At 39.2% G+C, this 57,671-nt stretch carries 52 protein-coding genes, 4 tRNA genes and 6 pseudogenes (1 of these 62 running past the window's edge); 35 read left to right on the top strand and 27 right to left on the bottom strand.

What is annotated here, in order from left to right:
* From J7338_RS08140 to pyrC, 4 genes are all read right to left on the bottom strand, one after another.
* Window positions 1-232: the start of a MotA/TolQ/ExbB proton channel family protein gene (locus tag J7338_RS08140; RefSeq protein WP_210796582.1), read on the bottom strand. 1,133 nt of this gene lie to the left of the window's left edge; 232 of the gene's 1,365 nt are visible here — the first part of the coding sequence; the start codon lies at window positions 230-232; the stop codon falls past the left edge of the window.
* A gap of 6 nt (window positions 233-238) precedes the next feature.
* Window positions 239-1,009 carry a DUF3450 domain-containing protein gene (locus J7338_RS08135; RefSeq protein WP_210796581.1) on the bottom strand — a complete coding sequence of 257 codons (771 nt, stop codon included), beginning with the start codon at window positions 1,007-1,009 and terminating at the stop codon, window positions 239-241.
* Between the two features lie 686 nt (window positions 1,010-1,695).
* Window positions 1,696-1,905 carry a cold-shock protein gene (locus J7338_RS08130; RefSeq protein WP_145241558.1) on the bottom strand — a complete coding sequence of 70 codons (210 nt, stop codon included), beginning with the start codon at window positions 1,903-1,905 and terminating at the stop codon, window positions 1,696-1,698.
* A gap of 321 nt (window positions 1,906-2,226) precedes the next feature.
* The gene (gene pyrC / locus J7338_RS08125) at window positions 2,227-3,279 is read right to left on the bottom strand and encodes a dihydroorotase (RefSeq protein ID WP_210796580.1); all 1,053 of its coding nucleotides are present in this window, start codon (window positions 3,277-3,279) and stop codon (window positions 2,227-2,229) included.
* 249 nt (window positions 3,280-3,528) lie between these two features.
* Here pyrC and J7338_RS08120 point away from each other — a divergent pair, with 249 nt between their 5' ends.
* Window positions 3,529-5,898 (top strand): bifunctional diguanylate cyclase/phosphodiesterase, encoded by a 2,370-nt coding sequence (locus J7338_RS08120; protein ID WP_210796579.1) that lies wholly within the window; start codon window positions 3,529-3,531, stop codon window positions 5,896-5,898.
* A 58-nt stretch (window positions 5,899-5,956) separates the two neighbouring features.
* Here J7338_RS08120 and J7338_RS08115 read toward each other — a convergent pair whose 3' ends face one another.
* Entirely contained in the window at window positions 5,957-7,375 is a 1,419-nt protein-coding gene (locus J7338_RS08115) for a YjiH family protein (RefSeq protein WP_210796578.1), read from the bottom strand.
* A gap of 67 nt (window positions 7,376-7,442) precedes the next feature.
* Window positions 7,443-8,504, bottom strand: a complete 1,062-nt coding sequence (gene bamC / locus J7338_RS08110) for an outer membrane protein assembly factor BamC (protein ID WP_210796577.1) — start codon at window positions 8,502-8,504, stop codon at window positions 7,443-7,445.
* A gap of 353 nt (window positions 8,505-8,857) precedes the next feature.
* Here bamC and J7338_RS08105 point away from each other — a divergent pair, with 353 nt between their 5' ends.
* Both J7338_RS08105 and bcp read left to right on the top strand, forming a co-directional pair.
* Window positions 8,858-9,391, top strand: coding sequence for a glycine cleavage system transcriptional repressor (locus J7338_RS08105; RefSeq protein ID WP_210796576.1), 534 nt, complete (start codon window positions 8,858-8,860; stop codon window positions 9,389-9,391).
* Between the two features lie 10 nt (window positions 9,392-9,401).
* Window positions 9,402-9,878, top strand: a complete 477-nt coding sequence (bcp, locus tag J7338_RS08100; protein ID WP_210796575.1) for a thioredoxin-dependent thiol peroxidase — start codon at window positions 9,402-9,404, stop codon at window positions 9,876-9,878.
* Between the two features lie 124 nt (window positions 9,879-10,002).
* Here bcp and J7338_RS08095 read toward each other — a convergent pair whose 3' ends face one another.
* The 3 genes from J7338_RS08095 to J7338_RS08085 form a co-directional block, all read right to left on the bottom strand.
* Window positions 10,003-10,512 (bottom strand): nuclear transport factor 2 family protein, encoded by a 510-nt coding sequence (locus J7338_RS08095; RefSeq protein WP_228732947.1) that lies wholly within the window; start codon window positions 10,510-10,512, stop codon window positions 10,003-10,005.
* 84 nt (window positions 10,513-10,596) lie between these two features.
* Window positions 10,597-11,478, bottom strand: a complete 882-nt coding sequence (locus J7338_RS08090) for an MBL fold metallo-hydrolase (protein ID WP_228732946.1) — start codon at window positions 11,476-11,478, stop codon at window positions 10,597-10,599.
* 67 nt (window positions 11,479-11,545) lie between these two features.
* Window positions 11,546-12,193, bottom strand: coding sequence for a DsbA family protein (locus J7338_RS08085; protein WP_210796573.1), 648 nt, complete (start codon window positions 12,191-12,193; stop codon window positions 11,546-11,548).
* Between the two features lie 117 nt (window positions 12,194-12,310).
* On the opposite strand from J7338_RS08085, the gene J7338_RS08080 reads away from it, so the two are divergent.
* Window positions 12,311-13,204 carry a LysR family transcriptional regulator gene (locus J7338_RS08080; protein WP_210796572.1) on the top strand — a complete coding sequence of 298 codons (894 nt, stop codon included), beginning with the start codon at window positions 12,311-12,313 and terminating at the stop codon, window positions 13,202-13,204.
* A gap of 58 nt (window positions 13,205-13,262) precedes the next feature.
* Here J7338_RS08080 and J7338_RS20695 read toward each other — a convergent pair.
* The 4 genes and pseudogenes from J7338_RS20695 to J7338_RS08065 form a co-directional block, all read right to left on the bottom strand.
* Window positions 13,263-13,422 (bottom strand): annotated as a pseudogene (locus tag J7338_RS20695) (transposase); the annotation flags it as partial.
* Between the two features lie 123 nt (window positions 13,423-13,545).
* Window positions 13,546-13,941, bottom strand: coding sequence for an ACT domain-containing protein (locus tag J7338_RS08075; RefSeq protein WP_210796571.1), 396 nt, complete (start codon window positions 13,939-13,941; stop codon window positions 13,546-13,548).
* Window positions 13,942-14,269: 328 nt separating this feature from the next.
* A pseudogene (locus tag J7338_RS08070) lies at window positions 14,270-14,509 on the bottom strand (transposase); the annotation flags it as partial.
* 196 nt (window positions 14,510-14,705) lie between these two features.
* Window positions 14,706-15,512, bottom strand: coding sequence for an alpha/beta fold hydrolase (locus tag J7338_RS08065; protein ID WP_210796570.1), 807 nt, complete (start codon window positions 15,510-15,512; stop codon window positions 14,706-14,708).
* Window positions 15,513-15,566: 54 nt separating this feature from the next.
* Between J7338_RS08065 and J7338_RS08060 the strand changes: the two are divergent.
* The 11 genes and pseudogenes from J7338_RS08060 to J7338_RS08010 form a co-directional block, all read left to right on the top strand.
* A pseudogene (locus tag J7338_RS08060) lies at window positions 15,567-15,740 on the top strand (phage integrase N-terminal SAM-like domain-containing protein); the annotation flags it as partial.
* Window positions 15,741-16,583: 843 nt separating this feature from the next.
* Window positions 16,584-17,693 (top strand): AAA family ATPase, encoded by a 1,110-nt coding sequence (locus J7338_RS08055; RefSeq protein ID WP_228732945.1) that lies wholly within the window; start codon window positions 16,584-16,586, stop codon window positions 17,691-17,693.
* Window positions 17,694-17,829: 136 nt separating this feature from the next.
* Window positions 17,830-18,432 (top strand): RNA polymerase sigma factor, encoded by a 603-nt coding sequence (locus J7338_RS08050; protein ID WP_210796567.1) that lies wholly within the window; start codon window positions 17,830-17,832, stop codon window positions 18,430-18,432.
* Between the two features lie 228 nt (window positions 18,433-18,660).
* Window positions 18,661-19,281 (top strand): hypothetical protein, encoded by a 621-nt coding sequence (locus tag J7338_RS08045; protein WP_210796566.1) that lies wholly within the window; start codon window positions 18,661-18,663, stop codon window positions 19,279-19,281.
* Window positions 19,282-19,296: 15 nt separating this feature from the next.
* Window positions 19,297-19,917, top strand: coding sequence for a hypothetical protein (locus tag J7338_RS08040; protein ID WP_170174336.1), 621 nt, complete (start codon window positions 19,297-19,299; stop codon window positions 19,915-19,917).
* A 255-nt stretch (window positions 19,918-20,172) separates the two neighbouring features.
* Window positions 20,173-20,676, top strand: coding sequence for a hypothetical protein (locus J7338_RS08035; RefSeq protein ID WP_170174338.1), 504 nt, complete (start codon window positions 20,173-20,175; stop codon window positions 20,674-20,676).
* 60 nt (window positions 20,677-20,736) lie between these two features.
* Entirely contained in the window at window positions 20,737-21,357 is a 621-nt protein-coding gene (locus J7338_RS08030) for a hypothetical protein (RefSeq protein ID WP_210796565.1), read from the top strand.
* A 62-nt stretch (window positions 21,358-21,419) separates the two neighbouring features.
* Window positions 21,420-22,040 (top strand): hypothetical protein, encoded by a 621-nt coding sequence (locus J7338_RS08025; protein ID WP_210796564.1) that lies wholly within the window; start codon window positions 21,420-21,422, stop codon window positions 22,038-22,040.
* Between the two features lie 334 nt (window positions 22,041-22,374).
* Window positions 22,375-22,596, top strand: coding sequence for a hypothetical protein (locus J7338_RS08020; protein WP_210796563.1), 222 nt, complete (start codon window positions 22,375-22,377; stop codon window positions 22,594-22,596).
* Between the two features lie 255 nt (window positions 22,597-22,851).
* Window positions 22,852-23,712, top strand: coding sequence for a glycosyl hydrolase family 18 protein (locus tag J7338_RS08015; RefSeq protein ID WP_210796562.1), 861 nt, complete (start codon window positions 22,852-22,854; stop codon window positions 23,710-23,712).
* Window positions 23,713-24,006: 294 nt separating this feature from the next.
* Window positions 24,007-24,399, top strand: a complete 393-nt coding sequence (locus J7338_RS08010) for a LysM peptidoglycan-binding domain-containing protein (RefSeq protein ID WP_210796561.1) — start codon at window positions 24,007-24,009, stop codon at window positions 24,397-24,399.
* A 31-nt stretch (window positions 24,400-24,430) separates the two neighbouring features.
* Here J7338_RS08010 and J7338_RS08005 read toward each other — a convergent pair whose 3' ends face one another.
* Complete coding sequence (locus J7338_RS08005; protein WP_210796560.1) at window positions 24,431-25,174, bottom strand: class I SAM-dependent DNA methyltransferase; 744 nt, start codon at window positions 25,172-25,174, stop codon at window positions 24,431-24,433.
* A 160-nt stretch (window positions 25,175-25,334) separates the two neighbouring features.
* Window positions 25,335-26,000, bottom strand: coding sequence for a 7-carboxy-7-deazaguanine synthase QueE (queE, locus tag J7338_RS08000; protein WP_210796559.1), 666 nt, complete (start codon window positions 25,998-26,000; stop codon window positions 25,335-25,337).
* Window positions 26,001-26,130: 130 nt separating this feature from the next.
* Here queE and queC point away from each other — a divergent pair, with 130 nt between their 5' ends.
* Window positions 26,131-26,811: a 7-cyano-7-deazaguanine synthase QueC gene (gene queC / locus J7338_RS07995; RefSeq protein ID WP_338052510.1), complete on the top strand. Its 681-nt coding sequence runs from the start codon at window positions 26,131-26,133 to the stop codon at window positions 26,809-26,811.
* A gap of 63 nt (window positions 26,812-26,874) precedes the next feature.
* Here the strand turns inward: queC and J7338_RS07990 are convergent, their stop codons facing one another.
* Window positions 26,875-27,324: a methyltransferase family protein gene (locus tag J7338_RS07990; RefSeq protein ID WP_210796557.1), complete on the bottom strand. Its 450-nt coding sequence runs from the start codon at window positions 27,322-27,324 to the stop codon at window positions 26,875-26,877.
* A 186-nt stretch (window positions 27,325-27,510) separates the two neighbouring features.
* On the opposite strand from J7338_RS07990, the gene J7338_RS07985 reads away from it, so the two are divergent.
* Entirely contained in the window at window positions 27,511-27,753 is a 243-nt protein-coding gene (locus J7338_RS07985; protein ID WP_210796556.1) for a hypothetical protein, read from the top strand.
* 11 nt (window positions 27,754-27,764) lie between these two features.
* Here J7338_RS07985 and J7338_RS07980 read toward each other — a convergent pair whose 3' ends face one another.
* The 4 genes from J7338_RS07980 to J7338_RS07965 are packed head-to-tail and all read right to left on the bottom strand — an operon-like array spanning window position 27,765 to window position 32,738.
* Complete coding sequence (locus tag J7338_RS07980) at window positions 27,765-28,433, bottom strand: tRNA (adenine(22)-N(1))-methyltransferase (RefSeq protein ID WP_210796555.1); 669 nt, start codon at window positions 28,431-28,433, stop codon at window positions 27,765-27,767.
* A 6-nt stretch (window positions 28,434-28,439) separates the two neighbouring features.
* A complete protein-coding gene (locus J7338_RS07975) occupies window positions 28,440-29,369 on the bottom strand; it encodes a class I SAM-dependent methyltransferase (protein WP_210796554.1) in 930 nt (309 codons plus the stop codon).
* Complete coding sequence (uvrB, locus tag J7338_RS07970; RefSeq protein WP_210796553.1) at window positions 29,362-31,362, bottom strand: excinuclease ABC subunit UvrB; 2,001 nt, start codon at window positions 31,360-31,362, stop codon at window positions 29,362-29,364. Before uvrB ends, J7338_RS07975 begins: the two co-directional genes overlap by 8 nt.
* Window positions 31,359-32,738, bottom strand: a complete 1,380-nt coding sequence (locus J7338_RS07965) for an MATE family efflux transporter (protein ID WP_210796552.1) — start codon at window positions 32,736-32,738, stop codon at window positions 31,359-31,361. The genes uvrB and J7338_RS07965 overlap by 4 nt, the downstream gene beginning before the upstream one ends.
* A 1,078-nt stretch (window positions 32,739-33,816) precedes the next feature.
* Here J7338_RS07965 and J7338_RS07960 point away from each other — a divergent pair.
* The 12 genes from J7338_RS07960 to nth all read left to right on the top strand — a co-directional run bounded on the left by J7338_RS07960 (window position 33,817) and on the right by nth (window position 43,119).
* Window positions 33,817-33,893, top strand: a tRNA-Asn gene (locus J7338_RS07960).
* A 21-nt stretch (window positions 33,894-33,914) separates the two neighbouring features.
* Window positions 33,915-33,991: transfer RNA gene (locus J7338_RS07955), tRNA-Asn, on the top strand.
* Window positions 33,992-34,014: 23 nt separating this feature from the next.
* Window positions 34,015-34,091 (top strand) — tRNA-Asn (locus tag J7338_RS07950).
* A gap of 27 nt (window positions 34,092-34,118) precedes the next feature.
* A tRNA-Asn gene (locus tag J7338_RS07945) sits at window positions 34,119-34,195 on the top strand.
* Between the two features lie 145 nt (window positions 34,196-34,340).
* Entirely contained in the window at window positions 34,341-36,284 is a 1,944-nt protein-coding gene (locus J7338_RS07940) for an EAL domain-containing protein (RefSeq protein WP_210796551.1), read from the top strand.
* A gap of 221 nt (window positions 36,285-36,505) precedes the next feature.
* Window positions 36,506-37,087 (top strand): electron transport complex subunit RsxA, encoded by a 582-nt coding sequence (gene rsxA / locus J7338_RS07935; protein WP_210796550.1) that lies wholly within the window; start codon window positions 36,506-36,508, stop codon window positions 37,085-37,087.
* Window position 37,088: 1 nt separating this feature from the next.
* On the top strand, window positions 37,089-37,643 hold the full coding sequence (gene rsxB, locus J7338_RS07930; RefSeq protein ID WP_210796549.1) for an electron transport complex subunit RsxB: 555 nt from the start codon (window positions 37,089-37,091) through the stop codon (window positions 37,641-37,643).
* Between the two features lie 9 nt (window positions 37,644-37,652).
* Complete coding sequence (gene rsxC / locus J7338_RS07925) at window positions 37,653-40,064, top strand: electron transport complex subunit RsxC (RefSeq protein ID WP_210796548.1); 2,412 nt, start codon at window positions 37,653-37,655, stop codon at window positions 40,062-40,064.
* Entirely contained in the window at window positions 40,064-41,122 is a 1,059-nt protein-coding gene (gene rsxD / locus J7338_RS07920) for an electron transport complex subunit RsxD (protein ID WP_210796547.1), read from the top strand. Before rsxC ends, rsxD begins: the two co-directional genes overlap by 1 nt.
* A complete protein-coding gene (rsxG, locus tag J7338_RS07915) occupies window positions 41,119-41,754 on the top strand; it encodes an electron transport complex subunit RsxG (protein ID WP_210796546.1) in 636 nt (211 codons plus the stop codon). The genes rsxD and rsxG overlap by 4 nt, the downstream gene beginning before the upstream one ends.
* On the top strand, window positions 41,751-42,449 hold the full coding sequence (locus J7338_RS07910; protein ID WP_210796545.1) for an electron transport complex subunit E: 699 nt from the start codon (window positions 41,751-41,753) through the stop codon (window positions 42,447-42,449). Before rsxG ends, J7338_RS07910 begins: the two co-directional genes overlap by 4 nt.
* A gap of 37 nt (window positions 42,450-42,486) precedes the next feature.
* A complete protein-coding gene (gene nth, locus J7338_RS07905; RefSeq protein ID WP_210796544.1) occupies window positions 42,487-43,119 on the top strand; it encodes an endonuclease III in 633 nt (210 codons plus the stop codon).
* Between the two features lie 259 nt (window positions 43,120-43,378).
* Here nth and J7338_RS07900 read toward each other — a convergent pair whose 3' ends face one another.
* Window positions 43,379-44,491: a nuclear transport factor 2 family protein gene (locus J7338_RS07900; RefSeq protein ID WP_210796543.1), complete on the bottom strand. Its 1,113-nt coding sequence runs from the start codon at window positions 44,489-44,491 to the stop codon at window positions 43,379-43,381.
* 102 nt (window positions 44,492-44,593) lie between these two features.
* The gene (locus tag J7338_RS07895) at window positions 44,594-45,502 is read right to left on the bottom strand and encodes a helix-turn-helix domain-containing protein (RefSeq protein WP_210796542.1); all 909 of its coding nucleotides are present in this window, start codon (window positions 45,500-45,502) and stop codon (window positions 44,594-44,596) included.
* A 352-nt stretch (window positions 45,503-45,854) separates the two neighbouring features.
* Between J7338_RS07895 and J7338_RS07890 the strand changes: the two are divergent.
* Window positions 45,855-46,100, top strand: a pseudogene (locus J7338_RS07890) (endonuclease III); the annotation flags it as partial.
* An 87-nt stretch (window positions 46,101-46,187) separates the two neighbouring features.
* Here J7338_RS07890 and J7338_RS07885 read toward each other — a convergent pair.
* Complete coding sequence (locus tag J7338_RS07885; RefSeq protein ID WP_210796541.1) at window positions 46,188-48,506, bottom strand: CocE/NonD family hydrolase; 2,319 nt, start codon at window positions 48,504-48,506, stop codon at window positions 46,188-46,190.
* 97 nt (window positions 48,507-48,603) lie between these two features.
* Here J7338_RS07885 and J7338_RS07880 point away from each other — a divergent pair, with 97 nt between their 5' ends.
* The gene (locus J7338_RS07880; RefSeq protein WP_210796540.1) at window positions 48,604-50,691 is read left to right on the top strand and encodes a winged helix-turn-helix domain-containing protein; all 2,088 of its coding nucleotides are present in this window, start codon (window positions 48,604-48,606) and stop codon (window positions 50,689-50,691) included.
* A gap of 36 nt (window positions 50,692-50,727) precedes the next feature.
* Window positions 50,728-50,976: pseudogene (locus tag J7338_RS07875) on the top strand (endonuclease III); the annotation flags it as partial.
* 117 nt (window positions 50,977-51,093) lie between these two features.
* Here J7338_RS07875 and J7338_RS07870 read toward each other — a convergent pair.
* Together J7338_RS07870 and J7338_RS07865 are read right to left on the bottom strand one after the other, a co-directional pair.
* Entirely contained in the window at window positions 51,094-51,648 is a 555-nt protein-coding gene (locus tag J7338_RS07870; protein ID WP_210796539.1) for a GNAT family N-acetyltransferase, read from the bottom strand.
* Window positions 51,645-51,818, bottom strand: a complete 174-nt coding sequence (locus tag J7338_RS07865; protein WP_182735430.1) for a hypothetical protein — start codon at window positions 51,816-51,818, stop codon at window positions 51,645-51,647. The genes J7338_RS07870 and J7338_RS07865 overlap by 4 nt, the downstream gene beginning before the upstream one ends.
* A gap of 184 nt (window positions 51,819-52,002) precedes the next feature.
* On the opposite strand from J7338_RS07865, the pseudogene J7338_RS07860 reads away from it, so the two are divergent.
* Window positions 52,003-52,240, top strand: a pseudogene (locus J7338_RS07860) (endonuclease III); the annotation flags it as partial.
* A 307-nt stretch (window positions 52,241-52,547) separates the two neighbouring features.
* Window positions 52,548-54,458 (top strand): aminotransferase class V-fold PLP-dependent enzyme, encoded by a 1,911-nt coding sequence (locus tag J7338_RS07855; protein ID WP_210796538.1) that lies wholly within the window; start codon window positions 52,548-52,550, stop codon window positions 54,456-54,458.
* A 90-nt stretch (window positions 54,459-54,548) separates the two neighbouring features.
* Here J7338_RS07855 and J7338_RS07850 read toward each other — a convergent pair whose 3' ends face one another.
* Window positions 54,549-56,183: a methyl-accepting chemotaxis protein gene (locus J7338_RS07850; protein WP_210796537.1), complete on the bottom strand. Its 1,635-nt coding sequence runs from the start codon at window positions 56,181-56,183 to the stop codon at window positions 54,549-54,551.
* A 274-nt stretch (window positions 56,184-56,457) separates the two neighbouring features.
* Here J7338_RS07850 and gloA point away from each other — a divergent pair, with 274 nt between their 5' ends.
* Window positions 56,458-56,859, top strand: a complete 402-nt coding sequence (gene gloA / locus J7338_RS07845; RefSeq protein WP_210796536.1) for a lactoylglutathione lyase — start codon at window positions 56,458-56,460, stop codon at window positions 56,857-56,859.
* A 91-nt stretch (window positions 56,860-56,950) separates the two neighbouring features.
* On the opposite strand, the gene J7338_RS07840 is transcribed toward gloA, so the two are convergent.
* Entirely contained in the window at window positions 56,951-57,217 is a 267-nt protein-coding gene (locus J7338_RS07840; RefSeq protein ID WP_210796535.1) for a DksA/TraR family C4-type zinc finger protein, read from the bottom strand.
* Between the last annotated feature and the right edge of the window lie 454 nt (window positions 57,218-57,671).

Genomic DNA, 57,671 nt, shown 5'->3' with positions numbered 1-57,671 from the left:
TTTCAGCAGCTAATTGGCTTTTTGCTTTATTAAGTAGCGCTTGTTTATCAGCACGATCAGATAAGAACTCTTGTTCACGTTGCTTATTGATTTTGCCTTCTGAGATACGCTCTTGCTTTACTTGTTCAAGAATTTTATCAAGAGCTCCTGTATTTGCATGTACATTAAGCGCGGCACCTGCAGAAACAGATAGTACTGCTGCAACAGCAAAACCTTTAAATAGTTTCTTCATTATTGATTACTCCGCGCCAAAGATTGGTAATTTAACAAGTTCTAATGTCGCTTGCTTACGCGCCATACGAATAACTTCTTTAACAGGTTTTAGGTATTCATCACCTAACTCTTTCCACTGTTTAGTATTGTTATCCCATACCCATGCGTGCTTTAAATCAAACGATTGAGCAACATAAGTGATACGACCAAGTTGGCCGAAATCAACGTTAATGCTCTTACCATCAACTTCTAATGTACCTTGTGAAGCAGCTACTAACGAGCTATATGCAGCTTCGATAGTGTACGCCTCTAACACTTGACGGAACTTCTCTGAAGTCGTTACAGAAGAAGAAACCATTGTTTCACGTAATCTTTCAACACGCGCCAAACGATTGTCACTGTTAAACGGAACGTCCGCTTTGATGAATTGCTCGAGCGTATCAATCATGCGATACATCAAAGGCACAACGTTTTGTTTTGTGTTGTCGATTGTAGCGATTTGACGGTCAAACGATTCGATTGATGCATTTTGGTCAGCGACCAAACGGGCAACGTGATCGTTGTATACTTTCAATAGCTCAGATTCATCAACAACGCTACGGTACTCAGCTAATAACTCTTGAGTTTGACCATATACATTGTCAATTTTAGTTTGAGACTTAACCGCAGCCGTTTGAATTTGTAGACCTGCTTTTTGCACGTCCTTCAAAGGATCTGCAATCACATTGCTGCTTGCGAATGCAAAAGCGCCAACCAACGCAGTTGCTACAAGACTCTTTCTGATTTTAACAGACATAGTTCCCAACCAATTAAGTAATGTTACTTTTATAATTTAATTACCTCCCGAAGGAGACAACCCTGATATCTTTTAATAGATATCAACCCTCCAATAATGCTAAATGCAATGCACGCTGTCAACTTGATGTTTGGAATTTACCAGAAATAAATTAATTCAATCAATACAAACTAAAACACAAAAAACAAAGCGTTAACATAACTGCAACAGGGGGTGAATTCTCATCCGGATGAAAGCCTCTGACTTGCAACAGCTTTACTTCACCCAATGAAAGGTAAAACATTAATGTAACATTTTATGTGTAATCAAGCAGGGTTAAAAAAAGTTCAAAATAATTTCTAATAAGCGTAATCATTTAGTAAAAAAGTCTTTTTATGCAGCAAAAGCTTGAAAGAGCCGTAAAAATCAGCGATGCGACCTTTGAAAGAAACGTGGCATTGTTACATCCCGAACTGATATCCAGTTTCTATTTATATTATAGTCGCTATAAAACTGTTATTTAGGGACAATGAGAAATGCAACGATGTTATTGAGCAGAATATGAGCTATTGAAATAGCATTCATTATTTATCGAATATACGAGAGTAAAATCAAAAGTAAATATACAAGAAGGTGTTTTGAAAGGGAAATTATGGTGAAACAGAGTCCTGTTTCACCAAGTTGAACCTAGGTTCACATAATAAAAATTATGCTAGTTCTACGTTCTCAGCTTCAGGGCCTTTTTGGCCTTGCTTGATGCCGAAAGACACTTGTTGGCCTTCGCTTAGAGTGCGAAAACCTGAGCCTGTAATAGCGCTGAAATGTACGAATACGTCAGGACCATTTTCTTGTTCAATAAAACCGAAACCTTTAGCTTCGTTGAAGAACTTAACTTTACCAGTAACCGTGTTTGACATACCAAATTTTCCTGTAAGTCAATAATTAAAATTCAGCCAGATTGGCTATATCCTCCCTGAGTGAATGCCCAATAAATCGCTGGCATAAAGTACAGGAAGAAGTAATAACCATTAACCGGAAACCTTATACGCCGTACATTAACCAAAAATTCAATACGCAAAAACTCAAAGCAAGATAAGGTTAACACAATATAATTGTTTTAGCTCTATTAATTCCGAATTATTTTAAAGCATTTAACATCAAGTCAAAAAAACAGTTTAAGTGATTAATTTTAGTACAAAAAGCACACTTAACTCAGCTGTGATTTACCCTCGGTATCGTTATTTAATTAGCCAATCGATGGTGTTTTCGGCTTTAATTGGCACCACGCGATCATTCCCTAATGGGTAACTTGCTGGCACTGTCCATGGCTGTTTTATAAGTGTAACTGTGTCTGTATTACGTGCTAAACCATAAAAGTCTGGACCAAAATGACTTGCAAAGCCTTCTAGCTTATCAAGCGCACCGGCTTCTTCAAATGCTTCCGCGTATAACTCAAGTGCAGCATGAGCGGTGTATGCTCCGGCACACCCACATGCGGCTTCTTTTTTATCTTTATAATGCGGCGCCGAATCAGTACCTAAGAAAAACTTAGCACTACCACTGGTCGCAGCACTAATAAGTGCTTGTTGGTGGGTATTACGCTTTAATATTGGTAAACAGTAATAATGTGGGCGGATCCCCCCCGCTAGCATATGATTGCGGTTATATAATAAATGATGTGCCGTAATGGTTGCAGCCACATTATCGGAGGTATTATTTACAAAATCAACAGCCTCTTTAGTGGTGATGTGCTCAAGTACAATTTTTAAATCTGGGAAGTCTTGTACTACATCGATTAAAATCGTCTCTAAAAATACTTTTTCACGATCAAATATATCAATCGATGAATCCGTCACTTCACCATGGATCAACAATAACATACCAACTTCTTGCATGGCCTTTAGTACTGGGTAAATCTTTTTAATTGAAGTTACACCAGAATCAGAATTTGTTGTCGCACCTGCTGGATACACTTTAGCAGCAACAATTTTACCCGTCGCATGCGCTTTTTTGATTTCCTCTGCGCTCGTATTATCTGTTAGATAAAGCACCATCAGTGGCTCAAAATTTCCTTGTGGTCCAGCTGCCATAATACGATCGCGATAGGCTAACGCCGTTTCAGTACAGGTTGCCGGAGGAACTAAGTTTGGCATAATAATAGCGCGTCCCATATAACGGCTTATATCACGTACTGTATCTTTTAATTGATCCCCATCACGTAAATGAACATGCCAGTCATCTGGGCGAGTGATAGTTAACGTTGACTGAGTGTCGAAAGCTTGCTTTGTCATTACTTGTTTCCTCGGCTGAATTTAGTTGATCATATGCATATGCCCTATCTGAGTAAAGATTTTATTGCGGTTTTTACTGACGCTTTTTATCAACAGATAGAATGAAATCACTGGTTCATCAATCGTTTGACGTGTGCTTACCTTTACATACATACCTCGTTAATCTTATTTATTCTTTGTCTAAAAGTTAACACTCCGTTAATATATAGGTTCATTAATGACACAAGACGGTATATTTATGTGTGGCGTATGCAGAATAAAATAGACTTATCTTCAGCGCTTGATGCTAAAACCGAGCAACTGAGTATTATTAATCAGTTTTCATCAAGCTTATTACAGTTAGATAAACTCGATGAACTATTCAACTATGTCACCACTGAAGTTGTTAAACGGTTAGGCTTTGTTGATTGTGTTATTTATATTGCCGATGAAACAGCTACAACTTTGCATGAAGTCGCATCAATGGGAGTGTCTCCTGCTAATAGTAACTATTCCATAGAACGAAAAACCATTGCATTTAACCAAGGTATTACTGGTTATGTTGCTTCAACAGGGCGCGCGGTTATTATTGGTGATGTCAGTACGAATAGCCGTTATATTGCAGATGTACACCCTGCGATGTCTGAGCTATGTGTACCATTAATTTATAAGCAGCAGGTTTTAGGCGTTATTGACTGCGAACACCCGCTACGTAATTACTTTAGTGATGCTCATCTTGAAATTTTAACCACCGTAGCGCATTTACTCAGTGCCAAGATAAATCAGGTCAACACCGTTGAAAATTTACAACAAACAGTGAGCCAATTAAATGCTGCACAAAAACTAGAAGGAACGCTCTTACAAATAGCAAATTTAACCTATCAAGCCAATGACCTAGATACTTTTTTAGAAGCATTACATAGCATTATGACCAACTTGCTACGCGCAGATAATTTTTTGGTAGGCCTTTATAACAAAAGTATCGATATCCTCGATATTGTTTATCTTGTCGAGGAAGGAGTACGTTCAAATGCCCATAAAAAAATATCAAAAGAGCAACTAAAACATACCGCATCTTATTACCTTTTAAATTCAGAACGATCATTACTGTTAAATAAGAAGGAATATCAACAACATATAAATGATGGCCATTTTAAAATGGTGGGTCGTCAGTCCGAATCTTGGCTTGGTGTACCATTTAAGGCAAGCGATCAGATGAGCGGTGTGATCGTGATACAAAGCTACGATAAAACTCACCATTATAATAATCATGACCGCACCCTACTCACGTACGTCAGCCGCCAAATTAGTATGGCCATCGACAGACAACTATCTCGCCAAGCACTGGAACATCGCGCTTTGCATGATGAATTAACTGGGCTTGCTAATCGCTCTTTACTAATTGACCGCATTAAGCACGGCATTTTACGGCTTACTCGAACACCCAAAGGGCGATATCATGCCCTGTTGTATTTAGATTTTGACCGTTTCAAAAGCATCAATGATTCATTAGGACATGAAGTGGGTGATCACTTTTTAATCGCCATTTGTAAGTTAATTAAAGACACAATTCGAAATACCGATACATTCGCACGACTCGGTGGTGATGAGTTTGCTATTTTTATGGAAAATATCACTCACAAAAACCAAGTTAACGACGCACTAAAACGGATTAAAAAAGTCCTCGCTGAGCCACTTAATATTGATGGCCATTTACTGCAAGCTTCGACCAGTATTGGTGTCGCATTTTGTGAAAACGAAAACGATAAAGCCTATCAGTTATTACAGCATGCCGATACTGCTATGTACGAAGCTAAATCAACAGGCCGTGGACAAGTTAAATTTTTTAATAATACCATGCGTAAAAAGCTCAAAAGTCACGCAGATATAGAAAATGATTTACAGCATGGCATTGAGCATCATGAGTTTGAGTTATATTATCAGCCGATCTTTGCTATACAACAGTGTCACGTGGTCGGTTTTGAAGCTCTCGTACGTTGGCATCACCCACGCAAAGGCTTTGTCTCACCGAATGATTTTATTTCAATAGCAGAAAACACCGGGCAAATAATTAACCTCGACCTGCACTTATTAGACCTAGCTGGAAAACAAATAGCAGCGTGGCAACAACAAGGTAAGCGTTTCTTACGTGTAACAGTGAATGTATCCTCGAGGCATTTTGCAAGCATAGACTTTATCTCGCATATTCATGCTATTTATAATAAATATCAGCTAGCATTAGGCTCCTTATGTTTAGAGATCACTGAATCAGGTTTGATCGAAAACTTAGAATTAGCGACCAAGATAATTGAAGGATTAGCGCCATTAAAAGTAATGTTATGTTTGGATGATTTTGGTACTGGTTACTCTTCACTAGGTTACTTACATCAACTGCCAATTCATGTGCTAAAAATCGATAAAAGCTTTATTGATCGTCTTAAAGACAATGCCACGCCATTGGTTGACGCCATTTTGTCATTGGCTTTATCACTTAAGTTAGATGTTGTAGCCGAAGGAATTGAAACTCAAGAGCAACTCATCATATTACAAAAAACGCAGTGTGATTTTGGCCAAGGCTTCTTAAAAGCCAGACCCTTGCCAGCCGATCAAGCAATTTTATTGATTGATAAACCACTTTAAAACAACCATAAAAAAGCCCCGAACAATCAGGGCTTTTATAAATTAACAACAGACCGAATCAGCCAACCAGCCAATGTGCCATCAGGGCAATAACGGGTAACGTGATCAAGGTTCTGAGAATAAATATTACAAACAATTCAAATATATTTACCGGTATTTTACTGCCCAATAAAAGCGCGCCCACTTCAGACATATAAATCAACTGAGTTACACTCATTGCAGCAATGATAAATCGCGTTACATCACTTTCAATAGTGCCCGCAGCTAGGATTGACGGAATAAACATATCAGCAAAGCCAACCATAATCGTTTGCGCAGCGACTTCTGCTTCAGGGATTTGTAATAGCTCTAAAAATGGGATGAAAGGTTTACCTAAATAAGCAAATATTGGCGTATATTCAGCAATAATCAATGCGAACGTACCCACAGCCATAACCACAGGTAATACTGCAAACACCATATCTAATGCGTTATAAATACCTTCTTTCATGGTGCCTGCAAAACCCGGTGAATTTTTAGCCTTGTGCAGCGCTACATGTAGCGCATGGTTGAACACATTTTTGCCATGTGGCACGCGTTCTTTATGCTTATCGGGCTGACTACCATCAATATATATATCTTTTTTAAAGCTCAATGGCGGTATACGTGGCACGATCAGCGCAGCAACAACCCCAGCTAAACAAACCGTTAAATAAAACGGGGCAAATAATTTTTCCAGCCCTACTTGGCCTAATACCACCAAACAAAACGTAATTGATACCGCGGAGAACGTAGTACCGATAATCGCCGCTTCACGCTGGGTATAATGCTTTTCTTCATATTGGCGCGCGGTCATTAAAATTCCCACACTACCATCGCCTAACCACGATGTAGCACAATCAACAGCACTTCGCCCTGGCACGCCAAATAACGGCCGCATAACTCTAGTTAATAACGTGCCAACTAACTCAAGTAAGCCAAAATTTAACAATAAAGGCAGTAATAAACCTGCTAAAATAAATACCGAAAATAACACCGGTAATAAATCTTTTAGCACTAAGCCACCAGTGCTGCCTGATGTAATACCATTGAGAAGTGGAATTAAAAACTCAGGTAGCGTCGATTTAAGATCCGGATTATTAATACTTAAAACCGTTAAGATAATAAATGCCATACCAAATAAACGGATCATTAGCCAAAGCCAATGCACATCAAAAAGATGCTTTAAAATAGTAGATTTCATTAATATCGCAGGCTTAAAAACCTTGAAAATAAATGACAAAATACCTGTAGTACAAATAATTAGTGTGATCAGCGCATCAGCATACGAGGTGATATGTGCTTGCACCGCTTTTGCCATAACAGCGATAGGAATAGTCATTGCTCCGTCCATTGGCACTGGAGTCATGAATAAGAGAACCCCAATCAATGACGGAACTAAAAAATTAAACCATACCTTAAAGTCAAACGGCGGGTGAGAGGAAGTTAGATTAGACATTGTTTTCAACCTGTAGAAAGCACAAAAAGAGCAAAAGCTCTTTTTGTGCTGTTATTATTATTTATTATTAAATTTTAATTCCGCGTTGGCGCAAAGCACTTTCTAACGCTTGTTGTAAGTCACTCATAGTACCTGGCTCTAACGTTGTGCCTTCATCGTCCATCCACGTTAAGCTAGTACCACCTTCTTTGGTACGACTGACTAATATTTGATATTGGCCGTTTTCAATCGGCAATTCAGCAAGTTCTTCACCCCAAATTGAATCCCAAACACTTGATTCAGGCTTGTTGTAATCAGCCGTGATCAAACCACGTTCTTGATCAATTTCAACAATTGTAAACGATAGGCGCTCAAGGAACCCTGAGAAACGATCGAATATGACTGAGTAATCTTGTTCAGTTACCAGTGCCGCATTACCTTTATTGTCAAAGCCCATTTCCAACGAAATAATACCTTGTTGTTTACGGATTTCAACTTCAAGTTGACGATAGCGGTAATCAAACTCAGCAACAACTTGGTTTAGTGCACGCACTTCTAACTGTTGTTGTAAAATTGGCGTCAATGGCACATCTTTACTTTTGTATTCAGCTAGCTTAGCGCTTAACGAAGCCGTACGTTGATGCGATTTCTCTTCAATAGTAAAAATAAAACGTTGCTCAGATACCGCGGTATCGCTATCCCATAACCAACCTTCTTCAGGTTTAATAATGGCATACCAGTTAGTTTCGATTAAACCTAATGACTTATCTTGTTTGATTGGCTTTGTTTGGTGCTCAGTTAATACAGCGTGCACTGAATCCCAAATAAACTCATTTAAATCTGCAATACCGTCATTTTTATCAAAATATACGCGTGCTTGTTTATCTCCTTCTTCAACCCAGCTGCCTTTAGCAACGGTTAATACCTGTGCTGGCGGACGATAGTTTGTTGAATCCGGATTATTGTCATATTCCGCCACTTCCATTTTATAAATGGGGTCTAAAGCTGGCTGAGCCAATTGTTCAGGCACTTTTACCGGCTCACTGGCACGGTAATTACGTTTTTGATGCGCTTCATCAGTGAACACACCACACCCTGACAAGCTAACCAATACGCTTACAGCAAGCGCTTTTGGGATCCAATACTGCACAGATAATTCTCCTTAGCATACCCTTAATTGTTTTAACAAATATATGAGTGGGTTATGCCGATTTGGTTCAGTGTAAAGTCAATATTAACTTTACGTATCTTGTTTTTATGCAAAACCCGTTACTTTGGGATATGACTAAACGTAAATGCCAGCCAATTAATAATGCAAAATTTTAACTATGGTACTTTCCCATGCCACTAAAAACAAGAAACACCGTGCTTTAATAACAGCTTAATTATCTCAGCCTATAGTTTAGCGCTTGTTTTATGTTAAACTTCGCCGCCGTGTGGTAGTAATTGCCGGCTTTGCTTACTCTGATTATTATTAATAATATAACCTAGGTACTTGAATTCATGACTACTTTTTCAAATCATCAGATCGTTTTAACTGCCATTGGCGATGATCGCCCTGGTATTGTCAGTGAATTAACCCAATTAGTCAGTGACTGTCACTGTAATATTATTGATAGTCGCATTGCCATCTTAGGTAATGAATTTACATTTATTATGCTGTTATCTGGTGATATGTCGGCAATCAGCCGCATTGAACACACCCTGCCCCTTAAAGGTATGGAGCTGGGCTTACTCACGATGATGAAGCGTACAGCCAGTCATACCCAAAGTGAGTTTTGTGCCGGCTACACCCTCGAATATACAGGTATCGATACGCCGGGTACGTTAAGTAAAGTCACCCGCTTTTTTGCCGACAACCAAATTAGTATTTGTTCTTTAAAGTCAGATACCTATGACGAAGAGAAAGATACAAAAATGCGCTGTGAACTGGAGTTTAACATCCCTGTTGAGGTTGACATTGATACGTTTAAAGTTCAATTTGAAGATTTGTCACGTACTCTAAACGTAGACTACATATTTCGACGCATTCGCTAAGGAGCAAAGCATGAACACCATTAATCCATTACAAGCCGGCGACAAAGCCCCCGCTTTTAGTTTACAAAACCAAGATGGCGAAACAATCGTCCTTGCAGAGCTGTTAAAAGAGCAGCAAGTATTAGTGTACTTTTATCCAAAAGCATCAACACCTGGTTGCACCGTGCAAGCTGAAAACTTACGTGATGAAAAAGCCGTGTTAGCACAGCTAAATACCCGCGTGGTTGGTATCAGCCCTGATCCGGTAAAAAAATTAAAGAACTTTGAAACCAAAAAAGAATTAAACTTTGACCTACTTTCAGACGAAGATCACGCGATTGCAGAAGCATTCGGCGTATGGGGTTACAAAAAGTTTATGGGTAAAGAGTACGACGGTATTCACCGTTTAAGCTTCTTGATCGACCAAGACGGAACAATAAAGCACTTTTTCGATAAATTTAAAACCAAAGACCATCATCAAGTGGTACTGGATTATTTAACTAAATAATCGGTGCTAGGTACTACAGAGTTGAACTTAAGCGTTGCCTATTGGCAACGCTTTTTTATGCACGTGAGTACGAAATAAAAGCGCACCGATGACATACTTGTAGTTGTAATTAAAAAACTACTTTTTACATGACATTGCTAACGGTTTTACTATCAACAAATTGTTCAAAACTGATGATCTTACCCTCTTTGAGTATCCATAAATGAGCGACTCGGGCCTTAAAAAATTTGCCTGTGGCTTTATTAGTTCCGCTATAGCTGCCATAAGCAAACACCTTGTCGCCAGCAGCAACATAGTCTTCTACCGCAAAATTATAACCATTCCATTCACTGCCTAACCGTACAAATACATTTTTTTCAATTTCATCAAAGCCTTGGTAGGTTCCGGCATATGGAAAACCAGCGGCTTCCGTCCATTGTGTTTCGTTTGTTATATAACGCTTGAGGTTTTTACCGTTTTCTTCTGAGGTCTTGCCTTCATAAGTACTTTTTACAATATCAAGATTGGTCATCGATTTAGTCTCCAGATTAAAACTATTGTAATGTTCTAATGACGATATTTTGGCAGTGGTACTGCATGCTTGAAGCATAGCCAAAGCCATTACTATCGTGATCACTCGCTGAATTTCCCCCATCAAATGAAGCCTGTACAAAGAGTTGAACAGACCTTTCAAACTGCAAGCAGCTTGAAAAGCCTAAATAAATTTAAGCTGTAGTAATTAGCCCCAAGGCATCTCGCCCATAATAACTTTGGCACTTAACGCCAATACGCTATCGCCGCCAATATTTGGATAGCTTGCTTTCATTTTACTCATTAATTCACTTGAATTAGCTGAAGACTTGGCTGCAGCTTCAAAGTCTTGAATGTATTTGCGAGTAAAGTGCACCGCTTCAATAGTCAATGGCTTATCACCTAACATATGACCAGAGATCACAGTTTTAGGATGCAGCTGCTCAATAACATCCAGGGTTTTATACCAATTTTGACGTGATTCAGGTGTTTGCGTATCTGCTAAAAAAACATGCATGTTGTTAAATACCACAACACCACCCAACATAGTTTTAGTCGAAGGGATCCATACAAAAGTATGTTTCGGATCATGACCGTCAAGACCAACAATATTCACTTTTTCACCATCAACCAATAAGGTGTCGCCTTGCAATACTTCTGGCAAAACCAGTTTTTGCGGTGCGTTTTCTTTAAGAATTGGCCCCCAATAAGCCTTTTTAGGCGCCATTGACGCTTTAATATAATCTCGGGTTTTAGCAGTTGATAATACCTTAGCATCAGGATAGGCCTCGGTGATCACGTCTAAGCCAAAATAATAGTCAGGATCACCATGACTAATGTAAATAGTGGTTAATTTTTTACCTGATTTTTTAATCAACTCAACCACTGATTGTGCATCATTGCGCTGAAATTGCGCATCAACTAAAACCGCTTCGGTTGGACCGCTGATCAACACCGAACTAACTGGGAACGTGCTTTTTTGTTGTGGATTAAACACACTGGTTTCAAGTGTTGCACTAACTGCATTGGCAGATACTGCCATCATTGTAGCAAGCGTGCTTGCCTGAATTAATTTAGATAAAAATGTCATAGTAGCCTCTAAAATATCGCTCATTTAGCGAGTAAATTGGGTGTTTTTAAACGTATAAAATTATTGGTTAATCAATGGTATTAATTAAGTGTTTTACATAAGCTAACCACTGCTGTGGCTGAGCGTAATAACGCGAGTGGTCTAATTTCGTAAATGCGCCATCGCCGTGCTCAAACGCAAGTGTTGGAAACCCACTACCGCCAACTAAATTCAACATCTGCCGCGCTTTAATTATTTGCTGCTGCGTTTTTTCGCCACTAAAAAGGTCAAATGCATTTAAAAAAGCCCCAGAGCTAGCACCAAGTTGAGTGGCTATGTTAGCTAAATTAGCTATATCAGACTGAGAACGGCCAAGTACAAATTGATCAACTTGCATTCTATGCAGCATGGCAACAGTATTAATACCTAACGATCCACCAGCTAATAGCGCCGTGATCGGCGTATCTGAATCTAAAATTCGCTGCTTATCATCTAATAGCGTTTCATAATAAGTTGGACTAAATACTTGCCCCGTTAAACTCGTGATCCTGTTATCCATGGCGATTATTTGCTGATGAAAATCAGCTGATAACTGACGTTTATTAGCCCCTGAAAATAAGCCGCCGCCATACAGCTTAATATCTATTGTTGTTAATTGAGTAAGCTCATCAATCAGCGGTGCGACGGCATAACACCAACCACACTGCGGATCCATAATGAAATGCAAGGTCTTCATTTTATTTTCCTGTCAGCAGTATTAAATTTATGAAACAAGTATAAATTGCAAATATGTTGCAATAAACATCACAACAGGCAATAGTTAATTGCATATATCGAACATATAGGAATTAAAATGGACAGGATCACCGCAGCTCAAGTCTTTGTTAGAATTGTCGAGCAAGGTAGTATGGTCAGCGCAGCGCATTCGTTAGATATGTCGCGCTCGATGGTAACAAGGTACTTAAGTGAAATGGAAGGTTGGGCGAATAGTCAGTTATTACACCGCTCTACGCGTAAACTCACGCTCACCGCCGCAGGTGAAAAAGCTTTTGTAAATTGTCTGTCGTTATTAGATTTAGCCAAAGAAGTGTCTATCCCTTTAGAGCAAGATCATGTCGCACAACCTGAAGGGTCGATCCGTATTTCTTGCTCTCAATTTGTCGCCGCTAATTTATTGCCAGCAGTAATTGATCAGTTTTTAGATGAGTATCCCAAAGTACATATAGATATTCATATCAGTAACCAAGTAACTAATTTAGTTGAAGATAGAATCGATCTAGCAATACGTATTACCAACGACTTAGACCCCAATATCATTGCACGCCCACTGGGTCGTTGCCGCTCAGTATTATGCGCCACCGAAGATTACCTAAATCGTTTTGGTTACCCTGTTTACCCTGATGATTTGGCCAAACATAATTGCTTAATTTATTCTAATTTTGGAAAAAGTTTGTGGCATTTCAACAAAGAAGAACTCGCGGTTGTTACTTCAGTCGCTGGCAACTTCAGTGCGAATGAATCAATGCTCTTACTTCAATCAGCACTCAAAGGACGCGGTATCTCTTTACAACCTAAACATGCCGTACAACAGTTGATCAATGATAAAAAGCTGGTTCATGTGCTCCCCAACTATGAGCCAGCGTCCTTAGGTATTTACGCCATATACCGTTCTCGCAAACATCAATCTATCGCGATTAGAAAGTTACTCGAGCGCCTAATTGCGCATTTTGAAAAAACAGACACTTAAAAATACAAATAACTTAAAATTAATAAGCGCATAAACCAGCTAATGCTACTTAAACGCCCGTGGTATTGCTCATCACTGCATATGCACACACATCAATGCAAAATACCTTTAGCCAACGCGAGTAGTTTATCTTCTAGCCAACCCCTGCGGTGCTCATAGGAGTGGTCTGTAAAACGGTCTTCACCGTATAAAAATGCTCGGCGCACACAGCGGGAAATACAAACTTTAGGATGGGTGCCATCTTTGTTTTGTCATCTTTGTTTTGCTTAAGCCGAAGCAAACCGATAATGCCTAGCGTTGGGAATCCGTCTGAAATGCTTTGTTAGCAATATGGCTCAACCCTAGGCACTGAACTCTTCTAATGCTGAAACTGCCACTTCAGCTTTGCCACTTTGAACAAAGATATGGTCGTGATAATAAGCTGCAATGACATTAGCACTGATACCTTTTGATGCTAACTTGCTAGCAACTGCTGCTGTAAGACCAACAGCCTCTAAGCTGGAGTGTACCGTCAGGGTGATTTGACTGTATGTGCCATCAAACGACAAACCTGCCTTTTCTGCCGCTGATTTTTCTAGAACCAAAGTTAAACCCTCAGATTCAATAAACGTAGCAACTGGATTTAGCTCTACATAGTCTGTTAGAACACCAGAGACTGTGCAAAACACAAACTCTGACTCCACTAATTTTGGACTCATAGAGCGCAATAATTCATCTAAGTCCGTGATTCCAGACATATTGATTTCCTCTTATATTGCTAACGAGCCTGTAGATTAACTCGTTTTTATTTGTTTTTATTAATAAACAAACCATAGCTGATTTCCTATTTTGATTCAATCGGTTACTTCGATTTTACGTAAAATATAAAAAGAGGATTTGCTGTTGCTTTAATTGGCGTTTTGGAATGTATGACAGGTGTTTAAGTGGCTTATTTGAAGAGGTAGCAGCTTACCTTTATTAATGCATCGTGTTTTGCAGCTTTTCTATATTATGAACTAAGCAATATAGTTGCCGCAGAATGAAGTGAAGGCATTCACTTTCGTTTCTCCTCGTAAGGTCAATTTATTCATGCATTTTCGCCACGAAGCCCGCTATCGATGTGTAATGCGGCTGAATATCCTCCGACACACTCATGAACAAAATATTATTCTCACACACTTTGGCAATTCGGCGACTACTGATCAAACCATGTGCGTAACCAAGTAAAATAATCTTTAGCATCACCGAAGGCGGATACGCCGCTGCGCCCGTTTTATCATTGTTATACCACGCATCGAATTTATTTTGGCAGGATAAGTCAGGCTTGACTCCTTACCTAATGAAAGAGCCATAACAATTTACCGTGGGTGAATAATACCTATTAGATCACAGTAACCCAGTGGATTCAAGGTTAATAAGCAATCAAGTTAAATGTGTAAAATCAGTTCCTAAAAAGAGTAATTCTACAACCTCAACGTCCAAAGCAGCCGCGCTGTTGTTTGGCATCGGTTGCCTTTGCTCGTTAGTGTTTGTTCAGTTTTTGCATCAGTACTAAAAGCTCATTTAAAACCAATTCTGGTTCATCAAACTGCACAAAATGACCACTTTTTCCAGTCAACACAGATTTACCCTGTGGGAAAGCACTAGCCCACCCCTGCCATAGCTCACCCCACATTTGCCTGCCCTGATCCGTAAAAAACAAATTGGCCGGGCTATCTACTTTTTTTACAGAGGTAATCACCGTTACGGGTATATCTTTGATTTGTGGATAATCAGGTAGCGGCCTTTTACTCCAGAAATCCAGATATTGGTTCGACATACCATCGGCCATGTCATCCAGTTTGATCTGAGCAATTTCTCGATTAGCTTTTTCTAAATCAATAGCACGCAATATATCAACATCATGTTCGGAGGATGGATCTAACATTAACAATGCTTTTATTTGTTTTGGGTAAGCTGCAGCGAACTCTCTCGCAACGCTGCCACCATATGAATGAGCAACTAAAATGACCGGCTGGTTAACATCTAATGCAACTAAAAGCTCGCTGGCGTATTCTGCATAATCACTCGATGTAAAGTGCCTCTTAATGGCTGTGGAGTTGCCATTTCCAACTCTAGAATAACGAATAACCGTGGCATGCTCGGCTATTTGGTTAAAAACTGGCTCCCAGTCAGACATGCCAGCACTACCACCAGCCTCCAAAAGAACTATATGCTTACCGTTACCTGCAACTTCATACTCAAGTTCAAATTCATTGACGTTGATAAGTGCCGGTTGAGCTGAAACAATAAAAGATAATGCAATACCAATAAACGTGATTAATTTCAAAATTACTCCTTAAAAAATTAATAATTTTATAGTGCGCTCGTCGCTCATTTTCTTGATAAGCGCCACCCTGCCTCAATGGGAGACAATGAAGTCGAACACTATCTAGAACACTTAGTGTTAAAGCAAAATGTTGCATCACGAACCCAAACCTCAGTACTCAATTCATTGTCATTTTTATACAAGCACATAATAAACAAGGGGGCAGATCAGTTGCTTCATAATACTTAGCCATAATTGTTCAGGTACTGCCATATGAGTAGTGTTGTGAAGCAACGAACCTGACCCCCTCATTGACCCATTCTGTTAACTTGTCTTTATAAGAAGTTAAAAAGCAAAGGTAAAATGACAGACATGTCATTATTTAAACACTTAGCTGCAAGCCTTTCACCTTGTTCATTAATGATAACAATACTATTTAAATGCAAGTCAATTCCACCATATAGTTTCATACTAAACCCGTCGAGATGATGTTTATTTTTTGGTCAATATAACTGTATCGAAAAACTCGAGGAGCTTTGTAATGAACACTCTGATGCAATGCGAATGCGGGGCTCCAAGTCAACGTAGCAAAATCAAAAAGACAAGCTGGAGTATGATTATCGGGCGAGAATATTTTTTGGATTATAAATTAATCGAAGTATGCTCCCGCCCTGCTCTAAAAAATAAGGTCTGCTGAACTAATGTAATACCCTGTAATGTAAAAAAAACCAACAAAAAAGTAAACTGATAATTCCAAAAAATGAGTACCGTTAAGCAGTAAATTATCGCTATTTTAATAAAAACACTACAGAGTTGAAAGGAATAACCTAATGGAAAATTTTACGAACGGACGCATAAATATTAATGCGCATGCCCTACAGTTACTAAGAAAAAAAAGCTTTAAGTCAAGAACAGTTAGCTCAAGAATGTACCGATAAAAGGTTACCCATTTCAGTTTCATCAATAAAAAGAGCTGAAGCTGGAAAAAAAGTACTCTACAGAACACTGTCTATATTTGCACGCTTCTTCCAAGTCAGTATTGATGTACTACTTCCTAATTCGCCTATTCCTGTTTGGTTGTACACTCATTTAATGAGGTTATCAGTAGATCCTTGTCTAGGCAGAGAATGGGAATTACATCAATTGCACTCACTATTGAATTATGCTGAAAGTCAAAATTGCGCCAAGACTATTTATATTTACGGTATAACTGGCAGTGGAAAAACCCATTTAGTTAATCACTTTATTGATTGTGTTAAATCTGCAGGAAAACGTTATTTAGCGTTTAACCAACCACATAATTGTCCCGCCCATAAACTCAAATTTTCTACATTTAATTTTATAAAGCAACTGCTGCAAATAGAGAGTACGGTCACGGATGTGGTGATTAAAAAAAAAGTAAATTTGGTTGCAAGCTCTTCTCTAAGTTATTTAAGGACGCTGCAATTATTGGGACTTTCTCTCAATCAAAATCAACGTAACACGCTAGAAAAGCAAACACCGCAGCAAATGAATAAAATAGACCAGCTGATTGCCTGTGATTTAATCGACTATGCCGCTCATAGCCGCATCGCACTGATCACTATCGATGATGTGCACCATTTAACCTGTACACAGATGCAATTTCTACGTTTGTTTACTGAACAGGAATACGCGCAGCCTATCTTATTCATTTTTACTGCTCAGCCTAAAGGTCTATTTACCTCGGTTCCTGAATGGTTGTCTCTTGCGCACACCATACCATTAAAACAACTCAACCAAGACGCTCAAATTCGCTTAGCAAAACATTATCTTGCCAACAGAGGATTATCTATTGCGAAATATCAAACCAAAATAAACGTGGCAATAGAACGCGCTGCTGGTAACCCCGGCTTTTTACAGCAACTACTGCTCACTCCCAATCCTCAAAAGTGTAACCCCACAGAATTACAGGAGGTTATAGACAATATACTGACCGGTATGCCGATAGAACTTATAGAGCTATTCCTGTTTTCTGCTTTACAAGGGTTTCATTTTAGTGCCTGTCAATTAAGTCAGTTTACACAGCAAAAACACATTTATGCACCACTGTGTTTAGTTCAAAAAATGTTGTGCAGTGGCTTAGTCGTTCGTAAATCGGACCACTACAGTTTCTCACATCCGTTAATTTGGGAAGGTATTAAAAACTATCAACCTCTACTTGTTAAAGGTTCAGTTAAATAATACAAGTGAGCCGGATCTGAGCCGATATAAAGAACGATAAAAAAATATCTTTTCGTTGAACTCAACAATATGCGCATTCATATAGCAAAAAGTTTTGCATGCGCATGTTTACCTTCATTCAATGAAAGGAAAAATCATGTCTGTACAGTTGAAAGTAACACCAAATATGCCCTCTGAGGTTTGCAATAGCGATGACCTAAATAGCAAACTGATTATTAGCCAACTTAAAACCAATCCAGAACTATTTTGGCATTACTGGTTAGGGTTGGAAAAAAGAGTATTTAATTACTGTTTATATCGTTTAACTAAAAACTTCCATGATGCTGAAGATCTGTCACATGACACCATGTTAAAAGCTTATCAAAAGTTACCGGAAGCTAAATCTGATATAAAACTACAGGCTTGGTTATTTCAGCTTGCCCGTAATCACTATTTTGACCAATTAAGAAAAAATCAGACTTACTTTAAGTATCAAGCGACGCAATTAGTAGAAGAGCCTGATAATGAAGATGAAATGTTTAACCAAGCCGTAAACAAAAGCATCAGCCGTTTTATTGAAAAAACAATTAAAAATATGCCGGAGAAATACCGGATAGTCGCGTTGGATTATTTCTTTAATGACAAATCCTACAAGCAGATAAGCCAAGAACAAGCACAAACTGAAGCTCAAATTAGAAAATTGATTTTTCGTACCCGAAAATACATTGTCCCACTAATTTTTGATTATTTAGTTAATTAAATTGGAACGGAATTTAAATCTCAAACGTTTATATAATAGCACCACAGAATACCGAGTTAAATATGACACTTTTAAATTAAGTTAATTGTTAAGTGTCTTATTAATTACTTTATATAACGGCTGATTAAATTACCATTGAACAGTATAAAGCCTCTGAATTTATATTTTAGAGTCAATATTGAACAAATAAAACAATCATAAATTAATATTAACACGAAGGAATTAAAAATGTTTTGTGATACTCAGATCACCTATATCAATAAATCATTGAATAAAGATATGCCTAAAATATTTGTCTTCGCAACTAACGAGCTACCTTCGTTTAACGCCTTACAAGATGGCATTGCTTGGAAAGTCATTTCAAAGATAGGTAGAGAGTCAATGAGCCGTTTTACTTACCCAGCTCAAACAAAAATATTTGCCAGTTGGGAAGATGATTGTAACCAGACTAAAGCTTTAAATTGTACCCAAGGTAAACGTTATACGGTGACAGAAACCAACACAGGAATAGTATTAGTTGAAAATGGTAATGCCGTCAGAAGCGATGAAATAGAGCTTACCAATGAGATAAAAGTTCAAAATGGTGTAAGTGCTTACTTGAGTAAAAATGATCGCGTGTTAGTGAAGAAAAATATTGTTGCTTATGGTCAAAAAGCATCATTTCGTTTGTTACCTAAACTTTACTGGGGGATCGCTTCTGAAATTAATCAATCAGATGCTATAGGCTCGGCTGTATTGGATTCAGATAACTTTTTTGTGCAAAACCTAGAAAGTGTTTCGATGGCTACTGTGTCATTAAACGGAAATGCCAAAGAAGGATATACATTTAAGATCGAAGATCAAAAATAAAAGGTAGCACAGCTTATGAAAACTCAAATCAAGTTCATCAATCACTCGATGAACAAAAGCTTACCACACGTTTTTATTTTTGCTGAAAGTGGCATGCATGATTTTAATGCTATTACAGACGGTATTGCCTGGCGGGTGTTGAAAAATGTTGGCAGAGGCTCGGTCGCCTCACTTATTTATGAGCCTGATTTTACTATCAGAGCTGGTTGGAATAATGGCGCTGACACGACCAGAATGTTACTTGCTGAAGTTGGTAAACAATACCAAATAATTGAAGATAATACTGGTGTGATCTTGGAAAAATCCGGTAATGCCAGTACAAAAGACATCATTGAGTTGGTGAATAACATCCAAGTTGATAGTGGGGTTTCTGCTCAGCTTTGTAATGGTGGTAAGGCCATCATAGGAAAAAAAATCGTCGGTTATCAGCAAAGTGCCATTTTTAAACCAAGTAATAAACTTTATTGGGGATTAGCATCAGAAATTAGCGAAGGTAAAGGGCTCGCTTCTAAATCGGTAGTGTTAAATTCAAATCGTTTTTTTGAGCTGGATTTAAGCGGTGTAGCAGAGGTATTAGTCTCACTCAATGGTAATGCCAAAGATGGCTATCATTTTCAGGTTGAGCAGTACAGCTAAAAAAGACATAACAGATATGAATGCTTTTGAAATTAGTAGACTTAACCCAGTTGCGCTTAACCGACTATTAAACATGGATGGTATTTGGTATTACTGCCAATTAAAAAACGGTAATACAAAAATCAGCTGTCGACAACTTGAACTGTCTATTGCTCAGCTCGATACGATAAAAAAAAAGTAACCCAATTGGGCGGTGAAATTGTGTCGTCCAATATCATGCAAACCTTAGATAAACCCAACCGAAGGAAACAAAGAATGAGTAACTCTATTATAATCACTTCGAGCTATAAAGTTATTGATCAAGAAGCCTTTAAAGCTTCATTGACTGAAAATTTAGGCTCAGATGCTAATTTACAAAAAAATATCAAAGCCAAACTGGATAAAGTCGCTGAAGAAGCGGACCAAAATAAGCTGGAAGGCAGCACTGTATCTATAGATTCAATGATTAAAACAGTATCAAGTAATGCTCAAGATGCTATTCAACTGACTGTCACAGATAGTACATCAACACTTACTATCTCTGAGTCATTTAATATGACACTGGAAGTTGTAGTAACCGATACGTTAAAAACCGCAAACGGTGTTGATTCTAAAGTCTCTTATACTAAAAGCTTCCCACTAAATGAGCCATCAGTTTCTGGCGTTACAAGTGTGATAGCTGCGTTAAATTCATTCACTGAAGGGAAGCTTTTTGATAAAACCTTAACGTCTGTGGAAGTAAAATCAGATGGCACAGATGCTAGCAGTAAAGCGAGTTAACTGCCGTTTGCTAACTAAACTCATGTAAACAACCCCCCAACAAACCCAAGTAGGAAAATTATGCCTTCAAATATTGAAATTACTTATGTAAACAATTCTATGAACAAAGACTTACCTAAAATTTTTGTTTTCACTAAAAACGAAACACCTACCTTTGATGCGTTAAAAGAAGGTGTGGCCTGGCGAGTGATCCCAGATATTGGCCGTGAATCTTCCAGCACCTTTGTTTTTCCAATTGAAACCAGTGTTGGAGCGACTTGGCAAGAAGGACAAAATAAAACGCAAGTTCTACCATCGGTGATTGGTAAGCGTTACACCGTCGATAAAAATGATACTGGCGTAGTATTAACCGCGAATGGAAATGCCTCTGATACTAAGTCAATTGATGTTAATAACGATGTTAACGTACCTAATGGGATCAGTGCTCAGCTATATAAAGACGGCAAGTTGATGATGGAAAAAAGAATTGTCGGTTTTGGTCAAAAAGCGACATTTATACTTAAACCTAAGTTGTATTGGGGCGTCGCTTCGGAAATTGAAGAAAGCCAATTATTAAATTCAGCGGTACTTAATACCGATAGCTTCTTTGAGCAGGATCTGGAAGGTGTCACTAAAGCAACCATTTCACTTAATGGTAATGCCGAAGACGGTTACAGCTTTAAAATCGAAAGTCAACAATAACCCCATTATGGCAAAAAAGCCATTTATAACATTAAAACCACTTACTCAATGAGAGATAAATTATGCCTTCAAATATTGAAATTACTTATGTAAACAAATCTATGAACAAAGACTTACCTAAAATTTTTGTTTTCACTAAAAACGAAACACCTACCTTTGATGCGTTAAAAGAAGGTGTGGCCTGGCGAGTGATCCCAGATATTGGCCGCGCATCTTCCAGCACCTTTATTTTTCCAATTGAAACCAGTGTTGGAGCGACTTGGCAAGAAGGACAAAATAAAACGCAAGTTCTACCATCGGTGATTGGTAAGCGTTACACCGTCGATAAAAATGATACTGGCGTAGTATTAACCGCGAATGGGAATGCCTCTGATACTAAGTCAATTGATGTTAATAACGATGTTAACGTACCTAATGGGATCAGTGCTCAGCTATATAAAGACGGCAAGTTGATGATGGAAAAAAGAATTGTCGGTTTTGGTCAAAAAGCGACATTTGTACTTAAACCTAAGTTGTATTGGGGCGTCGCTTCGGAAATTGAAGAAAGCCAATTATTAAATTCAGCGGTACTTAATACCGATAGCTTCTTTGAGCAGGATCTGGAAGGTGTCACTAAAGCAACCATTTCACTTAATGGTAATGCCGAAGACGGCTTCAGCTTTAAAATTGAAAGTCAGCAATAAACTTTTAAGTAAAGAATTAACCCATCACTAAACAATCAAATTAATCACTTACTTCCCCAACGTTATTTTACGTTCATCTTTGTAACAATAGAGCTGCAATTAAATTGCCTATTATTAATAAGAAAGGGCTACTCATCGCTCAAATATAGGGAAGGTATATCTTAAATTTGGTTGGTTAATGGGAGTTGATAGTGGCCTTTTAAGACCTTAATCAGGTGTTAAAAGGCCATAGACGATGAATAGATAGTGGGAATAAATACCATTGTCTTTAAACCCTATTGTTATAGGCAAGTGACAGAGCCTGTAACAACATAATAAATAAAGGAAGTAATTAATGGATATCTTAATCAGGAATGAAGCAGGAACAGCCCCTGTAGCAACAGCTCAAAGTGATGACGCGAACATAAACGTCAATGATTTACATGTAACAAACCTTGATCCTACCGGTTTAATTATTCTTAATTCTGACTATCTCGTTGGTTTAGATGATGGTACAGGTATGGTTGGGCGTACTTGCATAGAAAAAAATGGCAATACAGCGACATTTAGAAAATAGTCATAACAACTATCTAAAACCGATGAAAGTGGGCTTTAGCTTAATTGTTAAAATAAAGAGGTCAGTTACTTATCTAATGATACTTCCTATTTTACGGTAGGGTTTTAATCATAATTGAAGCGCTTCATTAGAGAAGTAGCTCGACCCTTTACTCCTTATCTGAACAAACTCATACAACTCAATTAACTACAGGGTCAAAGCCAAATGTCTAACATGGTTGCTTGCCCTGATATATATACACAAAAGGATATCTATATGAGTAATAATAAAGCACTGATGGTTGGCTACCTACAAAGCTGGTCAAACATCACATTTACACAAGCAGCTGAGCAAGGTTATACCGCGATTGTGATGGCATTTGGTAAAATTGATGGTGCCACTGTTGGTATTTTTGGTGATGCATTTGCTGCATCTCCTTCAGAAACAGCTTTGAAAGCAGACATAAAAAAAGCCAAATCAAAGGGTGCACAGCAGGTATTATTTTCAGTCGGTGGTGAAATTAATACCTATAATCCAAATAACGTTTCAACAGTCGTGCTTGCTCAGAATCTAGTTGAATACCTAACAGATTATGGTTTCACTGGCGTAGATTTTGATTTGGAAATTGATGGTGATGGTAAATATTTGGATGAGCTTTGTCAGGCCATAAAACGACTTGCTCCAACATTGCTTATTACAGCTGCCCCTCAGGTAAATCAATTCGCTCCAGGTTCTGATTTATACTTGGTTTCGACTGGTCATTTTCGTATGTACGATCAGGCAATAAATAATAATCGTTTTGATTATTTGTTTATTCAGGCATACAACAATCCATGGCCTAAAGTTGATGGCAGTAAAGAAACAAATGTAGATTTTATATCTAAAAGTTTCATTAACTTAAAAAAATCCATTCCTGCAGAAACTCAAATTGTTATTGGTGAGCCAGCTAATAGAGATGCGGCCGGAACAAGTATTTTTACAGTCCCTAATGTTCCTGTAAATATCTACCCGTTAATTAGCGATCAATACCAAGCTATTTGTAAAGACCCACAGTTTGGTGGTGCTATGGTTTGGAGTATTAATTTAGATGCACAAACAGGCTACCAGTTTGTTAAAGCGGTCAAAGATACTATCTGATCCTTTGCCGCTCAGTCACCAATCCTATGTTTTACCCTTGTGCTTTGCAAATGTGAGCATTCCTTGTACGCATTGCTCACATCACAAAGAGAAACGCACTTCTTTTTTGCGTTTTTTGGTGTGTAAAATCTAGATTTAAGATCTGTGAATATTTCAGCCTATTTAATGAACCGAAGTGGCGGAAAAATACGCAACATGTCACTTCTACTATAAATCATGTGTAACCTAGCCCTTTGTCATCTCTAAAAATATATTTCCCCAACTAACTTTCCATATGTATCAAGGATAAACGCTATGCATTCCGTATTACATTATACTGTTCAACCAGGTGACACCCTTACACTGATCACAATTTCAATAAGAGCCAGTGCAGGTGTTGGTGTTAAAGACGTTATAGCAGCAAACCCTCAAGTTAACTTCGACTCGCTATCAGAAAACACTTTGCTCAAAATACCTTACTACTCAGCAGGCGGGCATTTTATATATCAAACTCAGAAAGGCGATACTACGCAGTCAATTTGTGAGGGATTAGCCAATACTGCAACACTTACGGTACTCGATTTAATTAACCACAACTACGCAATATGCAAACATAAAAGAACGCTCGATCTGAGCAATTTAAAGGTAAACCAAGTTTTATCTATTCCCTATACGCCTGCATTGAATACCGTAACGGTAGTACCATGATAGACCAATAAACTAATATCTATTTTCTAGTTTAAATTTTTACGCACACAAAAACGGCATTGCCAGAGCTTTCACCCCATGGGGTTATTTTTTCGTAGTCATGTTCAAACACATGTATTTCAAAATAAGGTTTTAGGGCTTCTTTTAACTGGGCAAAACTAACAGCGACCATTGGGTGCTCGTCGTGCCATATGAATGTTTCGTCTGCTATTGCTTTATTTATACTGAGCTTTAATGACTGTTTTTCGCCACTGCCACTGTAATTCCAACCAGAGCGGAATGTGAATAGGCTGCCCGCGTTTTCAGCGCTATGCTCTACAAATGAATCGTTATCGATGTGATTTTTATCAACAACGTTAAAGCAAAATATACCACCGGCTTTTAGTGCATGGTGTACGCTTTTAATACAGTCGGCTAATTTATTAATGCCGTCGCAGTAATGGATTGAATACAAAAAGCAGGTAATTACATCCACTTGCTCAGGGATCACAAACTCACTCATATTCTGCAATGAAAATTGCGCTTCTGGGCAACGAGTAGTTGCTCTATCTAGCATGGGTTGATTTATGTCCAGCCCACTACTTTGATAACCGTAATCAATAAAATGACGAACATGAGGGCCCGTTCCGCACGCTAAATCAAGATGTGTATTTCCGCTATTACCGAAAATTTGCTGTAGCCTGTGAATAAAATAACTTTGGGCTTGATAATCTATATCTGCGCACATTAAGTCATAGTAATCAGAAAGGTCTGTGTATAGAGCGTTCGCGGACATATCAGCCTAGTAGTTTGGAGTAGAGTATTTTAAGTCGCGCATAATAAACTAATTATCACCATTAACGAAGCAGATATGAAAGTAAGAGGTTTGTTGGGTTTTGTTTTACTCAACCCAACGTTCAATTTACACACTAACTTAAAGCTTACCGCTGGCAGTTTTAGTTTATCCCTAAATACTTGTGAACTTGCACTGATAAGCGCCAGTTTTTTTCAATACAGGTTTCAATTGCCAACTTAGTTGCAGAGACTTTTTGGCTAATTGGTTGCAAGTAAACAAGCTTGGGGGTTACGCCTGTTTTTGCAAATAACTCTTCAAGCTCTGCAACGTGTTTTTGCATCGCGATTGGGTGTTTGATTTCATCGGCCCGTTGCATGGCTGAAGTAAGTACGTCGTAGCCGCCACGCATATTAATTTTCGGTGATACCGTCACCCAAGTTTGTGCTGGGGCTAAAATCTCAAAAGTGCCGCTGGTTTCTATTTGTGTGCTGTAGCCGTTAGCATGAAGTAATTCGCACACCGGGTTTAAGTCGTACATGCATGGCTCACCGCCAGTGATCACTACATGCTTGGCACGATAGCCACGCGCTGCAAATAGCGCTAAAATTTGTTCTGCCGATGCATCTGCCCAGTGATCTGAATCAGCCTTTTTTTCAACGGTTTCATCCAGAGAGACTTTAAATACATTGTCTACTTCCCACGTTTGTTTAGTATCACACCAAGCACAGCCCACAGGGCAACCTTGCAAACGCAAAAAGATCGAAGGCGTGCCTGTAAAACTCGCTTCACCTTGGATTGTTTCGAATATTTCATTAATTTTGTACAAAAGACATCTCACTTACTGCTTGGCATTTATTACGAGCACAGTACCCCGATTTGAAAAATCAAAAACCACGGTCAAAAATTGTTATTTATGCTCCAGCCGTGTAGTATATCGCGCCCTGATATAAACCTCTATTAAAACTAAGAGCAAAACAGTTATGACGCAAAAAGTAGTTGTGATTTATTCCGGCGGTATGGACTCATTTACCGTATTAAATAAAGCCCTGCAGCAAGGCCACGATGTTTATGCCCTGTCATTTGACTATGGCCAGCGTCATGTAAAAGAGCTTAAAGTTGCTGCAAGTGTGTGTGACAAATTAAACGTTCCGCACAAAATCGTTGATATTTCAGCAATTAATCAATTAATTGGCGGCTCGTCGTTAACTGATAATATTGATGTCCCAGAAGGCCACTACGAAGCCGAAAACATGAAGAGCACCATAGTGCCTAACCGCAACATGATTTTGCTATCACTGGCCGTAGGTTATGCTGTATCGCTAAAAGCGAGCCAAGTTTATTATGGCGCTCACTCTGGAGATCATGCTATTTACCCTGATTGCCGTCCTGAGTTTGTACAAAAGATGGATGATGTTTGCCGTATTGCTAACTACGATGCAGTGGAAATTTTCAGCCCGTATTTAAATAATACCAAAATTGACATTCTAACCGATGGCATCAAAATGGGCTTGGACTATAGCCAAACGTGGACCTGTTATAATGGCCGTGAAAAAGCCTGTGGTAAATGTGGTGCCTGCCAAGAGCGCTTAGAGGCATTTAGCCTTAATAATATCACCGATCCAATCGAGTACGAATAACCCACATTAAAAAGGCTATCATCTTGGTAGCCTTTTTATTATTAATTGTTTATTGGAACAAATTTACAGCCAACGTTTTACCCGAGACTTATAATCGTTGTACCCTTGGCCAAATATTTTTAATAAGGCCCGCTCCTCTGGAATAATCTGAAACCAAGTTAAGTAACAAATAAAGCCAAGTACACACAACAACGCCCACAGTGATGTTAACCACACCCCCCAACCTGCTAATATAAAAGCAAAACCAACATACATTGGATTACGTGAAATTTTGTACACGCCGGTGGTCACCAATGCTGACGCTTGACCTGGTTTACCTGGGTTTACAGTGGTTTTTGCAAAGCGAAAACTAACCACCCCAGCAATACAGAAAATGCAGCCTATGATGAGTAAAATAACCGCACAATAAAAAATAAATGTGGTGAAATCAATCACACTGTAGTGAGCTATTATCGCCATCAGCACAGCAAAAAAAAGTACGACAATAATCGGAGGTATTTTATTATTTAGCATAGTAACTCACCATTGTTGTTAAAATACATATTGATAATGCTGCAATTAAACACTCATCACACTGTATCACTGATGAATATACCGCTCAGGGTCACATTGATACAAATAAAGTTACATTTGTCAGCATCATCATTTTCGCATTGTGGTTATACTTTGCACACTATATAAAATAATAAGGAATACACCGTGTCAGGAACTACTATGGTCGTCATGATCGTATTTATCTCTGTTGGATTTGGAGTAATGTACGATATGTATAATAAACATTTAGAGTTTAAACATCGTACACTCACCGATAACAAAGAATCAAATAATCAAATTGCAGCTGTTACTGCAGAAATGCGCGCGTTAAAAGAGCGAGTACAAACATTAGAAGCTATCGTGACTGATCCAAGTTACAGCGTAAAGCAAGAAATCAATAAACTGTAAATCTGCCGCATTTAATTTAGCAATATTTTTTGATAATCATCGAGCACATATTGAAAATATGTACGGTCTTTGTTCAACATCCGAGTATAGTGCGCAACTAATTGTTGCAGATACAATTCGTGCATTGGCTCAGCATTGTTCCATATCTGGCTGCCAGTAACGCTCAACGCAGTGTTACTGGTAAAACTTAGCTGTATCACTTCGTAAAAACGGTTGTTTTCTTGCACCAGTTGCTCTTTGATAAGCCCTAAACCTAATGCCTGTAAACCTTGTCGTAAGGCATAGGTATGATGCACCGGACAAACAATAAAACTGAGTTGTTCACGAAGCTTTTCAGGGCAATTAGCAACCATTTTTTGTACTAGCCTCAGCAGTAATTCTCCACCGACTCCGGCGATAATGATCAGCTGTTTGGCTGATGGCTGCAGCTCAATTGTAGCCACATCCTGACATAGTACTTGCCATTGGCAAGCTGCTTGCTGATCACTAAAACGCGTGAGCGTGTGTTCAAGCTCGTCCATTAACGTAGGCACTATATCAACAAAGTTTATTTGCTTGGCGGCTGCCCGCTTTAACAGCGCCATACCAAGCAAACCGTGGTCACAACAACAGTCCCAAATTACATCATACGGCGCGTAGATCAACGAATCGATTGCACTGAGGCGGCTACTTAGTTTCATTTAAAGCTAAACTTGAGCCGTTTTATAGATCAATGCTTTTAAGCTACGGTCGCTATCAACATCAACAAAACCATGGGTCGGCGCTAGGCGCTCTACAAATTCAATCGCACCTTGAGTATGTTCGTCTATCAGCGCTTTAAATGACGCTTCACTTAGCTCTGGACTGTTAGCACATAACAGCAATTGAGTATGGTCATTGAGCAGTTCAGGTAAGCGGCGCAGCACTTTTTGATAATCTTTAGTTAAAATGAAACTGCCTTTTTGAAAGCTTGGCGGATCAACAATAATTAAATCAAAAGGGCCAGCTTTTTTTAGTTTACCAAACGACTTTAATATATCGTGCGGTAAAAAGCTCACACTGCGGTCAAAGCCATTAAGTTGATGATTGTGCTTACCGGTGCGCAGTACCCCTTTGTTCATATCCATGTTGATCACACTATCGGCACCGCCACGCATTGCAGCAACCGAAAACCCACAGGTATATGAAAATAAATTCAATACCTTAGCGTGTTTACTATGGACTTGCACAAACTCTCGGCCACGGCGCATATCCGGAAATATGCCGGTGTTTTGACGGCTCATTAAATCCACTAAAAACTCACTGTCACCTTCTTTAACACTATGCGGGCTCGGTAGTTGACCAAACAACAGTTTATTTTCAGTTTGTTGTCCGGCGCGTTGTTGAAATACCAACGAGGTGATTAATTTTTTAGCGTGCTGTTGTGCCCATTGCCAAAGCTGCTCACTTAATTGCGTTAGCGTTTGTGAGTCAACTTCATCGTACGACACTAAAAATAAACACGGAGGGTAAAAGTCGATATTTAGATGACTCAAATGCTCGGTAGTGTGACCGCGGCCATGAAACACACGACAAAGTTCATTGTCTGCTAAGGGCGCACTTTCAAGTGCTGTAATAAGGGGCGTAAAATTATGCATTTTTAATTAACTGTTGTTGTAATTCATGGATTTCATCACGAACGGATGCGGCTTTTTCAAATTCTAAATCACTTGCGTATGCATGCATTTTGGTTTCGAGTTGCTTAATTTGCACTGCGATCTCTTTTGCACTGAGCACTTGCTTACTTTGTTTTCGGATCAGCTGTAAATTATCTTGTGGGCCGGCTCGCTCACCAACATCCATAATGTCAGTAATTTTCTTCAATAAGGCTTGTGGTTCAAGGCCATGTTTAATATTGTAAGCATGTTGAATATCGCGGCGACGCTGAGTTTCATCAATAGCTTTGGCCATTGATTTAGTAACACGATCGCCGTATAAAATTGCCCGACCATTTAAGTGACGAGCCGCACGACCAATGGTTTGAATTAATGCGCGAGCTGAGCGTAAAAAGCCCTCTTTATCAGCATCGAGTATCGCAACTAGCGATACTTCTGGCATATCTAAACCTTCACGCAGTAAGTTAATGCCCACTAACACATCAAACACCCCTGCGCGAAAATCACGAATAATTTCGACCCGTTCAACGGTATCGATATCTGAATGCAAGTAACGCACTTTTACATCATGTTCAGATAAGTAATCCGTTAAATCTTCAGCCATACGCTTAGTCAGGGTGGTCACTAGCACGCGTTCATCAATTGCTACGCGTTTATATATCTCTGACAATAAGTCATCAACTTGGGTTGCCACTGGGCGTACTTCAATTTGGGGATCGAGTAATCCTGTGGGGCGAATAACTTGCTCGGCAATATCATCTCCACAACGTTCAAGTTCAAAATCCCCTGGGGTTGCTGATACATAAATTGTTTGCGGTGCTATGGCTTCAAATTCTTCAAAGCGCAGTGGCCGGTTATCCATCGCCGACGGCATACGAAAACCGTATTCCACGAGATTTTCTTTACGGCTACGATCGCCTTTATACATAGCGCCGATTTGCGATACCGTAACGTGAGATTCGTCAATAATCATTAACGCATCTTCAGGAAGATAATCAAGCAAGGTTGGCGGTGGATCGCCCGGCGTGCGACCAGATAAATATCGGCTGTAGTTTTCGATGCCAGAGCAATAACCAAGCTCGGTCATCATTTCAATATCGTATTGTGTACGTTGTGCCACGCGTTGCTCTTCGACCAGTTTATTAGCACTGAGTAACTGCGCACGACGGTCTTTTAATTCAGCTTTAATATGCTCAACCGCATCAAGAATTTTATCTCTAGGTGTCACATAGTGCGTTTTAGGGTAGATAGTTGCGCGGACTATGTGCTTTTCAACCGCGCCGGTAAGCGGGTCAAAAATACTTAGCCGTTCTATTTCGTCATCAAACATTTCTACACGCACAGCAAAAGTGTCTGACTCAGCAGGGAATATATCCACAACTTCACCGCGAACCCGATACGTACCTCGGCTAAAATCAATGTCATTTCGCGTATATTGAATTTCAGCTAGTCGGCGCAGCATATCGCGTTGATCAACTTTTTCGCCCACTTTTAACAACAACATCATCTTCATGTATGATTTTGGGTCGCCCAAACCATATATGGCCGATACTGATGCCACAATAATTGTATCCCTACGCTCTAATAGTGCTTTAGTAGCACTTAGGCGCATCTGCTCTATGTGTTCGTTTATCGAGGCATCTTTTTCAATAAAGGTATCGCTTGCAACAACATACGCTTCTGGCTGGTAGTAATCATAATACGAGACAAAATATTCAACCGCGTTATGCGGAAAAAACTCTTTCATTTCGCCGTATAACTGCGCTGCTAAGGTTTTATTATGCGCCATGATGATCGTTGGGCGATTCAAATCATTGATAATATTGGCCATGGTAAATGTTTTACCAGTACCTGTTGCCCCTAATAATGTTTGATGAGCAAGACCGGCTTCTAACCCTTCACATAGCTGCGTAATCGCCGTGGGCTGATCCCCTGCAGGTTTAAATTTAGACACCAATTGAAAATGGTCGCTCATGCTTGGCACTCCTGTACAGCTTGGTTACTGATCATATTCAGCTCTTTGATAAACCATTTATAGGCTATTATTGCAGTAAATAAATTACCCAGCGCCGCGCCGATCAGCAAGCCTGCTAAACCGGCATATAAATTACCGACGTAAGCAAATGGAATATAAAAAATAAATAATCGGATCACACTTAAAATTAATGCATTCATTGGTTTGTGTAAGGCATTGAACGATGAATTAGACAAAATAATTATCCCTTGCAAACCGTAACTTAGCGGCAAGGTAAAAATAAATAATTTGATCACATCGATAACCATCTGCTCTTTACCAAACAATTCACTGATCACTCCTGAAAATGCAATTAGCAGTAAATAAATAATAAACTGCCAAATCATCACAAATTTTAATGTTGTGGTGTACGCCTCTTTAACACGGTTAAATTTTCCAGCGCCAAAGTTTTGGCTAATAAACGGCGGTAACGTCATCGATAATGCTAACACCACCAGACTGGCAATTGATTCAATACGACTGCCTACACCAAAAGCAGCAACAGCCTCAGGGCCATGATGAGCAACCATGGCAATCATCATGGCCATTGCAACTGGTGTTAACATATTTGCACCTGCCGCTGGCAAACCAATTTTAAGAATTTTTCGAATAGAGCTTAATGGGGTTTGGTTATTTACATTTAGACTCAGCAAGCCTTTTTTTACAACTAGCAAATATAAAATAATGACAACGGCTACCGACCATGCAATGACGCTGGCAATCGCAGCGCCTTTAATGCCAAATGCAGGAATTGGCCCAAGGCCAAAAATCAATACGGGGTCGAGCACAGCATTAATAAGCCCCGCTCCGCCCATCACTAAGCTAGGCGTTTTGGTGTCACCGCTGGCACGCAACACTGAGTTACCAACCATAGGGGTAATTAAAAATACACTGCCTAGAAACCACACACTCATATACTCATGGATCAGCGGCAGTACTTGCTCCCCTGCTCCCAACAATTTAAATATCGGGGAAATAAACAGATAACCAAATAGCGATAAACATACCACCATAACCACAGCAATTAATAATGCGATGCTGGCATCAAAGCGTGCTTCTTCAATATTATTACTACCCAGCGCCTTGGCAATAACCGCTGACGTACCGATACCCAAACCAATTGCTAGGCTGATCACAGTAAAGGTTACCGGAAAAGTAAAACTGACAGCCGCTAATGGCTCAGTTCCCAATAAGCTAATAAAAAATGTATCGACAATATTGAACATCATTAACGTGATCATCCCGAAAATCATCGGCACAGTCATTTTCTTCAAGGTCGGTACTATTGGATCGTTTAATAAATCGGGAGCTGAGTTGCTCTGCAAAGTTGCGCGCATGGGAATAAATAAACCTCTTTTATTAAGCGTGGTATTTTAAAGCATCAGGGCTTTTCAAGCCACGCATTTATCAAGTGATTATAAATTGATTACAAAAACGCCTAAAAAACTATAGAAAAGTGTTCTTTTTACGTGTTTGGCCACGATTTCACTTCGAACCTCCACTAAAAACAATAAAAATACATTTTTATAACCTTTATCACAAAAACATCGCGACTGGCGCTGCATTTTTACACAAAAATTGCGCTAATCGAATCGTTACGAATTAATTTACTCATCAACGAAGCTCTTTTCAGCTAATTTTTTCAAGTCATTGTTTTAAAATGAGATAAAAAAACTGTTTTAAATACTTGATATCCTCACAGTGCCCTAAAAATATGGCTCTGCCAACGTTCTTAAAGTTTAATAAACAGAGTTATCCACAGAAACCGTGGATAACTATTGCAAAGCCACGTTAATAAAGGCGTGCAAAGGGACGGCTTAAACACGTTAGCAGCAATGTTGGCAAATACTAACTTTAGACAATTTGAGTTAAATAGCTCAGAAAACATACTTAACCCTCATACCAATGACCTGTCACATTTATTTAAACGTCAGCACAATATAAAAAAATCACTCTAATAAATTGAAATAAAACAACATATACTTATTTCCTTACCATTATCATGGGTACTAAGTCGAAAAACTAAGGGTTCAGATCTGTATATCATTTTTTTCTCTGCATTTTTCGTTAACGACTAATTAAATGCATAGGTAAATTTAATCATTACGAATTTACGCTTTTATTAGCTAGCGTTAAAAAAGTACATTTCATAAATTTATTTGTACAAAGTAGATAAATGCTCACTTTTATAATTTACTTGGCGGTTAACTTGTTTGTTTTTTAGTCGTTAAAAACCGTAATTTTATCGTGCGTCTCGATCTACACGGCTTAAATGAAGAGAAAAAAAGCCACAAAACAGCCAGATCGAACATAAAAACATCGAACAGACTGGTTTTTTTTGTTTATACGGTTTTATGTGTTGACACTTTGCAGCGCGGTCATTAATATTTCGCCCCGTTGAAAGGCACATACGCTTCCCCCTTAGCTCAGTTGGTTAGAGCGACGGACTGTTAATCCGCAGGTCCCCCGTTCGAGTCGGGGAGGGGGAGCCAAATTTTTCAACCATAAACGATTCCCCCTTAGCTCAGTTGGTTAGAGCGACGGACTGTTAATCCGCAGGTCCCCCGTTCGAGTCGGGGAGGGGGAGCCAAGTTTATGTAATATGATTATTGTTCCCCCTTAGCTCAGTTGGTTAGAGCGACGGACTGTTAATCCGCAGGTCCCCCGTTCGAGTCGGGGAGGGGGAGCCAAATCATATACAATTTAAGTATTTTAGTTCCCCCTTAGCTCAGTTGGTTAGAGCGACGGACTGTTAATCCGCAGGTCCCCCGTTCGAGTCGGGGAGGGGGAGCCAACTTAAAGAATCAATTAGACTTTCCTAAGTAATTCCACTACCCTACTAATATCAAACTATTTTTTTATACACACTTAATAAGTGTAAATAATTTGATTAATTAAGGATCTGATTCCTTCCCTTTGATCTACTAAAAGAATAAGACATGGCTGGTTTCAAAAAACTCATATTTATTCAATTAATATCTTGGTTGTTATTTGCAAGTATTGGCGGTTATTTTGTTGCATCAGCGTTTGACAACGCTGTAAGCGATGCACAGCATAAAGCGCAATCAGTGGTAAACAACTATATTAGTAAACATTCTATTGTCGATATAGCACCAGATCAACTTCAGCGAGTACTTGCTGACGGTAATACTTTTTCTTCATTTATTTTGCGTGATCAGCAAGGTAAAGAAATAGTAAATATTAAATCTCCTACATCATTACCAGCCATCGCGCAATTAGTAAACACCAGTTTTAACTCTATTCGCCCGCAGTTTGCTGTTAATCAAGCATCTGATATTAAAGTTGAATTTACTATTAATGCCACTAACCTTGGGCTGATACTACAACAAGCGCTGTTTATTGTTATTTTAGTGTCAGGTTTAATGGCAATTATCCCCATTATGTTTATGAAAACCATGTTTAGTAAGCTGAATAGAAATATAAGTATGACAGTGGCTGAAATAATTGATGTTTATATCAATCAAAATCAAGTCAACAACGCCCTTGAAACAGCAATTAATAGTAGCAAAATAAAGCAACTGGGCGTTGACCTAGTGCCTAGCTTTAATCGCCTGTCACACTTTTTACAAAGTAAGCATGAGGATATTCAAAATGCCGCACAGTCTATCAAGCAAGAAGCCTATAAAGATGTAGTCACTAAGCTTGGCAACCGTAACATGTTTGTTGAATATTATGAGAAGTACATTGAAAGCAGTGAGAAGAGCACCTTTGGATCTTTAGCGATGGTTCGCTGTAGTGAATTACAGGTCATCAACCAAACCCGCGGTTACCAAAAAGGTGACGAATATGTCAAAGCTGTGGCTGATATTATTAAACATATCAGCGGCACATATACAGGCAGTAAAGTTTTTCGTTTGAATAGCTCAGATTTCGCGATTGTACTGCCGAATACTCCTCTCAAAGAATCTGAACGTTTTGGTGATAACTTACAATCTCGATTTACTCAATATCAGCAAAACCAAGAATTAAGCTCAGTAGCAAATACAGGAATTGTTGGTTATGAAAAAGGCAAACCACTAGGTGAACTACTTTCTGTCGTAGACAACGCTATGAGCATGGCGCAATCAAAACAAGCAAATGCATGGCATGTTCAGCGTGAAACCGATTTAGTTAATAATGTAAGTGCAGGGTTTGGTAATCAAAACTGGCGTAAAGTGATCAATGAAGTCATTGAATCTAAACGTGTGCATTTAGTAATGCAAAACATTATGCCGATTGGTAAAAGTATGAAGGCCTACGCTGAAATTCAAGTGCGTTTTAAAACCGCTGAAAACCAAGTACTGCCTACCGCTTCATTTTTAGCCATGGCTGAAAAGCTTGATATGGCGATGGAAATTGATCAGTTAATCATTAATTCATCACTGGAAAAAATTAAGAGCCGTAATTTCTCTGAAAAATTCTTTGGTTTGAATGTTACCGCCTCAAGCGCACACAATGATCAGTTTGTAATTTGGCTAGAACGACGTTTATTAAAAGACACAAATATTGCTTCAAAACTGGTATTCGAAGTAAGTGAATTTGGCTTACAGCAAAATATTAAAGCTAGTAAACGCTTTATCGATATGATCCATCGTGTTGGAGCCCGTATAACAGTAGAACGCTTTGGTGTTGGTTTGACCTCATTTAAGTTTTTCCGCGATTTAAAACCTGACTTTATCAAAATGGACGCAAGTTACACCCGCGGCCTTGAAGAAGATAAAAATAACCAATACTTTATGCGTTTGATGGTTGATCTCGCACACCGGATTGGTGTTAGTGTTTTTGCTGAAGGCGTTGAAAGCCAAGAAGAAAAACACATTATTGAAACTTTATGCCTTGATGGCGTGCAGGGTTATTACATCGAAAAACCAAAAGATATTTGATCTCTAGAAGGTGCTTTAAGCACCATTTTAGTTTTCTATTAGTTTATCTATCCGAATATCGGTAACAGGTTAATGAACAGTTAATCTTTATTTATCATGCTATAAAATTCTAAATGCTATTCACTATCATTATTAAATGAGCGGTTTATTTGCCCGCTACGTATTGTTAAACCGCCAATAAAAAAGGATAATGTCGGCGTTTATTATAGCGTGAGGCGAACATGACAGAATATGTATTGCTGTTGATCGGCACAGTACTGGTTAATAACTTTGTGTTAGTACAATTTTTAGGTCTATGTCCGTTTATGGGTGTATCTGGCAAACTGGATACAGCTATAGGCATGTCACTTGCGACCACTTTTGTGTTAACTCTTGCCTCTGTAACAAGCTATCTAGTGAATCAATATATTTTGATCCCACTTGATATCACCTATTTACGTACCCTAAGCTTTATTTTAGTGATTGCGGTGGTGGTTCAGTTTACCGAAATGGTGGTCAGAAAGACCAGCCCTACGCTGTATCGTTTATTAGGTATCTTTTTACCTTTGATCACCACTAACTGTGCGGTGTTAGGTGTTGCACTGTTAAATATAAAAGAAGATCATACATTTTTACAATCAGCGGTGTATGGCTTCGGCGCTGCAGTTGGTTTTTCTATGGTACTGGTTTTATTTGCAGCACTTCGTGAACGTTTAACTGCTGCTGACGTACCTTCCCCCTTTAAAGGCGCATCGATTGCGATGATCACCGCAGGCTTAATGTCGATGGCCTTTATGGGCTTTACAGGATTAGTGAAGTTTTAACATGACCTTGTTTTATGCCATGATTGCGCTGGGTTCACTGGCACTTATTTTTGGTTTGATCTTAGGATTTGCCGCAGTTCGTTTTCGTGTGCAAAGTAATCCTATCGTCGAGCAAATCGATACGATTCTACCGCAAACACAATGTGGTCAGTGCGGCTACCCTGGTTGTCGCCCATATGCTGAGGGTATAGCTAACGGCGACGAAATAAATAAGTGCCCGCCGGGGGGCGATGCGACTGTAAAAAAATTAGCGGATTTAATGGGGGTTGATGCCAAGCCTCTTGCCGGTGGTGAACAAGCTGAGCCAATAAAAACCGTTGCCTATATTCGTGAAGATGAATGTATTGGCTGTACAAAATGCATTCAAGCCTGCCCTGTTGATGCCATTGTTGGTGCCACGCGCCAAATGCATACGGTGTTAATTGACGAATGCACAGGCTGTGATCTATGTGTTGAACCTTGTCCTGTTGACTGCATTGACATGCTGCCAGTTGAAACCACAAAGCAAACGTGGAAATGGCAACTTGATGCAATCCCAGTAACACAAATAGATTAAGGGGCACACGTGGAAAAGCTCATTGCACAGATAAAACAAGGTAAAGTGTGGCCGTTTCCAGGTGGTATTCATCCACCGGGACAAAAAACAATTTCCAACACTCAAGCAATCACCCGTTTACCTTTGCCTGACAAACTCATTGTGCCATTAAAACAACATATTGGTGCTAACGGTCAACTAATCGTCGAAAAAGGCCAGTTGGTACTTAAAGGGCAAGCACTTACAAAGCCTGTTGCGAATTGGTCGGTGCCAATACACGCCCCCACTTCTGGTACTATCACTGATATTTGCCAAATGCCGTCTGCGCACCCATCGGCATTGCCTGAATTGTGTGTAATTATTGAGCCCGATGGCCAAGATAGCTGGTGTGTGTTAGCACCGGTGACAACACCGAGCCTGCTTTCTCACGATCAGCTTATCAATATTATTCATGACCGTGGTATTGCCGGTATGGGCGGTGCAGGATTCCCGACTTATATTAAAGCAGATAGTCGCAAAGCAATTGAGTATTTGATTGTAAATGCAGTGGAATGTGAGCCCTATATTACTGCTGATGATGTACTAATGCGTGAGCATGCTGCAGGCATTATTGCTGGCATAGAGATCATGCAGCAATTACTTACACCAACACTTACTATTGTTGGTATAGAAGATAACAAACCAGAAGCCATCGCTGCCATGCAGGCAGCGGCTGAGCATAATGACAAAATAATCATTCAAACCGTTCCTACTATTTACCCGTCTGGCGGTGAAAAACAATTAATTAAGTTACTCACTAATAAAGAAGTGCCAAGCGGCGGTATTCCCGCTGACATTGGTGTATTAGTTCAAAACGTAGGTACTTTATTTGCCGTTAATCAAGCCGTTTTTGAAGGTAAGCCGCTAATCGAACGTGTTATTACTGTCACGGGTAATACAATTCATAAACCCGGCAATGTGTGGGCATTATTGGGCACAGAGATAAAACACTTGCTTGACTGCCAAGGGTTTTCACCAGTACCACAACAACGCGTTGTGATGGGCGGCCCGATGATGGGCTTTACCTTACCAACGGTGCGTATTGGTGTAGTAAAAACTACTAACTGTATTTTAGCCCCAGATCATGATGAGCTGGCAGATCCCGGCCCTGAAAAAGCCTGTATTCGTTGTAGTGCTTGTGCTGACGCTTGTCCTGCTTCACTGTTACCTCAGCAATTACAATGGTTTGCTAAATCAAAAGAATACGACAAATTAAAAGAGCACAACCTGTTTGATTGCATTGAATGCGGTGCGTGTGCGTATGTGTGCCCAAGTGAAATTCCGCTGGTGCAGTATTACCGTGTGGCTAAAGTTGAAATAAAAGAACAGCAAGCTGAGCAAGTTAAAGCTGAACGTGCGAAAGAGCGCTTTGAACTGCGCAAGCAGCGTCTTGAGCGGGAGCAAGAAGCACGACAAAATCGCCACAAACGCAAACCAGCGACTGAAAAATCAGCTGACGAAAAACAAAAAATTGCCGATGCCTTAGCACGCGTTAAAAACAAACCCGCAAAAGACGACGACAAATCAGCCGTGGCCGCTGCAATTGCCCGTGCTAAAGCTAAAAAACAACATCAAGATACAGAGCTTGAACCTGATAACAGCGAGGTAGCATTAGAGCGCGCAGCGCGCAAAGAGCAAGCTCGCAAATACAAAGAACAAAAAGCCGCTAGCAATACAGCTGCTGTTCCGGATGATAAAAAGTCAGCGGTGGCCGCTGCGATTGCCCGCGCTAAAGCGAAAAAAGCGGCGGCATCAGAAAATGAAAGCGATAACACGACTGATGCAGCTACTGATGATAAAAAAGCCGCTGTCGCAGCCGCTATTGCCCGTGCTAAAGCAAAAAAGGCAGCACAGGCTGAACCAGCAGCAAGCGTAGAAAACGACAGCTCTGAAAGTGAAGTCGCTACAGCCTCACCTGCCGATGATAAAAAAGCCGCTGTCGCTGCTGCTATTGCTCGTGCAAAAGCGAAAAAGGCAGCACAAGCTGCAAGCGTAGAAAACGACAACTCTGAAAGTGAAGTCGCTACAGCCTCACCTGCCGATGATAAAAAAGCCGCTGTCGCTGCCGCCATTGCCCGTGCAAAAGCGAAAAAGGCAGCACAAGCAGCAAGCGTAGAAAACGACAACTCTGAAAGTGAAGTCGCTACAGCCTCACCTGCCGATGATAAAAAAGCCGCTGTCGCTGCCGCCATTGCCCGCGCTAAAGCGAAAAAGGCTGCAAAAGCTGAACAAGCGGCTAGCGTAGAAAACGACAATTCTGAAAGTGAAGCGGCACCTACTGCTATAAACGAAGCTGAAGGTAAGCCAGAACAAACTGCACAAGACAAGAAAAAGGCCGCAGTCGCTGCAGCTATTGCCCGAGCAAAAGCCAAAAAACTACAACAAGAAGGAAGTGATCAATAATGAAGCTAACGATGGCCAGTTCGCCGCATAGCCACAGTCATAAATCACTTAGCAGGTTGATGCAAACAGTGATCTTAGCCTGTATTCCTGGACTTATCGCGCAGCTGTATTTTTTTGGTACGGGTGTATTGATCCAGCTAATTTTAGCGTTAGTTACGGTTAGTATCAGTGAAGTCATTATTATGCTTATTCGTAAGCGCCCTGTATGGCCTGCGATTGGAGATGGCAGTGCATGGCTTACTGCAGTCTTATTAGCATTAAGTATTCCGCCACTCGCCCCATGGTGGGCTATTGTGATCGGTAGCTTTTTTGCCATCGTCATAGTTAAACAGCTCTATGGTGGCCTTGGTTTCAATTTATTTAACCCTGCCATGGCTGCATACGTGTTATTGCTTATTTCGTTCCCAGTGCAAATGACCACTTGGATGCCAATAAATGACTTACTCGCAAACCCAATTAGCTTAGCTCAACAGCTGAGTGTAATTTTCAACGGTTTTACAAACGGTGGTTTTAGTATTGATCAACTTCGAGTTGGGGTTGATGGCGTAACAATGGCCACACCTTTGGATACCATCAAAACTGATACCGCACATGGTTTAACCGTATCTGAAAGCATGCAAGCCGCTATTTTTAATAGTTGGCTAGGACGAGGTTGGGGCTGGGTTAATCTTGGCTTTTTAATCGGTGGCTTATACCTTATTAAAGCCAAAGTTATAAATTGGCATATCCCAGTTGGTGTACTTGCATCAATTGCTGTGTGCAGCGCAATTGGTTATATCGCAGCACCTGGTACCGAGCCTGGTATGATATTTCATTTATTTAGTGGCGCAACCATGTTAGGGGCCTTTTTCATAGCCACTGATCCGGTTTCAGCAGCTACCACAAATCGTGGCCGGTTAATTTACGGCGCATTGATTGGTTTATTAGTTTATTTGATCCGTACTTTTGGCGGTTACCCAGATGCCATGGCCTTTGCTGTGTTACTTCTCAATATGGCCGTGCCACTGATAGACTATTACACTCAACCACGTACTTATGGCCATGGGGTGAATAAATGATTATTTCATCAATGACAAAAAATGGCACTATCCTTGCGCTGTTTGCTCTGCTCACTACCTGCGCTATTGGTATTATCCATAACCTCACGGCTGGCAGTATTGCAGAGCAAGAGCGCAAACAACTTTCATTACAACTGCAAGATGTACTCGCCCCTGATTTTTACGATAATACTCTTTATCAAGATTGCGCTATCATTGATGATCCTTTACTTGGCAATAAACCACAAACCGTTTATCGTGCTCGCAAGGATGGCCAACCTGTTGCTTTAGTAATGCGCCACATGACGCCAAAAGGTTATAGCGGCGATATAAATTTATTAACTGCCGTATTTGCAAATGGTGACGTTGCCGGAGTACGTGTTACTAAACACGAAGAAACGCCAGGTCTTGGTGATAAAGTAGAAATGAAAAAATCTCTTTGGATCACCTCATTTAAAGATAAGACTATACTTGATGACGACGATACTCGCTGGGCAGTAAAAAAAGATGGCGGAGACTTTGATCAATTCACTGGCGCTACCATTACACCACGTGCCGTGGTTGGCTCAGTAAAACACGCTGTGTTATTCTCAAAAAACAATTTCGATGCGGTATTTAGTGCTGATAACGCATGCCAAGTAGGTGAGCCATGAGCCAATTAAAAGAACTGTTTAACGAAGGAATGTGGAAAAACAACCCTGCCCTCGTACAATTACTCGGTTTGTGCCCGTTACTTGCGGTGACCTCAACAATAACCAATGCGATGGGCCTCGGTTTAGCCACCCTGCTGGTATTAGTTGGTTCAAACGTGACTATTTCTGCGGTGCGAAACTGGGTGCCAAAAGACATTCGCATACCTGTGTTTGTGATGTTTATCGCAGGCTTTGTAACCATAGTGCAGCTATTAATGAATGCCTATACGTTTGGCCTATATCAATCTCTGGGAATATTTATTCCACTGATAGTTACTAACTGCGCTATTATTGGCCGTGCGGAAGCCTATGCCTCAAAAAATCCGATTCATTTATCAGCGTTTGACGGCTTAATGATGGGCTCTGGCTTTATGGTGGTACTGGTTGTACTTGGCGCAATGCGTGAGCTTATTGGCCAAGGCACTTTATTTGATGGCGCCGATTTACTACTTGGCCCTTGGGCATCTGTGTTACGTATTGAAGTATTTAGTTTTGATAACCAATTTTTACTCGCTATTTTGCCACCCGGCGCATTTTTAGGTTTAGGGTTGTTAATTGCTGCTAAAAATGTGATTGACGCACAAATAAAAGCAAAGCAAGTAGCACCACCAGTGGCCGAAAAAGGCCCACGAGCAAGGGTCACCAGTTTAACTTAAGGGGAAGCGCACAGTATTTACTGTGCGTTTAAGTTGCATGAATAAAGAAAAACGTCACGAAATACTCTCACGCCTACGCGAGCAAAACCCACATCCAGAAACCGAGCTTGAATATTCAAGCCCGTTTGAACTGTTAGTTGCGGTAACGCTATCAGCACAAGCAACTGACGTTGGCGTCAATAAAGCCACCCGTAAGCTATTTCCCGTCGCCAATACGCCACAAGCGATTTTAGATTTAGGCCACGATACGCTACGCGATTACATTAAAACCATCGGTTTGTTTAATTCCAAAGCTGCGAATGTTTACAAAATGTGCCAAATTTTAGTAGATAAACACAACAGCATAGTACCTGAAAATCGCGAAGCCCTAGAAGCCCTACCCGGCGTAGGCCGTAAAACAGCCAATGTAGTACTGAACACCGCTTTTGGCTGGCCGACCATCGCTGTAGATACGCATATATTCCGTGTATCAAACCGTACTAAGCTTGCCATGGGTAAAGACGTGGTTGCGGTTGAGCAAAAGCTCGAAAAAGTGATCCCCAAAGAATTTAAAGTCGATGTACACCACTGGTTAATCCTGCACGGCCGTTATACCTGTGTAGCTCGCAAGCCGCGTTGCGGTGCTTGTATTATTGAAGACTTGTGTGAGTTTAAGGATAAGACGGAATAGCTTTAATGCGCTTTGGGCAAGAAGCAGTCATTATCATCAGCAATTACTAATGACTTCAAATAGGCATTAGCTGACATCAGTTTTTTGGTTGATAAAATCAGCTAAATTCTCTAATAATGTATTCAGTATCACTAGGGCACTACAATAGACTTTTAGTACGCTTTATTTTAAGTAGCATTTAGAGATACACAATGTTCATCGTGTGTTCCCTTTCATTTTCGGTTTTAAACACCTATAAAGAACTAACACACCAAATAATTTAATTCTGTTGTAAAATCTCAACCATTTTCTGAGCGACAAGTGATGAGGATAGGTGATTTTGTCCTGTGACTATGCGCCCGTCGACTTCAACATGTGGTGTATTTCTGGCTGAATAGAAAAATTGACCTCCTCTGCTTTCAATGGTTTTTTGAATTAAGAATGGAAACTCTTTGAAGTAAGCGCGTGACTGATTTTCATAAGAATCAGGATAGCCTGATATCCGCTTGCCTGCCACTAGGTATTTACCCTCTTTCGTTTTTAAGTTAACAATCCCTGCGGTTCCATGGCAAACAGACGATACGATCCCTTGTTGCTCTTCATAAATAGTCATGGCGATTTTTTGTATGGCAACATTATCAGCAACCCCATACATCGCATTGCCTCCACCAACATAGTGAACGGCTAGGTAATTAGCTGGGTCAATCTGACTTGGCTGCTTAGTATTTTTGATCGCATACATAAAATCAGGTTCGTATAGATATTGCTTATGTATTTCCTCTGATGTATTTATATAGGCGAGTGGAATAGCTCCACCCTCTGGGCTAACAAAATCGACAGTGTAACCAGCCTTTTTAAAAGTGCCGTACGCTTTAACAATTTCTGAGAAACTAACACCCGTTGGTAATTTTGAATCGCCGTGAAAATGAGCATTGGAAACAATAAAAAGTATTCTTTTCCCACTCTGTTCAGACGTTTCACTTGTCGCAGCCTTACTTACCACCTTCCAATTACCCGATATTTTTTTTAATAGGAATAAGTCAACATAACGTATTGATTTTTCGGGTATCAAAATTTCAACCTTAGCGGTAGCAATGTCACCTTCGAAATCAATGGATAGTATCTCTCCTATTCTGCCATTAAATTGTCTCTTATCTTTAAACCATGAAGCATATTTATTTGGGCTAACAGGCCATATTTCTTGGCCTTTTTTACTGAGTAATAATCGAGCCTCTTTTGCAAAAGCCCGCTTGATTAAGTCAGGTTCATTGTACGATGTCCCTGTAATATAGTTTTGTAATGTCTGTGTGATTTGAGCCTCATTATCTATTTGAGGTTTTGCTGTCAAATCAAAACTCAATAAGGTGATCAAAAGTAAGAGTGAATATTTCATTGTTTTTCTCCGTAAAGTAACTGTTTATTAGATTAAGGAAAAAACCAGAGAAAACATTAGCGTCGAATAATTCCGTAGTACGAAATTATAATTCCGAAGAGGTTATAAGGCTTTATACTGCTTTAGGTATTGTGCAGGTGTTATATTTTCAAATTGTTTAAATGATGAATAAAAAGTAGATTGAGAGTTGTAACCGCAAGCTTCTGAAATTAACTCAATCGTCATGTATGAGTTTTCAACCAACAGCCTTTTCGCTTCTTCTATACGAAGCTCATTAACATACAGGGCAAAAGATTTATTCAAGTTATCGTTTAACAATTGCGATAACTGAGGCACAGATAATTGCAGTTTTTTCGCTAATATAGGTAAGGTTAAATTGGCATTTTTGTAAAGCTGTTCATTAATCATTAGCTCATTTAAACGTGTTATCAGCTGACTTGCTAATTCATGTGCAATTTTTTTATTAGCATAAGTCTGCTCTGAAGGTTTTCCCCCTTTATTAGATATATACCAAAGTGAGAGCGAAACATACAAAATAACTGAAAAAGACAAAGCTCCAGCGATATAAGAAGTATAAGACGCTGTAAAATATGCCAGCCAAATAAAAATCGTGCCGGCAAATACGTTGATACATAACAGTTCTTCTTTTGACAATCGAGTGTTGTCGCCAGCTAAAACAAATAGTTTGGGAAATAATTGAATAGCCGCAGCCATCATATATAAGCCCCAAGTTATATTGATTACTCTATATAACGATCCCCATAGTTCAACATTAGACTGATAAGGATACAAAACGCCAACACCAAAGATCAAACTAATAAGTAAAGCAAGGTGTAACTTCCAATTAAACCTAAGCTTTTCTATATTAGCGGTTTGACTGACGACATAAAAATAAAGCAGTGGACCAATCAAAAAGCATGCAGACAACCCCAGTTGCAAAAACTGCTTGCCTAGCGTTGGATCAAAGTAAAACCAAATTGATTTAGAAATGCGTAAGCTAATAACTAACATGAGCAACGCTAGTAAACGGCGTTGAATTGACGCGGGATTAGAAAAAAGTAAATAGGCAGTCAACAACAGTCCATTAAAGGCACCTAACGCACTGAAGAAAAAAAGTAACTGACTATTCATTTCACGGTATGTTTATTAGTGGCTATATTGAAAGTAGTCTACGTTGCATAAAGAGGGATGTCTATATTCATAATCTTTTGCAAATTGATTTTAATATTTACCTACCTGCTTTTAACAGTGCTACGAACGGCTTAGACTTAAAGCTGCCTTTTTTAAATTCAGTAGTCAATCTCCTCTAATGACAAAAAACAGAAACCACTCTATGAACTCCCAATATCTACCATCCTTATATTTCGGCTGGCCTACAATCGCTGTAGATACGCATATTTTCCGTGTTTCTAACCGTACTAAACTTGCCATGGGTAAAGACGTGGTAGCGGTTGAGCAAAAGCTCGAAAAAGTGATCCCTAAAGAATTTAAAGTCGATGTACATCACTGGCTCATTTTACATGGTCGCTATACCTGTGTGGCGCGTAAGCCAAAATGTGGCAGCTGTATTATCGAAGACTTGTGTGAGTTTAAAGATAAAGTAGAGTAAAAACATGAATATGTAAGTTCATGCTAACCGAATGAGTTTATTCAGTTAGCAGAATTTTCACATTAAACAGAGATCAAACGGGATTGTTTAAATTTCTTTAACCCACGGTTTTAGGGGTAAGTTAATTTGTGACGATAAATACCATTTCAATTTCATTGGTTTGCCGACATTTAACAGTGTTTCATGGTTAACCAGTTTTCCAGAGCCTAAGTTAACTTGCGCTTCGATATTCTTATTCACATTTAATACAAGGACTATTTTACTACCCTTTTCAATCAGCTTAGACGTAAAGCGTGCATTAACTATTGGAACACGTCGTTTAACATTTGGCGTTAATAAACGTCGTGTACTCATATCGTCAGCATAACTCGCTCGACTTCGATAATTGTTTAAGTGGAAAGCATTTCCATTCGCGGTGACTTCATAGAAGTTAAATCCGATATCCACGTCTTTCTTATTGACGGCTATGTCAAAAAATCCTGAAATTGCTCCGGTGAGTTCCATATCTTGTTTAAACACTGGCGTTTCTATTTGAATACCTCCTTGTTTGTTTATTTGCTCACTAATTACCGGCCATTGCGATCGGTTACGTTGTTCACTTCTGTCGCTCATATCTACCGTTTGCTCTATGTAATGATTCGCGTGCGAAGAAGGCGTTTGTGCTAACAAATAATTGTGCTCTGTGTCCGGTTTATTTGTTTGAATATAAAAGCTTAAGTGTCGTTGGTTGAGCGCTTGTAACGAGTCTGAAAAACGCCATTCGTTTGTTCCCATGATTTGATAGTTCACTTTATTTTGCACTAGCTTGGGTTTTGTTTTGCCTTTCAAAATATGATCAAACCATGCAAATGTAATTTCTTCAGTGTCTTTTTCTAAAGCGACAGGATCAAGTTCATAGTTACTGTGATGAGAACGAGGTTTCCCTTGTGCCGACCCATGATTATAAGGACCAATTAACAGTGCGTGATTAGCATTTTCATTATATTTATAGTGCTCATGCATATAATGTAGGGCTGAGATCTGGCCTCCTTCAAAATAGCCAGTAATGCTTAGTACAGGTATGTTGATGTGTTTGTAGTCGTCCTGATGAGGAACCATTTTTTGATAGTAAGGAGCGTCTTCTGGGTGTGCTAACCATTTTTGCAGCCACGGACTAGGTTTATTGGCTATTTTGTCAATATCGACGAAAGGACGGCCGCTACTGTAGAGTTCATTGACAATGTTATTTGTTCTTTGCCAGTCGCTATAAATGCTGTTATCAACGGTTTTGTTGTTGGTAGCATACAATGGCCACTCGAAATTTCCAGTCAATGCAATGTTGTTTTCATAAGGGAGGCCGGTTATCAAATTTGCTGCGACATATGGAGCCATTGCTTTTAGCCCTTTCGGCATGTGTTTTGCTGTCGCCCATTGCGTAAAGCCGTTATAGCTGCCACCGTACATAACAACGTTACCATCGCTCCAAACTTGTTCAGTGATCCAATTGATCAGTTGTGATGCATCTTCTCCTTCGTGCTCCCACGGCACGATGTCATTATTGCTCGAACGCTTACCTCGAGAATTGGCAACTATACCAATATAACCATGTGCAGCGGCATGCATGGCAGTTTTAATGTGTGCGGTTTCATCTGCATAGATGGTGTATTGCAAGGCGGTGCTGTTAGGCTTGGTTTGACCTCGACTTCTGACAATCGTAGTAGAAATTTCAATACCATTTTTTAATTTCACAAGTACATCAGGTTGAATGACAAATCGGTCCTGTTGTTCCAATTGTATAATATCGTTTGCAATAGGAATGATGGCGTCGAGGACCTGATATAAGTGGTGATTAACCGCAAGGTTTATCATGTCACCTCGAGTCAACGATGATTTTTTTTGCAGCTGTTTAAATATGTTTAAAACATATTCTTTGGCGTTCGAAACCGACCAACCAAGTGCAAGCGACAATTGAACAAACCCTTCATCATTCAAATGTTCAACCTTACTTTTAATTAAATCATTAGCTTTATTTACAAAACTTTCTTTAGTTGAGTTTTGACCGTTTAAGGCAAGGCGAGTTTGATGAAAAAATTGGTAATGAGAATATTCCAACGTATTTTTTTGTCGCCTCATAGCACTCGATATTTTGTCAATATCTTCTCGTAGTGAAAACAATGCAATTTTGTTAAACATGCTTTGTTGGTTTATTTCTTTCTCTTTTAGGCTTTGTGCAAAAGACGATAAATCGCTCTTAATTTCATCAGATGTCAAAAGAGCAAATTGTCCAGATTCGGTGCTTAAATCAGTCTTGGAAATAATGTTGGAGATAGAGTATGTCTGATCATCTGCTGCATAGGTATTTGGAATAAATTTTAGTAATATAATGACCGAATAAATCGCTATTGATGTTAAACTTATTTTTTTCATTTGTGCTTCCATTGTATGGTTTTCATCGCGGATGGTTTCACTCTATAGAGGTGAAAAGATAAAGTCCTGACAAAGAGGTGAATCGTTATGACTTTTTGTGACAACCTTTATTTTAAAGGGCTACGTAATAGGAATATGGATAGGTATGCGTTGGAAAATTGAAGGTTTTGAGTTTAGCGAACAGCATCAAATGTTATGCAATGAACAAAATATGGTTCGAATAGAACCTATGGTGGGTGAGCTTTTAACTTATTTTTGCCGCCATCCAAATCAAGTTATTAGTAAACAACAGCTATTAGATAATGTTTGGCATGGTCGCTACGTCAGTGACAATACAGTAAGTAAATTGATCACTAAACTGAGAAAAGTACTACAAGATGACGCTCGAAATCCTCAATTTATTGTAACAATACCTAAACGGGGCTACCGGTTTATAGCGTCTGCCACGCAATTAACAGATTCAACTGACTTCCTTACCAAACAAGATATTTCTTATCCTAAGAGATGGATTGACAAGCGAGTCCAACTTTTATTACTCCCCTTAACTTTTGCTTCATTATTTTGGTTTTATTTTTCAGACCACTCTCCCGCTAATACTTTTATTTCAGCCAAGGCCGTCACAACAGATATCGGCAGCGAGTATTTTCCTAGCTTTGCGCAGGACGGTATTCGCCTCGCTTATATGAATAATAATGGAGAAAAATTTAAACTGTTCGTAAAAAACATCATTTCTGGTGAACAAGTTGAAATCAATCACGGAGAAGAAAACGGAGTAGGTCCAGGCAGTTGGAATGATAAAGGCACAAAACTTGTGTATCTGGTTGCTTCCCCCGAAAATTGTCAATATTTTATTAGCGAGTTTGATGGCTTAGTAATGTCTAAACCTAAATTAATACATACCTGCAAAGCTGGCAGCTATGGCGCTATAAAATTCACCCATGATGATAATATTGTCATTTTCTCTGAATCTCCGGGGATGAATAAACCTTACTCGCTTTATTCACTGAATATTAATTCAGGTAAAACTCAATGGTTGCCGCAGCCCGAGTTACATTTAGAAGGTAACAGCCAATTTGACCTTCATCCTACCGAGAACAAGCTGCTTATATCATCGCCGAATCAACAACAATGGGAGGGGTTTTATCAACTCGACTTAGAGACACAGCAATTAAACTTATTGTTCAAACTAAATGCCTATATTTGTTGTGGTATCTGGTCGCATGATGGCAAACACGTTGTCATGATGGGTGAACATCCAGCTCGTGAAATTGTGCAATATTCTCTAAACGGCAGCGATAAAACAATTCTGTTTACGAGTTCACAACAATTACATCGGCCAGAAAGACACAGTAATGGTGTTGATTATGCGTTTTCAGTATTTGAGCATGATATAAATGTTGATGAATATAATATCTCTGAAGATAAAACACAGTCCATACTAAATGATACCTTCGATGAAAGACTCGCTGTATTATCACCTAGCACAAAACAAGTGGCATATATCAGCTTAACCACAGGTAACGAAGAGCTATGGTTGTATGATCGTGAGACAAAAAAAAAGAAAAAAATCACCCAGTTTGCTGATGGTCGACACTATATCGATTTAACTTGGTCCCCAGGGGAACAAAGCATTGCTGGAGTTACTTTAAATTCTATTCACGTAATTACCACAACCACTGGTGAGACAAAAGTACTGCCTTTACCAGAAAAAGAATTTAGAGGTGTGTCTTTTAAATCCCTCAACATAATAAGCTTTAGCATTAAACTCGATTCCAACTGGCAAGTGGTTGAATTTAATTTGGACGACAATTCAATGGAACGAATTGACTCGAAATGGCGAAGCATTCAATACACTTCTGCAACAGACAATTGGCTTTGGAATGATCAAGACGGAAATTGGTATCATGGCGAAGATGCAACTCCTTTATTGTTACCTAAACATAACGTAAACGCTTTTTATGGTAGACAATTCAACGTCAAAAAAAGTGAAAATCGCGTTGCGTTTTACGACCCTAATAAGAGAAAAATAAATATTTACGATATCGAGTCTGATAAGCCTGTCACCACTTTATATAACCAAGTTGGGCATTTTTCGCTTGTTGGTGATGTTGTTTTATTTAGTAAAAATTCGTCAAAAATTAACGACAGTGATATTTATCAAACCTATAATAATAGCCCTAAATAAACAGGGAATTAATAGAAGGTTGATCGACCTTAATTATCTTTCGGCTGGCCGACAATCGCGGTAGACACCCATATTTTCCGTGTTTCAAACCGTACCAAGCTTGCTATGGGTAAAGACGTTGTAGCGGTTGAACAAAAGCTCGAAAAAGTGATCCCCAAAGAATTTAAAGTAGACGTACATCACTGGCTTATTTTACATGGACGTTATACCTGTGTGGCGCGTAAGCCAAAATGTGGCAGCTGTATTATTGAAGACTTGTGTGAGTTCAAGGATAAAACTGAATAATGTTTATTCTTTTTTGGGCCAATAAGTAAACTTTAAATTTTTATCTTTGCTGTTGGTTTTTTGCATGCATTATTTAACTGCTAATGGCTAACAAATTACATTAAAATGACGGTATTCTTATTCAATTTTTAGTAGTTCGATTTTAAGTAAAGAAAACAATAAATTTCCTAAAAAATGCTTGTACATAGCTTCTATTTCTTCTTTAGATATAGTTCCACCACGTATAAGGACTTCTTGCCGCTCAGCTGGCTCTTTTATGATAAACCCGGTAGAACTGAACCCATTTTTTTCATAAAACGCTTTGCGCTTAACTCTTTGTTGATAGTTTTCTGTCTTTTCATCAAGCTCCTCAATAGTGAGTACTATTCTTTTATTTGAATACTTTTCATTCATAGAATCCATTACTTTGCTTCCGTAACCACTTGAGCGGAGCAATTCAGATATCGCAAAAAACTTTACACAGATAATTTGTTTATATTCTTTAGTGTAGAGAAAACCAACCCATTTATTATGATCATAAATAATATCAAAGCCATTCTTTCCATTCCTCATTCTGTATTTAACAAGCCATTCTGGTAGTCTGTGAACTTTTGGAAAAGCTTCGAAAAAAAGGTCTATAACTTTTGAATAGTTAAAATCATGTTTGTTAAGTGGGCGAAAAGTGATCATCATATTAACCCTGCAAGCCAATCAACAGTTAAGATAGTAGTAAAAACCTTTAATCCAATCAAACCGAAAAATATGAATATAAATGTAACTTTAATTTTTTTACTTTTTATATTATTCCAAGATAGAAGTTTTGCTTGAAATTCACTTTTTAGCTCATCAATATCCTCTTTCATACATAATTCCCTATCTCGTGCTGTAATTATATCAACTACAACACAAGGTAATATGAGTTACCAAATTAACTTTGTAACTAAAAGTTTCGATGAAGCCTAATGCAAACACATGATCTTTGCTCTTTAGGATTTCAACTACCAACATTTTGAAAGCTAGTTACATCTGCCTTCCTTATATTTAAGTTGGCCAACCATTGCTGTAGATACCCACATAGACCGTGCATCAAACCGTACTAAGCTTGCTATGAGTAAAGACGTGGTCGCGGTTGAACAAAAGCGAAAAAGTGATCCCCAAAGAATTTAAAGTAGACGTACACCATTGGCTCATACTGCACGGACGTTATACCTGTGTTGCCCGTAAACCAAAATGTGGCAGTTGTATTATTGAAGACTTATGTGAGTTTAAAGATAAAACTGAGTAGATATAGACCCAAACCTGTAGATAAAACACCTTCATTTTAAACGATTATTAATTATAAACCTCAATTATCAGGCTTATAAGAATAAGCTCAGTGATTAATTCGCATTCCAGCCTTTTTTTCTGTTTATTAAAGTAGGTGCCTAACTTTGGCACCTTTCATTTTCCATACCTTGTAAATCAATTTAAATAAAATCTGTTTATTCGTGATTTGGCGTAATTATTAGAATATTTTCAAAGTATTAATTTCACAAGCGTCAATCCTTTAGTTATGCTGTTGAGCATTATGAAATTTTATTGCGAGAATTCCTATGTTACCTATACTTCGTATCTTGTTAATTGAGCAAGACCCCGCCACCTTGCAAGAGCTTTCTACTAATCTGTCGAAAACCATCCCAAATTTTGAGCGAGATGATATTCATATCGATATTATTGAGCGTCTTGAGCTAAAACAAGCATTGGACATTGTAGAGGAAGATGGCGATATTCAGGCCGTAGTGCTTAGCTGGGATTTGCAAAATAAGGTTGGCGAGCGAACTTATAGTCGCTTTATCGAGCAGTTAAAGGGGATCCGCCTTGAGTTGCCTGTTTATGTTATTGGCGATGATACGAAAGGGCTAGAAATCGTTAATGAGTCGGAGGAGATTGAGTCTTTTTTCTTTAAAGATGAGGTGATTTCTGATCCTGAAGCAATTTTAGGCTATATGATTAACGATTTCGATGACCGCTCAGAAACCCCATTTTGGACGGCGTATCGCCGTTATGTTGGCGAAGCGAACGATTCTTGGCATACACCGGGTCACAGCGGCGGCTCCAGCTTTAGAAATTCCCCTTATATCAAAGATTTTTATCAGTTTTATGGTCGTAATGTGTTCGTTGGCGATCTGTCGGTTTCAGTCGATTCGTTAGGCTCATTGTCAGATAGCACCAATACCATTGGCCGTGCGCAAGAATCTGCTGCGGCGACATTTGAAGTAAAGCATACCTATTTTGTGACTAACGGTTCATCAACTTCAAATAAAATCATCTTGCAGACACTGCTGCGCAAGGGCGATAAAGTGATTATCGACCGCAATTGTCATAAATCTGTGCACTATGGCATCTTACAATCAGCCAGTTTGCCAGTTTATTTGTCGAGTATTTTAAATCCAAAATATGGCATCTTCGCGCCGCCGTCGTTGGCCGATATAAAACAGGCGATAGAACAAAATACCGATGCGAAGTTGCTGGTGCTCACCGGTTGTACTTACGATGGCCTACTGAGCGATCTGAAACAGGTGGTAGAGTTTGCCCATCAACATGGTATTAAAGTATTTATTGACGAAGCCTGGTTTGCTTACTCCTTGTTTCACCCAAGCCTACGATACTATTCCGCCATTCATGCTGGCGCTGACTACGTCACCCATTCAGCGCATAAAGTGGTATCGGCGTTTTCTCAAGCGTCTTACATTCACGTGAACGACCCTGATTTTGATGCTGATTTCTTTCGCGAGATTTACAGCATTTACGCTAGCACATCGCCAAAGTATCAGCTTATTGCGTCGCTTGACGTGTGCCAAAAGCAATTGGAGATGGAAGGCTATAAACTGCTCAATGCCTTGCTGAACCATGTGGAAGAATTTAAACAACAGATGGCGTCACTCAAGCAGATTAAAGTTCTTGGTAAAGAAGACTTTATGGAAATATTTCCACACTTTAGTGGCGATAACATGGGTCACGATCCGCTAAAAATTCTCATCGATATTAGCGAATTACCTTATTCATTAAAGGATATTCATAAATACCTGCTGGATGAAATTGGCCTAGAAATAGAGAAGTACACTCACAGTACCATTTTGGTGTTACTGACGCTTGGCGGCACGCGCTCAAAAATAATTCGCCTTTACAATGCGCTGAAGAAACTCGACAGCGGTAAAGTGAAGTTGTCAAAATCGACGCGACGATCTCGCTTGCCTGAGAATCTACCAGCAATAGACCTTGCGTGTATTCCAAGTGATGCTTTTTATGGTGAGCGCGAATCTGTGCCTATCGCTAAAAGTAACAACCGTATTTGTGCCGGTTTAGTTACCCCCTATCCACCAGGCATTCCGCTTTTGGTGCCTGGGCAGCATATTACTGAGGAACATATAGACTATCTAAAAGAGTTAGCAGGGCAAGGTTTGACGATTCAGGGGAGTTTTGATGGTGAAATCTATGTTCTTAAGGGTAAAGTTAAACAGTAAAGGCTGTCGTTTAACCCCCAGCTTAGAGTTTAAAAAAGCCGCGATCATTCTATGAATGTCCGCGGCTTATATTTAGACTAATTTCAGGTATTAATTACGCAGTTCAAAGCGACTCAAACGGCCTTTCAAGCCATGTGCTAAGTTACTAATTTCACTACATGCTATTGCTGTTTGAGACGTTCCCTCTGCCATTTCTGTTGATGAGTTATTAATCTGTTCAACACTGCGGTTCAAGTCTTCTGATACCGCAGTTTGCTCACTACAAGCCGTGGCTATTTGCGTGCTCATATCAGCAATTTGATTAACCGATTCTTCGATTTCATCAATTTGTGTGCCGGCATTTTTTGCTTGCTCAACACATGAAACAATTCCTTCGTGGCATTGTCTACTTGATACTTCCATCGCTTTTGACTTTTTCTGTAATTGCTCAACAATATCAACAATTTCTCTTGTTGAGTCTTGTGTTCTTTTTGCAAGTGAACGCACTTCGTCAGCGACAACAGCAAACCCTCTGCCTTGTTCCCCCGCCCTAGCTGCTTCAATTGCAGCATTGAGGGCTAGCAAATTCGTTTGTTCTGCGATTGCCCCAATCACATCCACAACAACATTAATATTATTTGAGCTGGTTTCTAAATCGTTTGCTAGGCGCCCTGATTCATCAATTGTGACTGATACTTTTGATATTTCAGTCACCATTTGCTCTAGTAATAAGCTGCCATTTTTAGCCATATTTGCAGAATCGTTAGCTGAGCCTGCTGCTTGTTCTGTGTTTTGTGCAACTTCTGATACAGCGGCTTGCATTTGTGTCATGGCTGAAGCAACTGAATGCAGTTCAAGTTGTTGGTTTTGCATTCCTGATGCTGTCTGAGACGAAATTGTGCTCACCTCTTCAACCGCAGATGTCAGCTGAATTGTTGCATCGAATACTTCAGTAACAAGGTCATTCAAATTATCTTGCATTAAATTAATTTGCAACAACAAGTTGCCTAGCTCGTCTTTACTAAGGTTTTTTTCATCTAGCACATTATTAAGCTTACCCTTAGCAATTGCCGAAGCTAATGTAAGCGCATGCTGAACGGGTTCACGTACCGATTTAATAAGCCAGATAGAAGCTGCGATTATTACGGCAATAACACACAAGGCTCCAACAATAGAGACCCATAAGGTAAAATCTAATCGTTCTTGGACAGTCTGAGATATTCTATCTACGTTTTGTTCATTTATTTTTACAGCTACATCTAGGCTAGTGATAGCATTTTTATAAGCGTCGAAACTGTCTAGCACAACCTTATTAGCTTTTTCTAATTGTCCTGTAGAAAGAAACTGACCATATCCTTGCGTTTCATCACTATAATCACTCCAAGCACCTTTAAACTGGTTTAGAGCAGCCACTTCTTCAGATGAAAGAGAAAGCGCTTCGTATTTTCTTAACGTCTCATTTAATAACTCACGTTTTTGATCAAGATCACCAAGCCAAGTAGATAATTTAGGATTATTTGCATTAGGTATTAAAGAAAACTCATCTTTACGGATATCAGTTAAAATAACTTGAATTGATTTTAATTCGCTGATTGATGGCAGGCTATCTTGAATTATCGTATCAACATTATCATCGAGTTCAGATAAGCTCTTATTCATGATAAGGCTTAGAATGAAAAAGATAATAAATACCAGAGCAAAGCTCCCCCAAATTTTCTTTCCTACACTTAAATCTTTCAGTTTCATATATTTTCTCAATATTCAAATAGTCAACATGAACTATATAATCAATGGGGTAGCCAAAATTTATTAATCTTAGTTGGATTCTCTTCCACTCATAAGCATAGATGTTATCGACCGTTTTACGAAAAAGTTTATAAAAAGTTTTGCCTATGTATTTGTATAAAATTAGCAATCTAACGAAGATTTTTTTACACCAAAGAGTGATAGAATGAATCCCTGCACTATTTTCATATCATCTAAAAATTAAGGGTGATTTTACTTGCCATGAGGACTATAAATGCGTTTATTACACACCATGTTACGGGTTACTGATCTAGAAAAGTCGATTGAGTTTTACACCCAAGTACTCGGTATGAAAGAGTTACGCCGTGCTGATAACGAAGAGTACCGCTATACCCTAGCCTTCGTAGGCTATGGCGATGAAAAAGACACAGCAGTACTAGAGCTGACCTATAACTGGGATACCGACAGCTACGATTTAGGCAATGCTTATGGTCATATTGCCATTGAGTTTGATGATATCTATAAAGCCTGTGCTGATATCAAGGCCGCTGGCGGTAATGTAAGCCGTGAGCCTGGACCTGTTAAAGGCGGCATAACAGAAATTGCGTTTGTAAAAGATCCTGATGGCTACTCAATTGAATTAATTCAGAAAAAAGATAATATGAGTAAATTTTAGCAAATATATGTAATAGGTTTGCTAATTCGCTTTTTATTTATTTAAGCTCAACTCTGATACGATATTAAAAAAGGTGCTGTAGGCACCTTTTTTATCGTAATTGACTGTCTTTACTACCGCGTCGGTTAAACCCTTTAGAGTGCGTGCCTTTACCTTCTACTTCAGCTTGGCAGCTTACACAATACTTAACACCAGGTAACGCAAGTCTTCGTGCTTGTGGTATTGGTTCATTACATTCTTCACATAGCTCTGCACTGGCTCCAGAAACTAAATTACTTCTAGCATATTGCACAGCATCATTAACGCTGGCATCAATTTGATCTTGAATTGCACCATCTCGTGCCCATCCACTTGCCATATAACCTCCTATTTATTTGGACGTTTATATGTACGCTAACATAGATGAAGTTTAATTAAGCTGAATATAAGAAAGGGAAAGATACTAATAAAATTTAGGAGTTATTATATAAAATATTTAATTTTTAGATTTTAACTTGGATGAATAATTCTGAAGTAACTATAGAAATTCAGTTAAATTGATGTTATAGGCTTTTTAATAAAAGCCATCTTACTAATAAATAGTAAGTTGCGTCCCAAGAGATTAGTACTCTTGTTAACGTTGTGTATAGAGAGTGCGGTGTCACACTGCTTTATACATTACTTAAAATAAGTAAGTGGCGTCCCCAAGGGGATTAGTACTCTTGTTAACGTTGTGCATAGTGAGTGCGGTGTCACACTGCTTTATACATTACTTAAAATAAGTAAGTGGCGTCCCCAAGGGGATTAGTACTCTTGTTAACGTTGTGCATATT

This window comes from Pseudoalteromonas ostreae, from assembly GCF_018069805.1.
Classification (GTDB): domain Bacteria; phylum Pseudomonadota; class Gammaproteobacteria; order Enterobacterales; family Alteromonadaceae; genus Pseudoalteromonas; species Pseudoalteromonas ostreae.
Note: the sequence above shows the minus strand (reverse complement) of the source record. Positions and strands in the feature narration are given on the sequence as shown.

Coding starts and splice junctions, on each gene's coding strand:
- J7338_RS08135 (WP_210796581.1), bottom strand. CDS start 1,009: ATGTCTGTTAAAATCAGAAAGAGTCTTGTAGCAACTGCGTTGGTTGGC.
- J7338_RS08130 (WP_145241558.1), bottom strand. CDS start 1,905: ATGTCAAACACGGTTACTGGTAAAGTTAAGTTCTTCAACGAAGCTAAA.
- pyrC (WP_210796580.1), bottom strand. CDS start 3,279: ATGACAAAGCAAGCTTTCGACACTCAGTCAACGTTAACTATCACTCGC.
- J7338_RS08120 (WP_210796579.1), top strand. CDS start 3,529: ATGCAGAATAAAATAGACTTATCTTCAGCGCTTGATGCTAAAACCGAG.
- J7338_RS08115 (WP_210796578.1), bottom strand. CDS start 7,375: ATGTCTAATCTAACTTCCTCTCACCCGCCGTTTGACTTTAAGGTATGG.
- J7338_RS08105 (WP_210796576.1), top strand. CDS start 8,858: ATGACTACTTTTTCAAATCATCAGATCGTTTTAACTGCCATTGGCGAT.
- bcp (WP_210796575.1), top strand. CDS start 9,402: ATGAACACCATTAATCCATTACAAGCCGGCGACAAAGCCCCCGCTTTT.
- J7338_RS08095 (WP_228732947.1), bottom strand. CDS start 10,512: ATGGGGGAAATTCAGCGAGTGATCACGATAGTAATGGCTTTGGCTATG.
- J7338_RS08090 (WP_228732946.1), bottom strand. CDS start 11,478: ATGACATTTTTATCTAAATTAATTCAGGCAAGCACGCTTGCTACAATG.
- J7338_RS08085 (WP_210796573.1), bottom strand. CDS start 12,193: ATGAAGACCTTGCATTTCATTATGGATCCGCAGTGTGGTTGGTGTTAT.
- J7338_RS08080 (WP_210796572.1), top strand. CDS start 12,311: ATGGACAGGATCACCGCAGCTCAAGTCTTTGTTAGAATTGTCGAGCAA.
- J7338_RS08075 (WP_210796571.1), bottom strand. CDS start 13,941: ATGTCTGGAATCACGGACTTAGATGAATTATTGCGCTCTATGAGTCCA.
- J7338_RS08055 (WP_228732945.1), top strand. CDS start 16,584: ATGAGGTTATCAGTAGATCCTTGTCTAGGCAGAGAATGGGAATTACAT.
- J7338_RS08050 (WP_210796567.1), top strand. CDS start 17,830: ATGTCTGTACAGTTGAAAGTAACACCAAATATGCCCTCTGAGGTTTGC.
- J7338_RS08045 (WP_210796566.1), top strand. CDS start 18,661: ATGTTTTGTGATACTCAGATCACCTATATCAATAAATCATTGAATAAA.
- J7338_RS08040 (WP_170174336.1), top strand. CDS start 19,297: ATGAAAACTCAAATCAAGTTCATCAATCACTCGATGAACAAAAGCTTA.
- J7338_RS08035 (WP_170174338.1), top strand. CDS start 20,173: ATGAGTAACTCTATTATAATCACTTCGAGCTATAAAGTTATTGATCAA.
- J7338_RS08030 (WP_210796565.1), top strand. CDS start 20,737: ATGCCTTCAAATATTGAAATTACTTATGTAAACAATTCTATGAACAAA.
- J7338_RS08025 (WP_210796564.1), top strand. CDS start 21,420: ATGCCTTCAAATATTGAAATTACTTATGTAAACAAATCTATGAACAAA.
- J7338_RS08020 (WP_210796563.1), top strand. CDS start 22,375: ATGGATATCTTAATCAGGAATGAAGCAGGAACAGCCCCTGTAGCAACA.
- J7338_RS08015 (WP_210796562.1), top strand. CDS start 22,852: ATGAGTAATAATAAAGCACTGATGGTTGGCTACCTACAAAGCTGGTCA.
- J7338_RS08010 (WP_210796561.1), top strand. CDS start 24,007: ATGCATTCCGTATTACATTATACTGTTCAACCAGGTGACACCCTTACA.
- J7338_RS08005 (WP_210796560.1), bottom strand. CDS start 25,174: ATGTCCGCGAACGCTCTATACACAGACCTTTCTGATTACTATGACTTA.
- J7338_RS07990 (WP_210796557.1), bottom strand. CDS start 27,324: ATGCTAAATAATAAAATACCTCCGATTATTGTCGTACTTTTTTTTGCT.
- J7338_RS07980 (WP_210796555.1), bottom strand. CDS start 28,433: ATGAAACTAAGTAGCCGCCTCAGTGCAATCGATTCGTTGATCTACGCG.
- J7338_RS07975 (WP_210796554.1), bottom strand. CDS start 29,369: ATGCATAATTTTACGCCCCTTATTACAGCACTTGAAAGTGCGCCCTTA.
- uvrB (WP_210796553.1), bottom strand. CDS start 31,362: ATGAGCGACCATTTTCAATTGGTGTCTAAATTTAAACCTGCAGGGGAT.
- J7338_RS07965 (WP_210796552.1), bottom strand. CDS start 32,738: ATGCGCGCAACTTTGCAGAGCAACTCAGCTCCCGATTTATTAAACGAT.
- J7338_RS07940 (WP_210796551.1), top strand. CDS start 34,341: ATGGCTGGTTTCAAAAAACTCATATTTATTCAATTAATATCTTGGTTG.
- rsxA (WP_210796550.1), top strand. CDS start 36,506: ATGACAGAATATGTATTGCTGTTGATCGGCACAGTACTGGTTAATAAC.
- rsxB (WP_210796549.1), top strand. CDS start 37,089: ATGACCTTGTTTTATGCCATGATTGCGCTGGGTTCACTGGCACTTATT.
- rsxD (WP_210796547.1), top strand. CDS start 40,064: ATGAAGCTAACGATGGCCAGTTCGCCGCATAGCCACAGTCATAAATCA.
- rsxG (WP_210796546.1), top strand. CDS start 41,119: ATGATTATTTCATCAATGACAAAAAATGGCACTATCCTTGCGCTGTTT.
- J7338_RS07910 (WP_210796545.1), top strand. CDS start 41,751: ATGAGCCAATTAAAAGAACTGTTTAACGAAGGAATGTGGAAAAACAAC.
- nth (WP_210796544.1), top strand. CDS start 42,487: ATGAATAAAGAAAAACGTCACGAAATACTCTCACGCCTACGCGAGCAA.
- J7338_RS07900 (WP_210796543.1), bottom strand. CDS start 44,491: ATGAAATATTCACTCTTACTTTTGATCACCTTATTGAGTTTTGATTTG.
- J7338_RS07895 (WP_210796542.1), bottom strand. CDS start 45,502: ATGTTAGTTATTAGCTTACGCATTTCTAAATCAATTTGGTTTTACTTT.
- J7338_RS07885 (WP_210796541.1), bottom strand. CDS start 48,506: ATGAAAAAAATAAGTTTAACATCAATAGCGATTTATTCGGTCATTATA.
- J7338_RS07870 (WP_210796539.1), bottom strand. CDS start 51,648: ATGATGATCACTTTTCGCCCACTTAACAAACATGATTTTAACTATTCA.
- J7338_RS07865 (WP_182735430.1), bottom strand. CDS start 51,818: ATGAAAGAGGATATTGATGAGCTAAAAAGTGAATTTCAAGCAAAACTT.
- J7338_RS07855 (WP_210796538.1), top strand. CDS start 52,548: ATGTTACCTATACTTCGTATCTTGTTAATTGAGCAAGACCCCGCCACC.
- J7338_RS07850 (WP_210796537.1), bottom strand. CDS start 56,183: ATGAAACTGAAAGATTTAAGTGTAGGAAAGAAAATTTGGGGGAGCTTT.
- gloA (WP_210796536.1), top strand. CDS start 56,458: ATGCGTTTATTACACACCATGTTACGGGTTACTGATCTAGAAAAGTCG.
- J7338_RS07840 (WP_210796535.1), bottom strand. CDS start 57,217: ATGGCAAGTGGATGGGCACGAGATGGTGCAATTCAAGATCAAATTGAT.